This window comes from Actinomyces massiliensis 4401292, from assembly GCF_000269805.1.
Classification (GTDB): domain Bacteria; phylum Actinomycetota; class Actinomycetes; order Actinomycetales; family Actinomycetaceae; genus Actinomyces; species Actinomyces massiliensis.
The window spans coordinates 980,569-1,037,119 of record NZ_JH711481.1; the positions used below are offsets into that span (position 1 = coordinate 980,569).

Genomic DNA, 56,551 nt, shown 5'->3' on the forward strand with positions numbered 1-56,551 from the left:
AATGTGATCAATTCAATAAATGGGGTTGGCGGTTTGGTTGAAGAGTTTCAGAAGCCTCTTGGGCTCGGAATCGAAGGTGCTTCATCGAAGAATATGCCGAAGAATATGGCGCTGCGAGATGCTATTCGCGATCCTCAACAGCTCAAGTGTGCCGGTATTGACTTGGCGAAAGGTGCAGGGAAGTGTGCGATGTTTGCTGCCGAGGCTTTCGCTGTGACTGTAGTCGGGACGGCGCTATTGGCTCGCGTTGGCGCCGAGGATGATATGGATGGTGAGGATGATGGGGAGGCGTCTGTGGAAGGTGGTGATGAGGAGATGTTTGGTCGTGAAATCATCGAAGAGTAATAAGAATGTTTGCGCCGCCGCTCTTCGGTTCGTGCTCGCATATTGGTTTGGCGGTCTTTTCGCGTCCGCCGGCTGGTCTGCACCGCCCGGACTCGTCCGACCGATTTCGAGCCGGAAGCGGACCGATCTCGATGCGGTTTGCGACCGATCTCGGCGCGGAGTACGACCGATCTCGAGCCGGAAGTGGACCGATCTCGGCGGCTTTGGGGCGCGCGTCCGCTCGCATCCTGCGCGTCCGCTCGCATCCTGCGCGTCCGCTCGCCTTCTGCGCCATCTGCGCGTCCGCTCGCGTCCTGCGCCGCCCGAGTGCTGCGCATAGTTGCGCATAGTGCTGCATCTCCCAATATCCCAGCGGGACAGGTGCGACCCGCCCCGGAGCGTCTGCGCCCTTCGGCGCCCTCCTGCCGATATGTTGGGGATATGACGCCTTCACTCTTCTCATTCGGACGCAGCCGGCGTCGCGCGAGCGACCCGCCGGCTCAGCCCGAAGGCGTTGCGGCATCCACTCCGTCGCCGCCCGAACCCAGCGAGGAGCCGGAGCCGCCCGCCGAGCCCCCGGCGCCCCCGGTGTCCCCGGAGCGCCGTGCACTGGTGGAGAACGCCTTGACCGCCTGGCGCGACGAGCTCATCGACCTCGGGGGAGCCTCGAGTCTGGATGACATCTCGTTGCTCGACGCCGTTGTGGATCTCACGAACGCCCACCCCTCCGGGCTGGCGCAGCTCTACGCCGGGCGCCCCACGCACCTGGGCAATCTCGTGCGCGAGCGCGAAGCCCTGGGGCAGGCCCGTCAGAGCCTGAAGGACGTCGCGGGGCACACGGATCTGCTGGCCCGCCAGTTCGGCGTCGCCCCCGTCTATCTCGCCATCGGCGTGGCGACCTGGACCGAGACCGTTCCGGCCGATGAGCCGGAGCCGCAGCTGTCCTTCCCCTTCACGCCGCGCTCTCGAGGCGCTGATGCGGCGGGCGGCTCCGACTCCGATCCGGCCGGCCCGGTGAGCCCCGCCGCCCCGAGCCCGACGACTCCGGCCAGCCCCGCGAGCCCGGCGACTCCGACCAGCCCGGCCAGCCCATCAAGCCCCGCCGCCCCGAGCCCGGCGAGCGCGGACGCCGGCATGTCCGCCTCCCGCCGCGCCGCCAGGGCCGCGCAGTACGACAGCGCCTCCAGCAGCCGAATGATCGTGCGCAATGTCAACGCCCCCGTGCTGCTGCGCCCCGTGCGACTGTCCAGCGCCACCGCGGAGGCCTCGCTCACCCTGGACCCGTCCATCGAGGTCAACCCGGTGCTCATTCGGGCACTGCACCGCTACGGCTCGACCACCGATGTCGAGGCCATCGCGCACGCCGCCCTGTCCGCCGAGGGCTTCACCCCGCGGGCCGCGCTGGCGCGCATCGGGGGCCTGGGGCGGGAGTACCTTCCCGGCTTCGAGATGCACGAGCGCCTCGTCGTGGGCGCCTTCGTCCACCCGGGTCAGGCACTCGTGGAGGACTTCGACGCCACCATCGAGCGCGCCCGCACCTCCGCGCTCGTCGCCGCGCTCGCCGGGGACGAGATCGCCCGCGAAGCGCTCGACGTCGAGCTGCCCGCCTCCCGAGCCGAGGACCGCGCCCCCGAGGCCGAGCGCGGCGCCGGCGATCTCGATCCCGCGCAGCTCGACGCCGTCGAGGCCGTCGGCTCGGGCGCCTCGCTGCTGCTGGACGCCCCTCCCGGATCCGACGTCGCCGCGTCCCTGGCCGCCGTCGCCGCCGACGCCGCCGCCTCGGGCCGCACCGTGCTGCATGTGCCCGCCACCAGCGCCGACGGGCACGCCGTCGCGGATGCGCTGCGCGACCTGGGCCTGGGCGACATCGTGCTGGACCTGACCGAGGACGCCGCCTGGCGCCGTCACGCGGGCGAGGGCATCAAGGAGGCGCTCGGCGTCGTCCCGCCCGACCTCGACGTCGCCGCCATCGTCGATATGCGCGAGCGCCTGATGTCCGTGCGCACGCGCCTGACCCGCTACGTCGGGGCGCTCCACCAGCGCCGCGAGCCCTGGGGGGTCTCCGCCTACGACGCCCTGCAGAAGCTCGCCGACCTCACTACCGGGCGCGTGCGCGCCCGCACCAAGGAGCGGGTCGCGCCCGGGCGCCTCGAACGCCTCGACGACTCCGGGCGCGCCCGTGCCGTGGCACTCCTGACCCGCGCTCACATGCTGGGCGTCTTCTCCCCGCGGACCAGGGCGTCGGCCTGGAACGGCATCTCGATCACCGATATCGACGAGGCCACCGACGTGCTCGCGCAGCTGGCCCGGCTCGCCGATGACCTGCTGCCGACCGTTCAGCGGCACATCGAGGAGGCCGCCGAGGGGACCGGTCTGACCCCCGCCTCCACTCTCGCCGACTGGTGCGAGCAGCTCGACATGCTCGACGGCGTGCGCGACTCCCTCGACATCTTCATCCCCGAGGTCTTCGAGCGCTCCGCCGCCGACCTGGTCATCGCCACGGCCTCCAGGCGGTGGCGCGAGGAGCGCGACATCGAGATGAGCTCCTCGACCCGTCGCCGCTTCATCAGGCAGGCCAAGGACCTGGTGCGCCCCGGGCGCGATGTGAGCGACCTGCACGCGGAACTGGTCAAGGTCCAGCAGCGCCGCGAGATCTGGCGCCGCCACGATCCCGACGGCGGCTGGCCCACCCTGCCGCCCGGACTGGACGAGATGAAGGCGGTGGCCGCCCGGGCCCGGCGGGCCGTCGCCGAGGTCCAGCCCGTGCTCGGGCGTGCGCAGGACTCCCCGGAGCTGATGAGCATGCCTCTGGGTGACCTCGAGACCCGTGCGCGCGACCTGGCCGACGACGACACCACGGCCCAGATCCTTCCCGAGCTCGGCCGTCTCACGACGCAGCTCGACGAGCTGGGCCTGGTGCCGCTGGCCGAGGACCTGGCCGACCGGGCGATCGACTCGGGTCAGATCGAGGATGAGCTCACCTACTGCTGGTGGTCCTCGCTGCTGGCTCAGATCCTGCGCGACGACTCCGCCCTGGGCGGGCTCGATGTGCACGCCCTCAATGACCTGGCCGACTCGCTGCGCGAGCTGGACGCCGCCCAGGCCGACTCCCTGGCGGCGCCCGTGGCCCACGCCTGCGCCGGTCGGGTGCGGGCCGCCATTGAGGCGGACAAGGAGGATGCGCGCGAGCTGTACCGCGCCCTGTCCCGCGACGACGGCGTGCCGCTGCGCGACATCATCGCCGCTCACCGCGTCGCCATGGTGGCCAAGCCGGTGTGGATCGTTCCGCCTACGCTCGTTCCCCAGGTGCTGAGCCCGGAGGCCGTCGTCGACCTGGCGGTCCTGGATGCGAGCGCCCACATGCCGGTCGCGCAGGTGATGCCGGCCTTCGTGCGGGCCGAGCAGGTCCTGGTCGTGGGGGATCCGCGGCGGGCGACCACCGGCCTGGCCGCCGAGCTCGGGCCGCTGCTGCCCAGCGTCACTCTGCCCACCGGTCGCAACACGCTGGATTCGAGGATCGCCGCCTTCCTGGCGACCAACGGCTACGAGGGCGTCGTCGAGGCCGTGCCCGCCCCGCCGGGCACCTCCAATCTCTCCCTCGAGCTCGTCGACGGGCGCGGCATGCCGGCCCCCGGGGAGATGGCCGTGGAGTCGGTGCCGACCGAGGTCGATCGCGTCGTCGACCTGGTCATCGACCATGCGCTGAGCCACCCCGAGAGATCCCTGGCGGTCGTGGCGCTCAACTCCAGGCACGCCGAGGAGATACGCAGGGCCACGGCCAACGCCGCAGCCGGGTCCGCGGCCCTGGACGAGTTTTTCGCGGCGGGGATCGCCGAGCCCTTCGTCGTCGTGGACCTGTCCGAGGCGCGCTCGCTGCGCCGGGACCACGCCATCATCTCCGTCGGCTACGCCAAGACGCCGCACGGCCGGACCATTCACAGCTTCGGTGCCGTCTCCCAGGCCGGGGGAATGGTGGGGCTCGTGGAGGCGCTGTGCGTCTCCCGCAATCGAGCGCAGGTCGTCTCCTGCCTGGGACCCGACGACCTCGATCCCGAGCGGCTGCATGCTCCGGGGGCCAGGCTGCTGCGCGAGGTGCTGCTGCGCGCCTCGGGGTCGGACGCCGTGGAGGTCGAGGACGCCGCAACGCCCGATCGGCTCCTGGTGGACCTCGCCGAGCACCTGTGGCGCAAGGGCCTGGAGGTGGTGCCCCGCTACGGCGTGCCCGGCGGCCCTCACATCCCCCTGGCCATCGGCCACCCCGACTACCCCGGCGAGCTGTTCGTGGCGGTGCTGACCGACGACGACGCCTATGTGGCCGAGCCGAGCCTGCGGCGTCGTGACCGTCACTGGGTGGAGCGCCTCCAGCACCGAGGATGGCTGGTGCACACGGCGTTCTCGGCCGGCGTCTTCGTGGACCCCGAGGCCGAGGCACGGCGGGTCGAGGCCCTGGTGCTGTCGGTCCTCACCGAGCGCTCCGCGGCGGAGCAGGCGCCCCCCGAGCCGCAGATTCCGGCGCACCTGGAGGAGACGGCGTCACCGCCCCCGCCCAGGAGTCCGGATGATACGGAGGAGGTGGCACCGCCCCCGCCCATCACAGGCGGCGGAGATGGCAGAGCCGGCTCAGACCGTGCAGACGGTACAGAGCGCGGGGACGACCGGCTGAGGATGAACGAGACGAGTGACCGGATGGGGCCGGAGATGTCCGCCCCGACTGTCGGTCCCCGTCGGGCTCAGCGGCCTCCGATCGCCGAGGGCCTGCCGTTGCAGGCGTACTCCGACGACCAGCTCGACGACATGATGGTGTGGATACGCTCCGATGGCGTGCAGCGCGATGAGCAGACCGAGGTCGAGGAGCTGCGGGCGGCGCTCGCGCTGACGCGCAACGGCGCAGGCATCAGTGCCGTGCTGTCCAATGCGGTGCGGCGAACCCGGTGAGCGCTCGACGGCGTGCGGTGGCGCTCTCGCCGCAGGACCGGGAGCGGATCGCGCGCGGTGAACTCCCGGAGGCGGACGCCGAGGTCGAGCGCCGTCGGGGTCTCGATGCTCTGACGGATGCGCTCGCGCGAGACGGCGGGGCGCTCGGGCCGCAGGACGACGGCGGTGCGATCGCCAACGACGCCCGACTCCTGCGCGAGGTTCCCCCGCACTGGGGCTGATCGCCGGATTCTCAGTCAGCCTGCGGCGGCGCGGACGAGCGGTTCTGAAGGCGCAGAAGATGCACTGGGACCGGCCGAATCAGCCGAATCGGCATGCGCATCGTCGTCCGCATTCTGGGTGGCGTGGGTGGGCGGCACCGCCGGGACGCCGTGCTCCGGGATGTCCGCGCCCACCGCGCGCAGCACGAAGGTGTCCAGGGCCTCGAGGTAGGCGGTGCGGGCGGTCGGCTCCGTCGGCGTCGGGCGCCCGCCCATGACGCAGGCGTGCACGAGCGGGATGACCTGAGCCGGGTCCTGGGGCGGGATCGCCTCGGTGGCGACGGCGTCGGTGAGGATCTGGGCGAGCATCTGCGCCATGAGTCCGGCATGTGCGCGCAGACGACCGGCCGTTCCGCGCGAGACCGAGTTCGCCAGCGGGCCGGTGGAGGGGAAGTGGAAGTGCCGTTTGAGCAGGGCCTGCTGGCGCACGTAGACGCGCAACCTGTCGATGGGATCCTCGACGCCGGCCAGCGAGGCGGAGAGCTCTTCGGCATAGCGGGCCGTCTCATGCTCCATGAACGCCAGGAGGAGATCCTCCTTGTCCGCGAAGTGGTTGTAGACCGCGGTGCGCCCGACACCGGCGTGCGCGGCGACGTCCGACAGGGTGATCTTGTCGAAGGAGTGCTTGGCCATCAGCTCCGCGAGGGCGTCGAACAGGGCGGTCCGTGTTCGTTCGCGGTGCTCGGCGAGTGAACTTCCCATGATCTTCGGCATGAGGCCACCCTAACCTACGAGGTGACGGAATCGCGATAACCGTCATAAAGGAGGTGCTCTTCATGATGCCGCAGTGGCTGCGGCGCGGATCGCCGCCAGAATGGGCAGGTCGGCCGGCAGCCAGGGCAGCGAATCGAGCTCCTCCCATGCGACCCATCGCACCGACTCGTGCGCGGCGCCGGCTTGCGGACGACTGTCCGGGACGGTCGGCTCCGCGAGCCACACGCGCATCCGATACCCGTGCAGGACGGGCCAGGCGGGGGCGTCGTCGTCGGGGAAGTCCTGGGCGCGATGGGCGGCGCCGGGTGCTGGGGCCGCCACGGCCAGGTCGTGGGGCGGACGAACCTCGTCTCCGAGGGTGACGACCAGGTCGAGCTCTTCGGCCAGCTCGCGGATCAGGGCCCGGGTCGGCGTCTCACCCGGCTCGACCTTGCCGCCGGGCAGCTCGTACTGGCCGGCGTGCTCGGCCGGGTAGGAGCGGGCTGCGCACAGCATGGCGGTGGGGCGGACCAGGGAATCCACGACGGCGGCGGCCACGACGAGCCGCGAGGAACGGGCGGTCATGCCAGGCACTCTAGCGCCGCTGCCTCCAGTGTCATGCGTCGAGATCGGAAGCAGGAGGCGTTGGAAAACAGCTGGAGCACAGCCGCAGACAACCCGGATCTGGCACACTTCCCGCCGTGAACATCGACTGGAGCTCCTGGTGGTCCGACACCCTCACTCGCCCCCTGTCCAATGTCGCCTCGGGGCAGCGCGCCCTGTGGATCGCTCTGGCGGTTCTAGCGCTGGTGCTGGCCTTCCCGACGGCGCGGCGCTGGGGGCGCACTCTGGTCACCATCGTGCATGAGGCCGCGCATGCCGGAGCCGGCATGCTCGTGGGCCGCAAGTTCAAGGGCTTCGTCGTGGAGAAGAACCTCGCCGGTCATGCCGTGACCGCGGGCAGGGAACGCGGCCCCGGGCGCGTCTTCACGACGTGGGCGGGCTACCCGGCTCCCGCGGTGCTCGGCGCCGTCGTGACCCTGGCCGCCCTGGGAGGGTGGAGCGGCCTTGTCCTCCTCCTGGCCGCAGTGGCACTCGTCGTGCTCCTGGTCATGTCCCGCTCGGTGCGCACGGTGCTCCTGGTCGCGCTCGTCGGGGGACTCGTGTTCGCCCTGTGGTGGTGGGGGGACGCCCTGGCCGGCATCCCACTGCGCGCCGGCGTCGTCGCGGGAGTCGGACTGGCGCTGCTCGTGGGCGCTTGGGATTCTCTGCGCGATGTGGCCGCCTCGCGGGACAATGCGCAGGATCATCGTGCACTCGCGGCGCTCACCGGGGTGCCCGCCGGCCTGTGGCTGGTCACCTGGTTCCTCGTCGATGCCGCCGCGACCGGCGTGGTGGCGTGGAGCATATGGGCGGCACTGACGGCACTGACGTGAGAGCCGAATGCGCCGGTGCCGCGCTGCCCGGCGGCCTCGTCGAGGGGCGTCCCGGCCCGGGGCCGGCTGACTCGGCAACCGGCTAACTCAGCGGCTCAGCGAATCAGCGAATCAGTAACCCGCGTCGATGATCTCCTGCTCCCACGAGTGCAGGAGGGCGTCCGCCGCGTCGAGGCGACGCCGCTGCTCGGCGATCTGGTCGCCCAGTTCGGCCAGGAGTGCCCGAGCCCGCTTGATGCGCTCCTCGGCGCTGTCGGGCTCCTTGGCGGTGAGCATGCGACGGATCTGCTGAAGGGGGAAGCCGACGCCGCGCATGGTGACGACGATGTCAAGCTGGTCGAGCGTGGCCTGGTTGTAGCGGCGACGCCCGCCGGCGTCGCGCGGGATCGGGGGGGAGCAGGCCGGCGGACTCGTAGTAGCGCAGCGTCTCGATGCTCACGCCCGCCTGCGCGGCTGCCGCGCCGATGCCTACTTCCGCATCCATCCGAGGTACCACAGCGCCATGATGCCGGAGGCGAGCACTGCGCGGACTCCGTGGTGCAGCCAGACATTGCCCCCCTCGACCAGGGAGCCGTACAGGATCGGGGCGATCGAGCCCAGCACCAGCCCGATGACGACTGTGACGTGATGGCGCTTCAGAGCGCCCACCACCAGGCAGGCGGCGGCTGCCGCGAAGCAGAGGGCCGGAGCCGCCAGGGCGAGGGGCGCTACCGGATTCAGCGGAATGACGACTCCGAGAGCCGCCAGGAGCGCATTGAGCGCCGCATAGGACAGGACGAGGATGATCGAGACGACTGCGATGACTGGGTGACGAGACTGCATACGCATGCGAGTAGTCAACAACCTGAAGCGCGCACGAGGTCCAGGACACGGGCGGTCGGGCGCCACGACGGCGCGCGTGCGCCCGATACGCTGGGGCCACTCCGAATCGTCGACGCACACAGTCACACACAAGCCACTCAGTACTCGTCTCAAGTACTCATCGCCACTCACCGCCACTCGTCCGACCTCACCCAAGGAGCATCATGATCGGTCCAGCCAACGTTCTCGCCCGCGGCCTCCTGGCCGGCGTCTTCGTCGTCGGCGGCATCAACCAGATCAAGGGCGCACACCTTCTCGCCGACAAGGTCGAGGCCGCCAAGGAGGAGTACGGCGTCGTCCTCGATGTGGCGGGGGAGGACCTGGTCAGGCTCAATGGCGCGGGCATGGCGCTGGCCGGCGGGGCGCTCGCCCTGGGCATCGCCCCGCGTCTGTCGGCGGCCGCCCTCATCGGCCTGCTCGTTCCGACGACGATCGTCGGCCACCCCTTCTGGAAGATCGAGGACAAGGCCAAGCGCCGTACAGCGGTCACGGGAACTCTCAACAACGCCGCCATCATCGGGGGCCTGATGCTCGTGCGCGCCAGGCGCAAGCGCTGATGCCACTGGGCGAACTGGGGGAACCGGGGGAAAGCTAGAGAAACGGGCCCGCATTGGCCCTCGTCCGAGCGGGTGACGGGAATCGAACCCGCGCTGTCAGCTTGGGAAGCTGAAGTTCTACCATTGAACTACACCCGCGCTCACCTGCTGTGAGGTGCTGGAGCAGCATACCTCATGCGGCCCCGGACTTGAAAACGTGTCCAATCCGGCTTCCGGAATACTGGTCCCCGTCCGCTTATCATGGAAATTCGGATAACGAACCCGCTAACCTTGGACCCCGGGCCGTCTCAGTCGGACGGCTCTTCCCCGAAATCTGAGAGGCCCTAGATGAGCAACGCGTACGACCCCTCCGGATACCCGCAGGCGGCTCCCATGGGCGGTGCGCCTGGCGCCGACGGCGGCCAGGCGGTGGCTCCCTACTCGGCTCAGAGCCCCTATGCCTCTGCGGCGTCGGGCGCCCAGCCGGGCTACCAGCAGCCCGGTTATCAGCAGCCGGGCTTCGACCAGGCCGGTTATCAGCAACCCGGCTATCAGCAGCCCGGCTATCAGCAGGATCCCGGGTTCGACCCCAACCAGATGGGCTATCAGCAGCCAGTCGCCTACTACGACCAGAAGTCCAAGCTCGCCGCCGGTCTGTTCGGGATCTTCTTCGGCTCTCTCGGCGTCCACAACTTCTACCTGGGCTACACCAACAAGGCCGTTGGCCAGCTGGTGGGGACCATCGTCGGCTACATCCTGTGCATCATCTTCATCGGCTTCTTCATCGTCGTGGGCATCCAGATCTGGGCACTGGTCGAGGGCATCTTGATCCTGAGCGCGCAGCCCGGCTCGCAGCCCTGGGGCGTGGACGCGCGCGGAGTGCCCCTGTCGTCCAACTGAGCGACGCTGAGATGCGGTTCGTGCGCGTCCACGGACGCGCACGAACCCATCCGAACTGTTCTGGGCCGTCACTCACTAGGTCTCTGGTCCCTCTGGCACAATCGGCCTCGTGCTCCTCTCCGACCGCGACATCCGCGCCGAGCTCGACGCCGGCCGCGTCATACTCGACCCCTATGATCCCGACATGGTCCAACCAGCCTCGATCGATGTGCGGCTGGACCGCTGGTTCCGTCTGTTCGACAACCACCGGTACCCGGTGATCGACCCGGCGGTCGAGCAGGACGGGCTCACCCACCTCGTCGATGTCGGTCCCGACGATCCCTTCGTCCTCCACCCCGGGGAGTTCGTCCTCGGCGCCACCTATGAGAGCGTCGCCCTTCCCGACGACGTCGCCGCCCGCCTGGAGGGCAAGTCCAGCCTGGGGCGCCTGGGCCTGCTGACGCACTCCACCGCCGGATTCATCGACCCCGGCTTCACCGGGCACGTCACCCTTGAGCTGAGCAACACCGCCACCATGCCCATCAAACTGTGGCCGGGAATGAAGGTCGGCCAGCTCTGCTTCTTCCGCCTGTCCAGCCCCGCGGCGGCTCCCTACGGCTCCGGCGCGCACGGTTCGCGGTACCAGGGGCAGCGCGGTCCGACGGCATCCCGTGGCCACCTGTCATTCCACCGGATCCGCATAGAGGACCCGGGGACGTCGGCTGCTGAGGGCGCTTGCGGCTCCCATGGTACTCACGGTGCCCAGCACGATGACGCGGCCTCCACCGGAACTGAGGAGCAGGCATGACGAGTCATCGGGCCGGCGGCGCATCCCGTCGAGCCGGCGGTACGAGCCACCGGGCCGACGCCCCGTCCCCTCAGGCCGGCGCTCCGTCTCGCCGGGCTGATGCCCCGTCCCGTCGGGCTGACGCCCCGACCCGCCGCTCCATGGCGTCCCGACGGGCCGATGCCCCGGCCCGTCGAACCGATGTCCCGGCCCGCCGGTCCGGCGACGCATCTCGCCGGGCCGCCGAACCGGGCCGTCGGGCCGCCGCCCCCGCTGAGGACGTCGGGGCCGTGGGCCGTCGCAGTGCGGGCCGTGCGGACGGCGGCTCCGCCCACGAGGCGCGTGGTACGGGCCGCCGTGCGCGCAGTTCCGCCCACCAGGCCGGCGGCCAGCAGGCGACCTCCCTGGCTGTGAGCAGCGCCCAGGCGGCCGCGCCCACCCTCACCATAGGCTCAGGCGACCTCGCCCTGTCCCTGCCCTCCGAGACCGGCACCTTCTCGGCCGTCGGCGCCCTGCCCGTAGGGCGCGTCGACACCCGTCACCTGCTGGTGCTGGGTGAGGACATCACCGCCGACGAGGTCGAGGCCCTCGCCCTGTCCCAGGACTTGCACTCCGGGTGGGTGGGCGCTTCACGGCTCCAACTCCTGCCCGGCGCCGAACTCCAGGGGCCCTGGAAGCTGGATGCCGAACTGCGGAATCTGTTCGACCTTCCGCCCTGGGCGGCGCAGATCATGCTGCTGGAGTGCGAGCCGGTGCGCTCCGGACCCCTGCCCGCCGCGCTGACCGGCATCGATGCGTTATCGGACGCCTTCCCATTGGCCCAGCCCACCGGTACCGAGCTCATCGCTCTGACCCGTCTGCGGGCCATTGCGCGACGTCTGGCTGGAGCACTGCGTTTGGCGGGAGATCCCGAGGTCCGCGGGGGCAAGCCGCGTCCCGTGCTCCTGACCCCCGATCCGGAGACGTCCATATCCCTGACCGTCTACGCGCCCGTGTGGATCGCGCCGGACGCAGCCGCGACGCTCGTCGGCAGCGTCGCCCCCGGCGCCCGCCTGCGCATGGACGCCATGAGCATCTTCGGTCCCGGCGGCTTGGAGGCCGTCGGGCAGGAGGCTCTGGAACGGCTCGTGGCCACCATCGGTGAGGACGTCCTGGACGAGGCCTGGCGCCGGGCCGAGAAGCAGCGGCGCGAAGTGGGGCAGTTGGAGGATCGCGCCCTGGCCTCGGGAGAGACGATCGAGGAGATGCGCGACGGTTACGCCGTCGTCGCCGACGTCGACCCCGACAGCTCCGGCAAGGGCACGATCGAGGTGCGGGTCCTGGGTACCGACGAGATGCCCCTTGCGGTGCGCGGTGAGCCATGGGCCTCCGGGGGCGTGGTCTCCTATGGCGTGGTCTGGCTGCCACGCGATCCCGCCGATGTGCACAGCGAGTCGATCTCCCGGGTGGGGCGGCGCGCCCGTACCGCTGCCCGTGAGTGCATCGAGCGGATCGCCCAGGTGATCGCCACCGCTGCGCATGGGGCCGCGGTCGATGACGACGGGTTCCTCGTCGCCCTGAACTGAGTAGCGGCTTTTGGGGCGGGCGCCGCCATACCGGTGCTGCGCTCTTCCCGGCTCTTCCCGGGCTCCCGGGCTCGTGCCCGCGCGAGTGCCCCGGCCGGTTCGTCGGATCTAGGCGGAGGGGCGCCGGAGCTCGCGCGGCTGTCGCGGTACGCCGTCGCCGGCGCGAGGGGTCAGCCGGTCCTCCTGTGTCCGCGCGGCGGCCTCGTCCCACGTCCAGGCTGTGAAGGCGGCTGCCGACTCCAGGGAGCGCGACCAGGCGACGGGGTCGTCGCCGCGCTCGTGGCCCACGGACATGTAGTGACGCAGCAGGCCCGCGCAGGCGTGGGCATCGTCCAAGGCGCAGTGGTGGCTGCCGATCCGCACGCCCGCCGATTCGCAGCACGTCACCAGGCGCCGTGACGGGGTGGTGATATAGCTGCGGGCGAGCTCCATGGTGCACACCCGCGGGATGCGCGCTCCACGGTTCAGGCGGCCGAGCGCGCCCAGCGCTTGGGTGAGGAAACCGACGTCGAAGCGGGCGTTGTGGGCCACGACGGCGCGGCCGGCGAGATCGCGCACGAGCAGGTCGGCGATCTCCGGCAGCGCCGGGGCGCCGATGAGATCCTCGGCGACGAGCCCGTGGATGAAGGTGGGACCCACGTCCACGCTCGCACCGGGATCCACCAGCGTGCTCCAGCTGCGCTGCGTGGCGCCGTCGGGGTCCAGGAGCACGATGCCGACCTCGATGATCGAGTCCGCGGCGGGCGACAGTCCCGTGGTCTCCAGGTCGATGACCGCGTAGCCCACCTCGGCGGTGCTCATCGGCCCCGACGCGGTTGCCGGCGTCGCGGTGTCCGGCGTCATGGTGGCCGGGGCGGGCGCGAGCGGGCGCAGCGTGCGGCCGGGGCGATGGTAGAAGGGCATCGGGCGGCATCGTATCGGCCCCATCGGTCCTGCGCTGGCCCCGCCGTCGAGGTCTTCACCTGGTGAGGCGACCAGATGCGCCAACCACGCCCCGGCATCGATCATCTAGGCTCCCAGTCATGACTGACGACACGCCTGCGGCGCCCGTGCCCTCCGCCGCCCTGCGCACTCCCGCCACGACTCCTGTGACCAACTCGACAATCGCGGCCCAGCTCGCCCACCGCACCATCCGCGCCTACACCGACGAACCTGTTGGCGAGGACGCGGTCGCCACGCTCCTCGATGTCGCCCGCCACTCGGCTACCGCCTCCTTCCAGCAGCAGGTGACGGTCATCCGCGTGCTCGACCCCGCCGTGCGCGAGCAGCTGCATCTCGCCTCCGGTCAGCCCTACGTCGGCGGAGATCGCGGTGAGCTCTTCGTCTTCGTGGTGGATCTGCACCGCAACGCCGTCCTGCGCGAGCGCGCCGGCGCCCCGCTCGAGCCCCTCGAGCGCACCTCCCTGTTCCTCAGCGGTGTCGAGGATGCCGTGATTGCGGCTCAGAACGTTGTTGTGGCGGCTGAATCCCTCGGGCTCGGCACCACCTATCTCGGCTCGATCATCGGCGACGTCCGGCGTGTCATCAGGGCTCTTCGGCTGCCCACGCGCACCTACCCGATCCTTGGCCTGCTCGTCGGCCATCCTGCTCAGGACCCCCAGTACAAGCCCCGCCTGCCGCGCGAGATCGTGGTGGGGACGGACGCCTACCCGCAGTTCGAGGAGCATGCCGACGCGGTGGCGGTCTACGACGCCGAGGTCGAGCAGTACTACGACCTGCGCGACACCTCCAGGAGGGTGGACTCGTTCTCCGCCCAGATCGCCCGGACGCTGGGGCAGGGGGCGGCGTCCCAGGCACCGGTCATGGAGGTGCTTCACGAGCAGCTCCTGTGCCTGAGCTGAACCGATCATGACGCGGGTCTCCATGTTGTCCACTTCTCCGACGCCGATCACAGGCGGGGCCGCGCTCGCGGCGCTGCCCGCGCTCGCCCAGTTCGACTTCCCCGTGGCGATGATCGCCTCTGAGCTGACCGTGGATGGGCGCGTGCGCACGCTGGTCGAGGCGGGGCAGATCGATGAAGTCTTCCCGTTCGCCTCGGTGACCAAGCCGATTGTGGCCTGGAGTGCGCTGGTCGCCGTGGAACGTGGTCTGCTCGACCTGGATGCCCCGGCTGGGGCGGGCACGGCGCATAGCGCGGCTGGGGCGGGCACGGCGCATAACGCAGTTGGGGCGGGCACGGCGTCTGGCTCAACCCGGGCGATGCTGCCGGGCGCCACGGTGCGCCATCTGCTGGCGCACGCCAGCGGCATCGCCTTCGATTCCGATGCCGTCCTGGCCGCCCCCGGAACGCGGAGGATCTACTCCAACCGGGGCATCGAGATCCTTGGCGAGCGGCTCCAGGAGGCGACGGCGACGCCTCTTGAGCGGTGGGTCGAGACGACGGTGCTGGAGCCCCTGGGCATGTCCAGTGTGCTTGTACCGGGCTCGCCCGCGCACTCGGGCGAGGGCACTGCCCGCGACCTCGCCGTCTTCGCCGGTGAACTCGCAGCGCCACGGCTGATCAGCGCGAGCCTGGCGGCGGAGGCCACATCGGTCGTGTTCCCAGGTCTTGACGGCGTGCTGCCCGGCTACGGCAGGCAGGCGCCCAACGACTTCGGACTGGGCGTGGAGGTGCGCGGCCACAAGCACCCGCATTGGACGGGGAGGGCCGGCAGTCCGACTACCTTCGGGCATTTCGGCCAGTCGGGCTCTTTCATCTGGGTGGACCCGGAGGCCCGACGGCAGGCGGTCTTCCTGGGGGAACGGCGCTTCGCCGCCGTGCACAAGGATATCTGGCCCGATCTGTGTGACCAGATCCTCGCCCTTGAGGCGCCGGATTCCGCGGTTAACGGTTAACAGTCACGCCTCGGTGGTCCGCCGTGAGTCTGAGCGCTGAGGCTGCGCGAGACGTGTCGTTGTCCAGCTCCCGCCGGCGTTGGAGGTGGAGTGGAATGGTTCGAATCGTGACACCGCAGGCTCGGCCGGAGGCCGGTGACCCGCACACTCGATGACGACCTGCTGCGAGCAGAACCGCGGAATCATGCGGAAACCAATCGTCAGAGATGGTCGATGCGATGCTCCCATGTGCGCAGACCCCCTGGTATGCACACGGGAGCGCGGCGATCGATCGCAACTTCCGGTAAGGAATCCCATGATTTCAAGGGAAAGTCGTATTCCGCGTCGCGGACGAGAGCAAACGATGGCAAACGAGGGCGGTAAGGCGTCAGGCGAGATCGATGATGACGGGCACATGGTCGGAGGCGCCCTTGCCCTTGCGCTCGTCGCGGTCGATGGCCGCGCTCGATACGCGCGCGGCCAGGGCCGGTGAGGCGTAGGCGAAGTCGATGCGCATGCCCTCGTTCTTGGGGAAGCGCAGCTTCTGGTAGTCCCAGTAGGTGTAGTTGGTGACGCGCTCGCGGGTCACCTCGTGCATGCCCACCCCTTCGAAGGCCGCGAAGGCCTCCCGCTCCGGGGCCGAGACGTGGGTGGCGCCCTCGAAGGCCCCCATGTCCCACACGTCCTCGTCCCGCGGCGCCACGTTCCAGTCGCCAACCAGCGCCAGGGGCAGGGAGGGATCGGCCTCCAGCCAGGCACCGGCCGCGGCCCGCAGAGCTTCCAGCCACTCCAACTTGTAGGCGTAGTGAGGGTGGGTGAGTTCCCGGCCGTTGGGCACGTACAGGCTCCACAGTCGTACCGGGCGCGCACCCTCGGTCGAGTCCGCCCCGCCCACCGTGGCCCCCAGGGCGCGGGCCTCCACCACCGGCTCGGCATCGGGCTTGGCCGCCCAGGCGGGCTGGCCCGGGAAGGAGGTGACGACGTCGTCGATCCCCACCCGTGAGGCGATCGCCACCCCGTTCCACTGGTTCAGGCCATGAACCGCCAGCTCATAGCCCGCGGCCTCGAAGGGGGCGCGGGGGAACTGGTCGGGGCGGCACTTGATCTCCTGCATGGCCAGCGCATCAATGTTCGCGCGCTCCAGGAAAGCCAGGATGCGGTCGACGCGGGTACGGACGGAGTTCACGTTCCAGGTGGCCAGGCGCATGACTGCCAAGGGTAGTGGGGGAGGCCGGAGGGTGGGGCTGAGAGACCGATCTCGATGCGGAAGCGGACCGATCTCGACGCGGGTTGCGACCGATCTCGAGCCGGAGTACGACCGATCTCGGCGGGGCTGGCTATGAGGCTTGCGGGCATGCGGCACGCGGGGCGCGGTCGCGCGAGGCGGCCTTCGGGCTCGCTAGGCTCCTGCTATGGGAACCGCATTGATCACCGGCGCCACGTCCGGAATCGGGCTCGAGCTGGCGTGGCAGCTGGCGGAGGACCACCATGACCTGGTTCTGGTGGCGCGCAGCCGGGAGAGCCTGACCGCCGTGGCCGAGCAGCTCTGTCAGGTCGCCGGCGTCGGCGTCGAGGTGCTGCCCGCGGATCTGTCGACGTCCGAGGGTTTGAGCGCTGTCGCCGAGCGCCTGCGGCTGGAGCCCACCGTGGCGCGTGCGACGGCTTCGCCCGAGAGCCTCCGGGCGACCGAGGTCGCCGCCCGCCCCATCGACCTGCTCGTCAACAATGCGGGGTTCGCCGTCGGCCAGAGCTTCATCGGCGGCGATCTGGGTCAGGAGCGCCGCGCTCTGGCCGTCATGGTGAGTGCGGTCATGGAGCTCACGCACGCGGCATTGCCCGGCATGGTGGCGCGCGGGCACGGCGCCATCCTCAACGTCTCCAGCGTCACGGCGCTGACGGCCATGGGGACCTATGCCGCCCACAAGGCCTGGGTGCGGACGTTCACCGAGGGGCTCGTCTCGGAGCTGCGCGGCACGGGGGTGACGGCGACTGTGGTCAATCCGGGCCTGACCCGCACCGAGTTCCACGAGCGGGCCGGCATGGACGAGACGGCGTGGCCCGACCTCGCCTGGCTGCGGGCCGAGGACGTGGCGAGCGCCGCCCTGGACGCCGTACGCAGGGGGCAGGTCATCTGCACGCCGAGTGTGCGCTACCGGGCCGCCAACGCTGCGCTGCGAGCGGCCCCGCGCTGGTTCGTGCGTCGTGTGGCCGGGCACGGCAGCATGCGCGCGCGGTACTCACGAGGTGCTGAGGAGTAGTGCCGGCCCAGCCGATGCTCGCCTTCTCGCGCGGGTGCGATGGCTTGAGCTCCGGCTGGAGCACATAAAAAGGTCCTTTATCTCACTGGCGGCCGGATCCATCAAATGCCATGATAAGTCCATGGCATCCATCACCTTCCAAGGTTCTCCTGTTCATTCCATCGGCGAGCTGCCCGCTGTCGGCTCGTCCGCCCCGGCCTTCGAGCTGGTCGGCGCCGACCTCGGCCCGGTGTCCTCCGAGGCTCTGTCCGGCCGTCGCGTTGTGCTCAACATCTTCCCCTCGGTGGACACCGGCGTGTGCGCCACGAGCGTGCGCGAGTTCAACAAGCGCGCGGCCGGGCTCGAGAACACGACCGTCGTCTGCGTCTCCAAGGACCTGCCTTTCGCTCAGGCCCGCTTCTGCGGCGCCGAGGGGCTCGACGACGTCGTCACCGCATCGGCCTTCCGCTCCAGCTTCGGCGAGGACTACGGCGTCACCATGACCGATGGCCCGCTCGCCGGTCTGCTCTCGCGCGCCGTCGTCGTGCTCGATGCCGATGGCACGGTTCTCCACGTCCAGCAGGTTCCCGAGATCGCGGAGGAACCCGACTACGAGGCGGCTGTCGCCGCTCTGTCCTGACTCGTCCCGAGGACGGTCGAGGCCCGCACGGGCACGGCGGTCCGGGCTGCTGGCGCGAGTGCTCTTGCCGGCGACCCGGACCGCCTTCTGCGTCGACAGCCCCTGCTCGACGCGCAGGCGGGAGTGATGTGGGTCGCATGTTTTCTCGGTTTTAATGACGCTTTGTGTTATCCTTGGAGTGTCCGGTCTGCGTGCTCTCAATGACGATGCGCGGCACGACCGTGGCGGGAGCCGGTGCGAAGGAGGGCCGCATGAGACGTCTCATCATGTCGCTGTGGCGCGACTTCACGCATGCCTTCTCCGGATGGTCGGGGATCGTCCTGGCGGCGCTGCTGGGCGTCGTCCTGGGAGTAGGCCTGTTCACGGTGCAGTACTCGGGCGTCACCGACTACCTCGGCGACGACCCCGCCACCTGCGCGAACTGCCACGCCATGCGCGAGCAGTACGAGGGCTGGCAGAAGGGCAGCCACCATGACGTTGCCACTTGCAACTCCTGTCACGCGCCGCACGACGGCATCGTCCACAAGTACATCAACAAGGCGGACAACGGTTTCTGGCACTCGTTGAAGTTCACGTTCCAGAACTACCCGGAGAACATCCAGATCCGCGAGCACAATCGCGAGATCACCGAGGCCGCCTGTCTCTACTGCCACGCCGACTACGTGGACCAGGCCGTGAACAGCTCGACTCACAAGGGAGAGACGGTGTCGTGCATCCACTGCCACGACGGCGTCGGGCACGAGAGGTGATGTGCGATGAGTGGTAAGAACGATCAGAACGCCAAGAACGGTGCTGATCGCGAGGAACTCGCCATCGACGTGGAGGACTTGGAGGACCTCGACGACATCAAGGACCCCGACGACCCCGACGACCCCGACGACGCCGAGGAGGGCGCTCGCCGTGCCGGGAGGCGCGGGAAGCGCAGGAGTCGTACCCGGTGGGTCGGGCCGCGCAAGCGGTGGGTGCCGATCGCCGTCCTCGTCGTCGTCGCCATCGGGTCGGCGGCACTGACCTGGCTGCTGACCACGATCTTCGAGCACAAGCAGGAGGCGAAGTCCCCCTTCACCCAGGTCGTTCAGCTGACCGACACGACCTATGACCCGGCCGTGTGGGGGCAGAACTTCCCCATCCAGTACGAGCAGTACAAGAAGACCCGCGAGGACACCGACGGCGACTTCGTCGAGGTCGAGCCGACCGACGACGACCCGCGCGACTACCACACGACCTCCCGCATCGACATGGAGACCAGGGCGCAGCGGATGTGGCGCGGCTACGCCTTCGCGATCGACTACACCGAGCCCCGCGGCCACGAGTGGGCGCTCGAGGACCAGAAGAACACCAAGCGCAACAAGCCCCCCTTCAAGCAGCCCGGCACCTGCCTGAACTGCCACGCCTCGATGCCCGAGGTCTACGACGCGCTGGGCAACGGCGACCGCGAGGCCGGGTTCGATGCCATGAACGCGATGAGCTACGACGAGGCCGTCCAGCACGCCTCCTCGTCCATCGCCTGCATCGACTGCCACGACCCCCAGACCATGGAGCTGACGATCACCCGCCCGGCGTTCGTGGAGGGCATCAAGCAGGCCAAGGCCGCCGAGGGCGTCCCCGACTACGACGTCAACCGCGACGCCACCAACCAGGAGATGCGCACCTACGTGTGCGCGCAGTGCCACGTCGAGTACTACTTCGCCGGCGAGGGCAAGACCCTGACCTTCCCGTGGAAGAACGGCCTGACCGTCTACGACGCGATGAACTATTACGACGAGGTCGGCTGGACCGACTTCACCCACGAGGAGAGCGGCGCTCCGGCGCTCAAGGCGCAGCACCCCGACTTCGAGACCTGGTCGCAGGGCATCCACGCGGCCAACGGCGTCACCTGCGCCGACTGCCACATGCCGTACAACCGCGAGGGTGCGGCGAAGGTCTCGAATCACCAGATCATGAGCCCGATGGCCGACGACGACACGATCAACGCCTCCTGCCTCACCTGCCACCACTCGAGCGCCTCTGAGATGAGAGAACGTGTCGAGGGCATTCAGAGCCGTTGGCAGAGCTCGCTGGACGTGAGCTTCACGGCGCTCGATGCGCTGATCACCGACATCACCGCGGCTGCCGATAACGGCACGGCCACCGAGGAGCAGCTGACGTCGGCCCGCGACTACCAGCGCAAGGCCCAGTTCGTCGTTGACTACTCCTTCTCCGAGAACGGGCGCGGGTTCCACGCCCCGGCGTACTCGATCTCGATCCTCAACCAGGCGACCGACTGGGCGCGCTCCGGCCAGCTGGTGCTGCGCGGGGTCGAGGTCGACAACGGCGTCGCCCCCGCCGTCCAGGAACAGCACCTGCCGCGTGGTGAGAAGTGATGGGAGCGGGCGCGCAGGGGAGTGGTGCGAGGCGATGACGCCTGAGGGAAGCGGAACGGACCGCGAGGAGCTCGAGGCCTTCCTCGCCACCGCCCCGGAGCATCTCAAGGGCTGGGCCGGCGAGCAGCTGGCCCGGCTCGAGGCCCAGGGCGGCCCCGGTGAGGCTGCAGAAGCAGAAGCAGAGCTCGAGGCAGAAGCAGAGCCGAGGCGCTCCGACGGCGAGGACGGCGACGGCGGGCGGAAGGAGGCCGACGTCGAGGGGCCGTCCGACGACGAGCAGGAGGCCGACGTCGAGGACCTGCTGGACGATGATGAGGAGCGGGCCGCGCCCACGCGGGCCTCTCGGGACGCGAATAATCGCCGGCGCCCGGCGTCGAGGCTGCAGCAGAGGACCGGCGTCTCCCGGGTGAACCTGGTGCTGGTCATGCTCCTGGCCGCCGCCGCAGTCATCATCGTCAGGCAGATGGGGCTGATAGGGGCCACGGGGTCGAGCGAGGCCGGTGGCCAGATGACCGTGCCGGCCAATCACCCGATGGTGGGCGCCAGCGCCGACCCCTCCGCCATGGCGCAGATGGACCAGGCCGAGCCGGTCGACACCGACCTGGAGGCCGAGTTGAAGGCCGAGGCCGAGGCGGACTCCACCAACGTCTCGGCCCGCCAGCAGCTGGGCGTGATGTACCTCAAGGCGGACCTGTACCAGGACGCGATCACGTGGCTCCAGCAGATCCTCGACACCGACCCCGACAACCTCGACGCACTCCTGGCCATCGGCAGCGCGGAGTACCAGTCGAGCCAGTACGATGCCGCGGAGAAGCACTGGCGGCGCGTGACCGAGCTGGACTCCAGCGTCGCCGAGCCCTGGTACAACCTGGGGTTCCTCTACATGGCCAAGACCCCTCCGGAGACCGGGCGCGCGACCGAGTGCTGGAACAAGGTGCTCGAGATCGCCCCGGACTCTGACCTGGCGGCGGGCGTGCGCACTCACCTGAACCGCATCTCCTCCTCTCCCACGGCCGCACCCGCAGCCCCGACCGGAGGGTAGATGCATGGAGATCACGCTTCCGGTGGCCCTGATCGCAGGACTCGTCTCCTTCGCCTCGCCCTGCTTCCTCCCCATCGTCCCGGCCTTCGTCGGCCAGCTCGTAGGCGCTGGGCCCCAGCGGATGAGCGGACGCGCGGCCCTGGGCAACGCGCTGTGCTTCGTCGCGGGGTTCTCCGCGGTCTTCATCGCCCTGTGGGCCTCCATCGGCCTGATCGGGTGGTCGCTGGGCCCTTACTCGGTCTACGTCCGGATCGCCGGCGGAGCCGCTCTAGTCCTCATGGGCCTGCACGTGGCGGGGATCCTGAGTATCAGCCCGCTCAACGGCCTGGCCCGCGCCCCCATGCCGCAGGGAGGCGCGTCGCCCTTGCGCGCCGGGGTGATGGGCGTGGTCTTCGCAGCGGGCTGGACCCCGTGCATCGGGCCGATCCTCAGCGGCATCATCGCCCTGGCGACCATGAGCGCCACGGCCTGGTCGGGCGTCTCCCTCATGGTCGCCTACTGCCTGGGGCTGGGCCTGCCCATCGTCGCGGTCGCCCTCGGGTCCGCGCAGGTCACCAGGCGCTTCGACTGGTTCCGGCGTCATCACGTCGGGGTCTCGCTGGCGAGCGGAGGCCTGCTGGTGGTCGTCGGTTTTCTCATGATCGCCAACCTGCTCCCCAGGCTGGCCGGTATGGTCCCGGCTCTCGGGATCTGAGGAGAGGTAACGGATGAGCAACGACACCGAGCCTCGAGCTCCCCGGACGGACGGCGCCGCCCCGGTGGACGGCCTCGACGACCAGGCCGCACTCTCCCCGGGGCAGGTCCTGATGCAGGTGTACGCCTTCTTCTACAAGAAGTCCGTCGGCCTGGTCCTCCTCCTGCTGACGGGGCTGCTCTCGCTGCTGGGCGTGCTCTTCGCACAGATGCCGTCCGACCTCAAGAACGACCCGCAGGCCACCGCCCGATGGCTGGAGCAGGCGCGGCAGGTCTACGGCGGTTGGACCGACGTCCTCCACAAGGCCGGCGTCTTCCACATGTTCTCCTCGGTCCCGTTCCTGATCGTGATGGGGCTGCTCGCCGTGTCGATCATCGCGTGCACCGTGCACCGGCTTCCGATCATCTGGCGAGCCGCACGCCACCCCCGCATCAGGGTGACGACGCGGTTCTTCGACCGCGCCCGGCTCCGCTCCCGCTTCACCGCCCCGATCGGCGCCGAGAAGGCGTTCGAGATCGTATGCGCCGACGCCCGCAGGCACCGCATGCGGGTGATCACCCATGACAGGGGCCCCGGTCGCAACGCCTACATCGACCGCTTCCGCTGGGGACCATTCGGCACCGTTCTCGCTCACACCGCCTTCGTGATCATCATGGCCGGCTTCGTCGTCTCGTCCCTCACCGGCTTCCGCGACCAGCAGTTCACGCTGACCGTCGGCTATCCCAAGGAGGTCGGTCACGGCACCACCCTGACGGCCGAGGCCAAGGGCTTCCAGGACACCTACTACGACGACGGCTCCCCCAAGGACTACGTCGCCGACCTGGTGGTCTACGACGACGGCCGTCAGGTGGCCGGCCGGCAGGTGCGGGTCAACTCCCCCCTGTCCTACGACGGCGTCATGTTCCACCAGGCCTACTTCGGCGTCGCCGCCGTCCTGAGCATCACCGACTCATCCGGCACCGAGGTCTTTCACGACGGCGTCGCCCTGGAGCGGACCACCAAGGACAAGAAGCTCATCTATGGCCGTACCACTCTGCCCGACGGCAACACGCTCTTCGTCGTCGGGTCGGCCTCGGGCCAGACCGATACCGGCATCGAGCCCGGTCAGGTGGGGATCGAGATCTACGAGGGCGACGCCGGCGATCCCATCGACCGGACCACGCTCGACACGGGGGTTCCGACGTCCCTGGGGGGATACACCTTCACTTTCGAGCGGGAGCAGCAGTTCACCGGGATGACCGTCAGGAGGGACCCGGGAACCGGGATCGTGTGGCTCGGGTTCCTCCTGCTGTTCGTCGGCACCTGCATGACGATGCTCGCCAGGCACCGGCGGATGTGGGTGCGGGTGACCCGGACCGACGACGGGACCCTGGTCCAGATGGCCTCGCCGGACCGGCAGGACTCCGGGTTCACCAGGTTCTTCACGGACATGGCTGTGCGCGTCAGCAGCGACATGAGCGCTGCGGCCGGCGAGGCTCGCGGGGGCGACGACGCCGGCGAGAACGAGAGAAGCGATGAGAGAGACACGGCTCGCACCCACGAGAGGAACACCGCCGATGATTGAGTACTCCCAAGCCCTCCTGCTCATCACCACGACACTCGTCGCCGTTTCCACGATCGCCTACCTGGGCGCCTTCTTCGCGGTCCGGATGTCGGTGAGGGGAGCGGGCCCCGCCGCGGCCACCGCCGGGCAGACCGGAACGGTGATCATCAACACCGGCGACGGCGACCGGGTCGTGTCGGTGACCGGAGGCGTCCACCGCGCCCCGATCAAGCGGTTCACGGTCACCTGGTGGGCCGCCAAGTCGACGCAGATGAGCCTGGTGCTGCTGACCGGGTCGCTGGTCGCCCGCACGATCGCCACCGGCCACATGCCCTTCTCGAACCACTACGAGTTCGCCATCTCCTTCGCCTGGGGCATGATCCTCGCCCAGGTGTACTTCGAGTGGCGCTACCGGGTGCGCACCGTGTCGATCATCGTGCTGCCGGTGATCCTGGCGATGCTCATCTACGCCTCCACGCTGTCCTACCAGCCGAGCCCGCTCATGCCGGCGCTGCAGAACTCCCCGCTGCTCACTCTGCACGTGCTCACCGCCTCGATCGGCTACGGCGCGTCGGTGGTCTCCTTCGCGGCCGCGCTCATGTACCTGCTCGCGCCCCACGTGAGGTGGAAGGGCTGGCCCAGGGAGGAGGTGCTCGACGACCTCGGCTACAAGGCCACGGTGGTCACCTTCCCCATGCTGACGCTCATGCTCATTCTGGGGGCGATCTGGGGCAATGTCGCCTGGGGGCGCTACTGGGGCTGGGATCCCAAGGAGACCGCCGCCCTGGTCACCTGGCTGATCTACGGCGCCTACCTGCATGCGCGGGTGACACGCGGCTGGCGCGGGTCGAGGTCGGCGTGGCTTCTCATCCTCGGCTTCTGCGCCGTCATCTTCACCTACCTGGGCAATCTTTTCTTCGGAGGTCTGCACTCCTATGCCTGATCTGCCCGAGCCCGACGGGCCCGCTGAGCCCGATAAGGTCGACAAGGTTGGCGAGTCTGCTGAGCCCGATAAGGTCGACAAGGTTGGCGAGTCTGCTGAGCCCGACGAGGCCGGGCCTGTCGACGAGCCCGCCTGGCGGGCCCGCCTGCGCCGCTCCGGCTTCGGCCAGATCGCCGTCGTCCTGGTGACGTCCTTCGCCATCGCCATCACGGCCTGGTGGGTGGTCAGGCCGTCCGCGACCGAGGAGCCCCGCGCCGAGACGGCCGTCGTCACCCAGGTGGACATCGAGGGGGTCCAGAGTGCGCCGGTGGCGGGGGACGCGGCCCCCGCCTTCGAGGGAGCCGACATCAAGGGCGGGCCCGTATCGCTGGCCCAGATGCGGGGAAAGCCAGTGTGGCTCATGTTCGTCGCCACCTGGTGCACGGGCTGCCGCACCGAGATGCCCGACGTCAAGGACGCCGTCGCCGCCTACGGAGACGACATCCAGCTCGTCGTCGTCTACACCGGGGAGAGCGTCTCCACCGTGCGCTCCTACGCCGATCGCGTCGGCAACGACTTCACCCAGGTGGCCGATGAGAGCCAGGCGATCTCCGCCTCGTACGGAGTCATGGGCGTGCCTTCGCACGTCTTCATCGACGCCGACGGCGTCGTCCACCAGGTGCAGGTCGGCCTGCTGTCCTCCGACCAGATGGCCCGGGCGATCGAGGAGGTCAAGGCTGGCTGAGCCCCCGCATCGACATCGGTCCGGTTCGGCGCCGAGATCGATCCGAAGCGCCCGCGGAGCCTCGTAGTCCCACCCGCTCCGGGATGCAATCATCTAGCCTGGTGGCGTGACAACGAACGACTCCCCGCGCGCCCGCCTCGCCCAACTCGTCGCCGACCTCGCCGTCGTGCGCGGCAGGGTCACCCTGGCCTCCGGCGTCGAATCCGATTTCTACGTCGATATGCGCCGAGCGACCCTGCACCGCAGCGCCGCTCCTCTCATCGGCCATGTCATGCTCGACATGCTCGAGGAGGCCGGTCTGAGCACGGATGACGTCGACGCCGTCGGGGGTTTGACCATGGGGGCGGATCCGGTGGCCACCGCCATGCTCCACGCCGCCGCGTCGCGCGGCCTGGGGCTCGACGCCTTCGTCGTGCGCAAGGCCGTTAAGGATCACGGTATGAGGCGCCGCATCGAGGGGCCGGAGGTCGTCGGTCGCCGCGTGGTCGTCCTGGAGGACACCTCGACCACCGGCGGCTCTCCGCTGGAGGCGGTCGAGGCGCTGCGCGAGGCCGGCGCGAACGTGCTGGCCGTGGCCGTCGTCGTCGATCGCGATACCGGCGCGCGCGAGCGCATTGAGGCAGCGGGCCTGCCCTACCACGCCGCGCTGGGACTGGCCGACCTGGGGCTGGGTTGAGCCGCTTCGCCCGGTTCTGTCCAGTTCGGAGGCATAGCGCCATTCCCGACGACGGCGGTAGAGCAGGGATTCGCATGGTTTCAAGGACAGCGGTCATGTCTCGAGCCCACTCGCCGCTCCTAAACCGCCGTGATGGACAGGGGCGGGCAGAAGCGCAATCATGACGCACAACAGCAGCCGGTTCCGCGCGCAGCAACCGGCGAGTGCCGACGATCCGGGGGACGCCGCCGATCTTCCCGAGGGGGAGCACCGGACTGAGAGCCGAGTCCGGCTCAGCCCGCTGGATCGTGATGCCCCGGCCGACCGGCGCGAGACCGGCGTGGGTCCCTGGCCCGGCGGCCCCGAGGCGTGGCCGATCGATCCCCGTTACGCCCCCGAGCTCCTGGCGGAAGGAGACCGGCGCAATGTCGTCGATCGCTACCGCTACTGGAGCGTCGAGGCGATCCGCGCCGATCTCGCCTCCCGCGCGCACCCGCTGCACGTGGCCATCGAGAACGTCAGCCAGGACCTCAATATCGGCTCGATCGTGCGCACCGCCAACGCCTTCAACGTCGCCGGCGTCCATATCATCGGCCGACGCCGCTGGAACAAGCGCGGCGCCATGGTCACCAACCGCTACCTCGATGTGCGCCATCACCCCGAGCCCGACGAGCTGCTCGCCTGGGCCTCCGGGGCGGGCTACGAGGCCATCGCCATCGACAACGGCCCCGGTTCGCGGCCGTTGGAGGGCGAGCCCCTGCCCGAGCGCTGCCTCATGGTCTTCGGAAGCGAGGGGGAGGGGATCGGACCGGCGCTGCTCGCGGGGTGCTCCCGTCTGCTGCGCATCGGCCAGTACGGCTCCACGCGCTCCATCAATGTGGCTGCCGCCGCCGCTGTCGCCATGCACGCATGGATACTCCAGCACGGCGGCCCGGCTCCGGATTGAGGCTGAGGCTGAAGCTGAAGCGCAGAACCGGGCTGCGCGGTCCCGGTCGGCGACCGCCCACGAGACATCGAGGCGTCATCAATCGGAAGTGATGGAGTGATCAGGGCCGGTCATGCGCGCCGAGACTGTGCCGGTAGGAGCTCGGCGCGAACCCCAGCACGCGCCGGAAGTCGGCGCTCAAATGGGCGTGATCGGAGTACCCCAGGTCGGCCGCCACGTGGGCGACGGTCAGGTCGGGCTCCTCGCGCAGACGCCTGGCGGCCTCCTGCAGCCGGTACCGGCGGATGACGGCCAGCGGGGCCAGTCCGATGAAGCGCTGGGCGAGACGCTGGACGCCGCGCACCGAGATCCCCAGGCGCTCGGCCACCTGCGGGACCCTGACGATCGTGCGGTCGGAGGCGATCAGGTCCTCCATGGCATTGGCCAGGGCCCCGTCCTGACTGGGAGCCGGGAGGCGCGCGGCCGCCCACTGCCCCAACTCCCGGGCTGCGCACCGGCGGCCGGCCCTCTCCTCGGCGCGGCTCATGGCATTGGCGACGGCGAGATGCAGATCGGGCTCGTCCAGAACCAGCTGATCGTCCTGGATGAGGCGCGGATCGGAGTGCAGGTGGGCCAGCGCGGCGGGCCGCAGCAGGGCGCCGACGGCCCAGCCGGTCCCGCTCAAGTCGCGGTGAGAGACCCGGGTGGCCGGACCCGCCAGGATGACGCCGTCGGGTTCGACGACGAGGTTCGAGGCAGGGAAGGGCAGGATCTCCTGCCGGGAGACAATGCCCTCGGGCAGGCTCCAGCGCGGGATCCACAGCCAGCGGATGAGGTCCTCCAGACCCGTCGGCGCGGGTTCGCGGTGGAAGGTCGGCAGCCGGCGCGGGTAGAGGATGCCGCGCCCGTCCTCCAGCTCGACCGTGCTGCCGATCATGCGCTCCCCGGTGCTCCTGTTACTCCTGCACTGCTCACTACTGCTGTGCGATTCGGGCGCCTGAACCTGTCGCGAATCTTCAAGTCCGACGCGCCCGCCCCAGCCTACGGTCGATCCATGGATGACAACGCTTCGCAACGCGCTCAGGATGTGGATGGCTCCGCACTCGGCGTCTCCGGCCGGCACACCACTGACGGCATCCCCCACGGCTCGACGAGCCTGACCCCCTTCCTGGTCATCGAACGGGCGGGAGAGGCCATCGACTTCTACACGGAGGTCTTCGGCGCCCGCCTGGTGGACGCCACCCGCATCGACGGCGCCGTGGTGCACGCCGAACTGGACCTGGGCAACGGCAAGTTCCAACTCGGCGAGCCCAGCCCCGCCTTCGGCACGGTGCCCGCCCCCGGCGGTGAGGGCGCCTGCTACTCCCTCGGCCTGTACTGCGCCGACGTCGATGGCGTCTTCAGCCGTGCCGTCGCGGCCGGGGCGACGGTGCGCGAGGCCCCGGCCACCTTCGTCTCCGGCGACCGTTACGCCTCGGTGCGCGATCCTTTCGGGGTGCGCTGGACCATCATGTCCCGTGTGGAGGACCTGTCCGAGGCCGAGAGCGCGCGACGGGTCGAGCAGTGGGCGACTGAGCAGATGGCTGAAACTCGGGAACTCGGGAACTCAGCCGAAACGGGACCATGATCCGGTACACGGTCTCTCCGATCCGTGGAACAATCAGTCTCACACCACTGCCCATTCACTGACTATCAGGAGGCACTCAGTGGCTATTGCAACCCCGGAGTCCTACGCCGACATGCTCGATCGCGCGAAGGCCGGCAAGTACGCCATCCCCGCGATCAACGTCACCTCGTCGCAGACTCTCTCCGCCGCTCTCAAGGGCTTCGCCGATGCCGAGTCCGACGGCATCGTCCAGGTCTCCAACGGTGGTGCCGCGTACTGGTCCGGCTCGTCCCGCGCCGATCGCGTCAAGGGCTCACTCGCCCTGTCCGCCTACGCCTACTCGGTGGCCGACCTCTACCCGGGCGTCGTCGCCCTTCACACCGACCACTGCCCGCGCAAGCTTGTCGACACCTGGCTCAAGCCACTCCTTGAGATTGAGATCGAGCAGGCCAGGCGTGGCGAGCCCACCGCCTTCCAGTCCCACATGTGGGACGGTTCCGCCGAGACGCTCAAGGACAACATTGAGATCGCCGTCGAGCTGCTGGCGATGAGCAAGAAGGCCAACACCATTCTCGAGATCGAGATCGGCGCCGTCGGTGGTGAGGAGGACGGCATCAAGGGTGAGGAGAACGCCAACCTCTACACCACGGCCGACGACGCCTGGGCCGCCGTCGAGGCCCTCGGCCTGGGTGAGAACGGCCGCTACACCACGGCGCTGACCTTCGGCAACGTGCACGGCGCCTACAAGCCCGGCCACGTCAAGCTCCGCCCCGAGCTCCTCGGCGAGATCCAGGACGAGGTCGCCAAGCGCCTCGGCGACCGCCTGGCCACCAAGGTGGGGGACAAGTCCTCCCCGTTCGACCTGGTCATGCACGGCGGATCCGGCTCCACCGCCGAGGAGATCGCCACGGCCGTGCGCAACGGCGTCATCAAGATGAACGTGGACACCGACACCCAGTACGCCTTCACGCGTCCGGTCGCCGACCACATGCTCAAGCAGTACGACGGCGTCCTCAAGATCGACGGCGAGGTCGGCAACAAGAAGGCCTACGACCCGCGCGCCTGGGGCAAGGCTGCCGAGAACGGCATGGCCGCCCGCGTCGTCGAGGCTTGCGAGCGTCTCGGCTCCGTCGGCTCCGCCAAGCGCTGAGGCCGGCCGCATCGAGATAGACATTTTCGGACGAGGTAGACGGTGATACCGTCGATCTCGTCCGAAAATGTCTATCTCGACACTTGTCACATGGGGGTGGGGTGTGAGAACGACTCTGAGGACGGGCGGGGCCGACGGGCCCCGGCTGGAGCTGCATCGTTCGACCGGCTCCAGGATCGCGGCCCTGGTGCTCCTCGTCCTTGCCCTGCTCCTCCTGGGTGTTATGGGCCTGCGCGCCTTCTCCGGTCCCTTCAACCAGGACAGCCGGGACTCGTTCTGGATGGTCGCCATCTACCTCGCGGCTCCCATGGCGCTGCTGGCGATCAATATGCTCCGACGCCGGACGGTGCTCAGCGCGCGCGGCATTGAGATGCGCCGCCTGCTGTGGACCGAGCGCCGGCCGTGGCCGGCGACGCCGTCGGGCTTGACGCTCTCCGCGCACATGCTCAACGGCCGGGTCGGTGGGAACCGGATTGAGTGGTACCGGCTGGCGCTGGTTGACGGCATGCCGGGTGAGCTCGTCAGGCTGCCGGGATGCGTCTTCACCGGGATAGGGCGGTTCAACCGCGACGTCTCGGACCAGGCGCGCATGGCCCTGAAGGACATATGGGAGTGTGCACAGCGGCAGGGATGGATCGTCTCGGACCCGCGAACCGTCGCAGTGGACCCGAGACTGGTGGAGGCGCGGGCGGCTGCGTCTGCGGCACGGGTGGCGAGTCGTCCACTGGCCTACCGTGCGCCCGCCTGGCGCCGGAGCTGGGAGTACCTGTGCGACAGGGGGCTGTTCCTCGTCTGCCTGGGCGTGTTCCTCATCATGCTCGGGGTCACGTTCCTGGTCGCCCCCGGCCCTGAGACCCCGAGTGCATTCCACGCGGTGCTCCTCCTACTGGGGGCGCTGGTGACTCTGGGCTGGGCCGCGAGAAGGCTGAGCCCGTACCTGCGCGCAACGGTCGTCGACCGCGAGGGGATCCGCGCCGGCGGGAAGCGTCTCGAATGGCCGCAGTCCCGCTCCGACCTGTATGTGGCCGGCGGCCAGGTGGTCCTGGTCTCCTATGACGGATATGCGTGCCCGCTGCCGGGCACCGGTGGCCTGCACCCGGACCTCGAGCGGCGCGAGGCGGTGGCCGCGGCGCAGTGCGAGGAGATCTGGTGCTGGGGCTTGGCCCACGGGGTCGTCGGCGGCGGGCACTACGTTCGCCTGAGGCAGGCCGACGCTCAGCGCGAGCGCGAGATCTTCGAGGCGCGCGCCGGCATGGCCCGGCGGCGCTGAGGCCCGAGAACCTCGTATGTGCGACGGGGTCCAAGCGGCGGCTCCGGCGTGTCCATACACGAGTCCGGTGACAAGCCCGCCTTGCTGTCGGAGTGATTGCAGGTCGCACCGGTCGTCACGTCGGGAGTCGAGGGCTTGCGGCTCGGGCCCGCTCGCAACCCGCCCACGAGCCTCCTGCTCTTCGGTAGACTGATATGCGGCGCGGATGCCTCCCGCGTCGTCATCACAACAGGGGAGAAGCCCATGCCAGCCGTCGTCGTTGTCGGGACCCAGTGGGGGGACGAGGGGAAGGGCAAGGCGACCGACCAGCTCGGCCAGGACGTCGACTACGTCGTCAAGTTCAATGGCGGCAACAATGCCGGACATACCGTCGTCATCGATGGCGAGGCGTTCGCCTTCCACCTCCTGCCCGCGGGCGTGCTCACCCCCGGCGTCACGCCCATGATCGGCAACGGCGTGGTCGTGGACCTGGAGGTGCTCTTCAGCGAGATCGCCGAGATCGAGGCGCGCGGCCGGGACGCCTCATCCTTGCGCATCTCCGCCGGCGCGCACCTCATCCCCTCCTACAACCGGGTGCTGGACCGCACCATCGAGCGCTTCCTCGGCTCCCGTCAGCTCGGCACCACCGGTCGCGGTATCGGACCCACCTATGCGGACAAGATGAACCGCGTGGGTCTGCGCATCCAGGACCTCTTCGACGAGTCGATCCTGCGTCAGAAGGTCCATTCCGCGCTCGACCAGAAGAACGGTCTCTTCCTCAAGGTCTTCAATCGGCCGGCCATCGACCCCGATGAGGTCGCCGACGAGCTGCTCTCCTACGCCGATCGCGTGCGCCCCATGGTCGTCGACTGCTCCCTGGTCCTCAACGACGCGCTGGACGCCGGCAGGACCGTCCTGTTCGAGGCCGGTCAGGCGACGATGCTGGACATCGACCACGGCACCTACCCCTTCGTCACCTCCTCCAACCCCACCGCCGGCGGCGCCTGCACCGGCACCGGCGTGGGCCCGACCCGCATCGACTCCGTCATCGGCGTCGTCAAGGCGTACACGACTCGCGTGGGGGAGGGACCCTTCCCCACTGAGCTGGACGGCGCCATGGGTGAGCGCCTGCGTTCCGAGGGCGGCGAGTACGGCGTCACCACCGGGCGGCCGCGCCGTTGCGGCTGGCACGACGCCGTCGTCACCCGCTACGCCGCCCGCGTCAACGGGCTCACCGACCTGGTGATGACCAAGCTCGACGTCCTGACCGGCCACGAGACCATCCCGGTGTGCGTGGCCTACGACGTCGATGGCGTGCGCACCGACGAGATGCCGCTGACCCAGACCGACTTCCACCATGCCGAGCCGATCTACGAGGAACTGCCCGGCTGGGCCGAGGACATCACCGGCGTGCGCGCCTTCTCCGATCTCCCGCAGGCCGCCCAGGACTATGTGACGCGCATCGAGGAGCTCGCCCGCACGCGGGTTTCCGCCATCGGCGTGGGGCCGGGGCGCGAGGCCACCATCGTGCGCCACCCGCTGCTGGGTTGACCGGACCGGCTGAGCTGGCTCTGCCGGTTGGGCTGACCGGGCTGGCTGGGCCGACTCTGCTGATCTCGCAGGGTTCGGCTGGCGCGCTGCTGGGCTTTCGGCGTCATGATCCATGTCGTGGCGCATATCATGTGCGTTGGCCTGCCAGGGGTCACGGAGCGCGCTTTCGCAGCGGCCGTCATGCGGCGGATTTTCAACGTTTCCGGGCGTTCTTAAGTGCTTCGTATGGATTATGACGGGTTCGTGTGCGTCGATTTATATGCAGGTTAGACTCGCCTAGCCCGCGATTTGCTGGCTCTTCATCACTGGTGGAAGCGAGTCCATGTTCCTGGCCAATCTCCTCATCGCACTGCGAGAGAGTCTCGAGGCCGCGCTCGTCGTCGGCATCATCGCCGCCTACCTCGTCAAGGCCGAGCGCCGCGATGTCTTCCCCAAGCTGTGGCTCGGTGTGGGGCTCGCCGCCCTTCTGCCCCTGGCTCTGGGCGCCGTCCTGACCTGGGGCCCCCAGACCCTGACATTCCAGGCCCAGGAGATCATCGGCGGCGTCCTGTCCCTGGTGGCCGTCGGCCTCGTCACCTGGATGATCCTGTGGATGGGGCGCAACTCTCGTGAGCTCAAGGGCGAGATCGGTGACGCCCTGAGCAACGCCCTCGGTGTCGGCTACTCCGGCTGGGGCGTGGTGTGGATCGCGATCGTCGCCGTCGGCCGCGAGGGCATGGAGACCGCCCTGTTCATCTGGGCCACCGTGAAATCCTCCATCGAGAAGAACACGGCCGCCACCACGGCGGGCGTCGTCGTCGGACTCATCCTCGGGGCGGCCCTGGGCTGGGCGATCTACGCCGGAGCGGTGCGCTTCAACCTGTCCCGCTTCTTCACGATCTCGGGATACTTCCTCGTCGTCGTGGCGGCCGGCATCGTCTCCTACGGCGTCGGCGATCTTCAGGAGGCCGGCGTCATCCCCGGCGTCACCAATCACGCCTACAACTTCTCGTCCTTGGTGACCGCCCCCGCCGTCAATTGGCTCTACGCGCTGCTCTCCGCCATGTTCCAGCTCAATGCCAACCCCACGGTCCTCCAGGTCATCGCCTGGTGGGCCTACCTGATCCCCGTGCTCTTCATCTTCTACCGAATCTCCTCTTTCCGTCCGGTCACCTCCTCCTCTACTCGAAAGGCTCAGGCATGACCCGCTCCACTCGACTCCTCGTCGGCGCAACCGTGTTGCCGCTCGCGGGCGCTCTCGCGCTGGCCGGCTGCACGCCCAACACGTCCTCCGGGGGCTCAGGGACCGCCGCTGCGGGCGCCCCCATCGCCGTGACCATCACCGACGACGGCTGCCAGGTGTCCAGCAATTCCTTCCCCTCCGGTGTGGTCACCTTCAACATCACCAACGAGGGCACTGTCCCCAACGAGTTCGAGGTCCTTACCGAGGACCAGCTGCAGATCGTCTCCGAGCGGGAGAACATCGGTCCCGGCTCCAGCGCCGACCTTCAGGTCGCCATGGCCGAGGGCACCTACTACTCCGCCTGCAAGCCCAACATGGTGGGCGACCTCGTCGGCTCGACCCAGCTGACCGTCACCCCGGGCGAGTCCGTCGAGCTGTCCGCCGATGACAAGGAGGCCGAGGACCAGGCCGTCACGAACTACACGTCCTACGTCAAGGATCAGGCCGGTCAGCTCAAGACCGCCACCGAGGAGTTCACCCAGGCCTACGTGTCCGGGGACACCGAGAAGGCCAAGCAGCTCTACCCCCTGGCCCGTCAGCACTACGAGCGCATCGAGCCCAGTGCCGGTGAGAAGTTCGGCATTCAGGAGGCCGGCGACATCGACGCCGCCATCGACGTGCGCATCCAGGACCTGGCCGCTGACGCCGGCAAGGAGGTCACCGATCCCGAGGTGCTGGCCTCGTGGACCGGCTGGCACCGCATTGAGGCCGACCTCTTCTCCGAGGAGGGGTCCCCCTTCAAGTTCTCCTCCGATGAGGACCGCAAGGCATCCGCGGACCAGCTCAACAGCGATACCGACAACCTCTACAAGCTCGTCTACGGCGAGATCGACGCCGCCGGCGGGGGCAAGTTCGAGCTCAGCATCGAGGATGTCGTCACCGGCGCCTCCGACCTGATCAACGAGGTCGCCAGTACGAAGATCGTCGGTGAGGAGGAGACCTTCTCCCACACCGACCTGTACGACTTCCAGGCCAATGTCGAGGGCGCCCGGGTGGCCTACGGCAACGTCAAGGACCTCGTATCCAAGAAGGACCAGGCCCTGGCGGACAAGATCGAGCGCCAGTTCTCCGATGTGGAGAAGCAGATCTCCGACCAGTCCACCGGCGAGACCGACGACGGTGTGACCACCTACAAGTCCTACGAGACCATCGCCACGGTTCAGAAGGACGCCGGCGAGGCGCCCGCCGACAGCGATTACACCGAGGTCCAGAAGAACTTCTCCACGAGCGTCAATGCTCTGGGTAAGTCTCTGGGCGACATCCTCGGCACGGTTCTATCCTCCTCCTGAGGCAGGGCTGGTGGGGCGGGCGGCGCAGGACGTCGCCCGCCCCACTGCGCCTTAGCATGTCTTAAGGTGCCTTCACGTCCCGCCAGTGCAGCAGCTATCAGCAGCTATCAGTAGATATTTCAGTAGATAACAGCAGCCATCACTAGCCATCACTTCAGTGTCAGGAGCTCAGCGTGACCAGCAAGCCGACCTCGCCCGACGACGGCACCACCGACCGCGACCCCGCGGAGCGGGAGACGCCGTCGGAGGAGCCTGCGGAGCAGGCGTCGTCGTCGGGTTCCGCCGCTCCGGAGGCCGGGAAAGGGGGCGGGGCCGTTTCGCGCCGGCGCGTCTTCGGGACTGCGGGCATATCCGCCGCCGTGGCGGGGCTGGCCGGTCTTGCGGGTGGTTATGCGCTGGGTCGTGAGGGTGCCGAGGAGCCCGAGACCGACTCCATCGCCCTGACCTACCCTTTCCGTGGGGATCATCAGGCCGGCATCCTGACACCCGCCCAGGACAACCTCTTCCTCGCGGCCTTCGATGTGGCCCAGGGCGCCTCGGCCGCCGAGCTCAAGGCCCTGCTGACGGACTGGACGACGGCCTCGGAGCAGATGTGCGCGGGGGAGCTGGTGGGGGGCGAGCCCAACGCCAACGAGCAGGCGGCCCCGCGCGACACCGGGGAGACCTGGGGCTACAAGCCCAACGGCCTGACCATCACCTTCGGTTTCGGCGCGAGCCTCTTCGCCGGCCCCGATGGCGAGGATCGCTTCGGGATCAAGGACAAGATGCCGGCCCTCCTGGCCACCGGCATGCCCCGCTACCGGGGCGACCAGCTGCGCGACGAGTGGACCGACGGCGACATCATCGTGCAGGCCTGCTCCAACGACCCCCAGGTCTGCGCGCATGCCGTGCGCAACCTTGCCCGGATCGGCCTGGGCACCACGACCGTGCGCTGGAGCCAGGCGGGCTACGGGCGCACCTCATCGACGTCGATCAAGCAGGAGACTCCCCGCAATCTCTTCGGCTTCAAGGACGGGACCAACAACATCAAGGAGGAGGACCCCGCCAGCGAGCTCAACGAGCACCTGTGGGTCCAGGATGGCGATGACGGCGGCGACTGGCTCTCCGGCGGCTCCTACCTCATGGCTCGGCGCATTCACATGACCGCGGAGATATGGGACAACCTGCGTCTTCGCGAGCAGCAGGAGACCTTCGGGCGCGACAAGCGCTACGGCGCCCCTCTGAGCCATCCGAACCCCACGAGTCCCAAGGACGAGTTCATCCCCGCGGATTATGAGGCGACCGGCGATAACGGCAAGCCGCTCATCCCCACCGACGCCCATATCGCCGTCGTCGCTCCGGAGCAGAACTCCGGGAGGAGAATGCTGCGGCGCTCCTACAACTTCACCGATGGCTACAACACGCTGGGCCTTTTCCAGACCGGGCTCATGTTCATCGCCTTCGTGCGGGACCCGGCCGCCAACTTCTTCCCGATCCTGTCGCGCATGACCCAGAACGACGCCCTGATGGAGTACCTCCAGACCCAGGGGTCGGGCATGTATGTGGTTCCTGCGGGAGTGGGCAAGGCCGACAGCATGATCGGCCAGCGGCTCTTCGAGTGAGGCCTGAACGATCGCTGCTTCTTCGCCCGTAGACGACGGTGAGGCGATGGCGGCCCGGAGCCCCTAAGTCGGGGCTCCGGGCCGCCATCGTGAGTGGAGCGGTGCTGCTGAATGCGTGATCAGTTCTGATTGTGGGAGGAGTGCGGCTGCTGCTCCGGCTCGGCCGATTTCGGCGTGAGGCCGGAGCGCTTCTTCTTGCGCGCTCTCAGTACGACGGCGAGCACGATGCCGATCCCGATCACGGCGGCGACGCCGGCGCCGATGAACCACGCCAGGGGCTGGCTCGGGGAGTCATCGCCCGTGGCCGTGACCGTCGCGTCGCTACCGAGTGCGGTCCAGATAGCACTGTTCCCGTCGGTCTTGCCGCCCGAGTCCGCCTGTGTGGCTTTGCCCGGGAAGTTCACCGTCAGGGTGGCGTCCTTGAAGTCCCCATTCGGCGACGCCGAGAAGGTGAAGCTGCCGTCCTCGTCGTCGTGGCTCAGCGACCAGACGACCATCGAGGTGTCGTCGGGTGAGAGATCTGTCGCTGATATCTTGCATGCCGGCTCCCCATCCTGATCGATCTGCTCGACGGCGGTCGGGACCGCGCTCTCGATGGTGGGGAAGTTCTCCTTCTTGCAGAACTGAGCGAAGTCCTCACCTGACAGGCCGGCGGCCGTGATGGTCTCGACGACGTCGACCGTGTCCTTCTCATGGATCGTGAACTCGTAGTTCACTTTCAGCTGCGGATCCAGCATGTCGGCCGTGGAGGTCGGTGCATTGCAGGTCAGGGTGAGCGCGCATAGGGCGATCGCTGCGGGAGCGGTGCGGAGCGTGCGTGCAAGGGATCTCATGCCCGCAGTTTATGACGCTCTCTGAGTGGGGCAATCCGCCGACTCACCCACGGTTCAGGACGAGCCCAGTACTGGCGGCGTACCCGGCTCAAGTTGGCTTAGTACTGGCCGTTGGGGTTGTAGGGCGGCTGCCCCGGCTGGGTGTAGTCGGGCGCGGGGGCGGGGGCCGCCTGTCCGGGCTGGACGTAGTTGGGCGCCGCCTGACCCGGCTGGGTGTAGACGGGCTGGGTGTAGACGGGCTGCTGCGCCCCGGGCTGTCCAGGCTGGGCGTAACCGGGGGCCATGCCCGGGGCCATCATGGGGGCGCCCGCGTAGACCGGCTGCTGCTTCTTGCGCACAACGAGGAGGTAGTAGGACAGCCCGCCCGCGATTGCCAGGACCACCAGGACGGCGAGGCCGATGATGAGATAGGGCGTGCTGTGGTCGGCCCCCACGGCCTCAATGGTCTTGGTCTCGTCCTCTGCGTGCTTCCATGTGGCGGTATTCCCCGAACGAGTGCCATCGCCGGAGACCCGCGACACCTTGCCCGGGAAGGTTATCGAGACCTCCGCCTTGTCGTAGTACTCGAAGGATGAGTCCCCCGTGTACGTGAATTCGCCGTCATCGTGCTCGATCGTTCCGCCGTTGAAATCATTCTTGAACTGCTTGAGGGTCATCCCCTTTAGTTTCACCGTGCAGGTGTCGTTGCTCGAGTCCATGTCCGCCTGGACTTTAACGTTGGAATCGAAATTCTTCTGGATTTTATCGGCGTCGCAGTCTGACGAGCTGATGGATGAGCTTGTGAGCGAGGCCGTCGCGTCGACGGTGCTCTTCTTGGAGATCTCGGCCTCGAGGCTGAAGGAGGAGCTGAGCGAGGAGTCGGACGTGCTGGTGCCGATCGAGAAGGGCGCGACTGCGGTGGGCGAGGCGGCGGCACGTGGGGTGGCGCCGGAGAAGGCGAAGACGAGAGAGGCCGTGACTGCAGCTGCTGCTGCAGCGAACTGGCGGGGAGAGCGGGGGGCATGCATGGTTCCGCAGTCTACGGGATGGAGGCAGGAGGTTTGTAGCATGGCCGGATTGCTTGCCGTCTCCGTGTGGCCGTATCTGCGGGCGATCTGCGAGGGGTTGAGGGGGTGGTGGAGCATGCGCGGGAGCGCCCGCGTTCAGTCGCGAGTGGTCCGCTCCGAGGGGCCATCGGGCTGAGCGTCGTCTGTCGGCTGCGCTTCTGACTGGTGGGGCTGGATGCGTTCCGGCGGCTCGTACATGGTCGCCGGTGCGGTGTCGGTGGACGGCGCATCCTTCTTCCTGCGCATGACGAGCATGTAGGAGAATGTCGCGCCTGCGACTGCGAGCACTGCCAGTGCGCCGAGCGTGATGGTCTGGAGGGATGAAGGGGCGCCGATGCCTGTGGGAGCCGCAGCACTCTCGGCGCCCCTGGCCTTGAGCGCGACATTCTCCGTTTCGACGTGCTCCCATGTGGCGGTACGTGCGGAAAGCGTTCCATTCCCGGACGCTTGCGTGGCCTTTCCGGGGAAAGTTACCGAGATGTCCAGGTTGTGAATATATTTAGGGATGGGGTAGTTGTACGTGATAGTGCCGTCATTGTGCTCCACCCTTCCGCCATGGAACTCGTTCTCGAATTGCTCCGGCGTCATTCCTTCGATGGTGGCCGTACAGGTTTGAGTATCTGTGCGATGTGTCTTTTTTCCGCTCGTATGAGTCGTGTTTTTATCGCCCGTACTGATATTGACATCCGAGGTGAAGTTCTTCTTGAATGTGTCGGCATCGCAGTGCACTGTGGTCGAGAGGTGGTACGTGGCTTCAACTGAGGCGTCGATAGTACCGTCCTCGGCGATCTCGATGGAGATGAACGTGGAGATCTCTCCCTGGTTGAAAGAACCGATAATAGAGGGTGCCTGAGATGGAGATGGCGATGGATTGAATGTGGGCCTCGTGGGAGTGGGCGAGGGTCCGTTGGGTCTGGGGGATGGGGCGGCGGTGCCGAGAAGAGCGACGGCGATGAGGGCTGCGGCCACGGTCGTCGTGAGCCTGCGGAGGCGATGAGAGACCTTCATGCCTTCGTACATTATGGCCGGTCGCGATTTTTAGGGATGGGCTGAAGTGCCCCATCTATCCTCCGCCTGCGCGACCGTCGTATAGCGAGCTCTCCGCTTCAATTCAGCCTCAGCGTTCAGTAGGGGGCGCCAGGGGAGGACTGCTGTCCCGGCCAAGGCTGGTTCGGCGGGCCGGGCTGTTGTGGTGCGCCCGGCTGGGTGTAGCCGGGTTGCTGTGGGCCTGGCTGTGGCGGGCCCTGCACACCCGGCTGTGGGAAACCGGGGTGAGCCGGTTGGGCGTATCCGGGCTGGGGCATCTGGGGGTGCATCTGAGGGTGGCTGTAAGGGCCGACCGTGCCGGTGCCGAATGGTTCGAGTGATCGCTTCTTCTGCCGGGTCGTCAGTGCAATGGCGAGTATGACGCCGCCTCCGATGAGGATGACAGCGATGACGCCGATGGTGATCCATAGCCAGGGCAGTCCCGGAGAGTCCTTGCCCGTGGCCTCGAGGCTCCCGGTCTCTCTCTCGACGTGCTTCCATGTGGCGGTATTCCCCGAACGAGTGCCATCGCCGGAGACCCGTGAGACCTTGCCCGGGAAGGTTACCGAGACTTCGACGCTGTCGTATGCGAAAGGATCTGATGTATAAGTGAAGGAGCCGTTATCGTGCTCGATATTGCCATTGAAATAGTCGTTGAACTGAGTGATGCTCATATTGGTGATGCTAAACGTGCATACCTTGTTCGCGGAGTCCAGGTCGGCCTGCACGTCGACACTGGAGTCGAAATTAGTGGCGATAAGATCGGCGTCGCAATATGACGAATCCATATAGTCGGCCTCGGCTGTTCCATGCGCATTGACGATGCTGCTCTTGGTGACCTCGATGGAGACGGTGTAAGAGGTTTGCGAAGGAGTCTTCGCGCGGGCCGCGGGTGAGAATCCGACTGCCCCGATGGCGACCATGGCGAGGGTCGTGACGGCTGCGAGGCGGTGCAGACTGGTGAGGAGGGGAGGACGCATGTCGGTGAGCCTATGAACAAGAGGGCGGAATCGCTGTAGATGAGTAGATGATAGGCGATTCGGTGATTCAGTGGCTCGCCGCCTCGGAGGCCCCCTGTCAGGCGCCGCTGATCCTGGGTGGTCGCCGCAGCGCTGCGGGTGGGCGTGGGTGGGCGCCGGCAGTGCTTCAGCGCCGGCTGTGCCGCTGTCGATGCTGCCCGACTGCTGACCGGCTTCTGCCCGGATTAACTACTGATCAGGGTGAACGGTATTCGGCGCCGATTGGCCCGCCGAAGCGCCTGATCCGGATTCCTTCTTGCGGGATCTCGATATGAAGGCAAACGCGATGCCGCCTCCGATGGCGATCACGCAGAGGACGACCATGAGGACGATGATATGCAGCAACATCATGGCGCAAACGATACGGATCGGCGGGCTCGCAAGGAGCCCGGTGAGCCGGGGAAGTTTATGGGCAGTTCATGGACGAGCCACCCGAAACCGTTCGCGCGGGCTTCGGAATGCCTGCGCCAGGACCGATCTCGGTGCGGAAGTGGACCGATCTCGACGCGGAGTGCGACCGATCTCGGTGCGGATTACGACCGATCTCGGCGTCGGCGTCGGCGCAGGATGATCGCCGCGCCCACCGCGAGTCCGGCGAGCACCGCAACCGCCACGAGCCCGGCGATCCACAGCCCGAAGCGGTCGATGAAGCTCAATCCCTCGTTCGGCGTCGCGTAGCCCGACGCGGTGACACCGTTGACGAGACTGTCGGCGCCGTCCCAGGTGGCGGTGCGCCCCGAGATGCTCCCGCCGCCGGCGTCGATGACCGCGCCCGGGAAGGTGACCGACAGGTGGGCGTCGGTGCCGATCGGCTCGGATGTGGAGGCGGCGCCATCGGGGTCCCCGGCGCCGGTATCGATGGGGGCGAGAGTGACGATGTAGCGGTCGCCGTCGCGCGAGACGAGCGGGACGGTGCCGGCGGCCTCGGCCTCATCGGCGTCGGGGATCTTGACGGCCGTAACCTTGACCTCGCAGCCGACCCCCTCCTCGTCGTCGGCCGAGCCGATGCGGGTGGATGTGACGTCGGCGCCCTCCGAGGCGCCCACGAGAGACGGATCCGCGTAGTCTTGGCAATCGGTGTCCTCGGTCAGCAGCGAACCGGTCGTGTCGCGCATGACGAGAGTGGCGTCGTAGGTGTCGGAGGCGTCGATGGTCATGTCCATGTTGGCGGTGCAGGCGGACAGGCCGAGCGACGCGGTCGCGACCAGGGCGGCGATCTGGGCGGTGCGGCGTCGGATCTTCACACCAGCGACGCTACACGTGACGCCATATGACGCCACACCGAACCATGAGGAGCCAGATGTGTCCGGAAACACGGGGCGGATGTGGCGGATGTGGTGAATGTGACATCGGTGGGACCTAAGGGGCGTGACCGGGGATGGGCCGTTGGGAGAGGATTGGAGGCGACAGCATGAGTCACAAGCCAAGGAGAGGGACTTACATGACTGTGTCTGAGAAGGATGTGCGCGCGGCCGCACCGGCCAACGCCCCCGAGGACGTCATCGAGTTCGCCGTCCGCCTCGCCGAGCTCGGTAAGCCCGAGAACGTCTACTTCTGCGATGGCTCCGAGGAGGAGTGGGACCGCCTGACCTCCGAGATGGTCGAGTCGGGCATGTTCACCCGCCTCAACCCGGACAAGCGGCCCAACTCCTTCCTCGCCCGTTCGCTGCCCAGCGACGTCGCCCGTGTCGAGTCCCGCACCTTCATCTGCTCCGAGAAGGAGGAGGACGCCGGCCCGACCAACAACTGGTACGACCCGGCGGAGATGAAGAAGATCCTCCACGAGAAGTTCGACGGCACCTACAAGGGCCGCACGATGTACGTCATCCCCTTCTCCATGGGCCCGCTGGGCGGTCCGATCTCCCAGTTGGGCATTGAGATCACGGACTCGCCCTACGTCGTGGTCAACATGCGCATCATGACCCGCATGGGCGCCGCCGCCATGGACCTGATCAACGAGGGCCGCCCGTGGGTACCGGCCGTCCACTCCGTGGGCGCGCCGCTGGCCGAGGGCGAGAAGGACACCGCCTGGCCCTGCAACGACGAGAAGTACATCACCCACTTCCCCGAGACCAACGAGATCTGGTCCTACGGCTCGGGTTACGGCGGCAACGCGCTGCTGGGCAAGAAGTGTTACGCGCTGCGCATCGCCTCCACGATGGCCCGCCGCGACGGCTGGATGGCCGAGCACATGCTCATCCTGCGCCTGACCGATGAGAAGACCGGCAAGCAGTACCACGTCACCGCCGCCTTCCCGTCCGCCTGCGGCAAGACCAACCTCGCCATGCTCCAGCCCACCATCCCGGGCTACAAGGTCGAGACCATCGGTGACGACATCGCCTGGATGCGCCCCGGCCCCGACGGCCGCCTGCGCGCCATCAACCCCGAGGCCGGCTTCTTCGGCGTCGCCCCCGGCACCTCCTACGACACCAACCCGATGGCCATGGACACCATGAAGTCCAACACCATCTTCACCAACGTCGCCCTGACCGACGACGGCGACGTGTGGTGGGAGGGCATCGACGCCCCGCTGCCCGAGCACCTCATCGACTGGCAGGGCAACGACTACACCCCGGCCGACGCTGCCGAGGGCAAGAAGGCCGCCCACCCCAACAGCCGCTTCACCACCCCGGCGTCGCAGTGCCCGATCATCTGCCCCGACTGGGAGGCGCCCGAGGGCGTGGCCGTCGATGCGATCCTCTTCGGCGGCCGCCGCGCCACCAACGTGCCGCTCGTGGCCGAGCAGTACGAGAACGCCCACGGCGTGTTCATCGGCGCCTCCGTGGCCTCCGAGGTCACCGCCGCCGCCCTGGATGCCAAGGTCGGTTCGCTGCGCCACGACCCCATGGCCATGCTGCCCTTCTGCGGCTACCACATGGCCGACTACTGGGCCCACTGGCTGGAGATGCAGGACGAGCTGGGCGACAAGTTCCCCAAGGTCTACCAGGTCAACTGGTTCCGCAAGGACGAGGATGGCAAGTTCATCTGGCCCGGCTACGGCGAGAACTCCCGCGTGCTTGACTGGATCGTGCGCCGTGCCGCCGGTGAGGCCGACGCCGTGGACGGCGTGACCGGCCGCTACCCCAAGTTCGAGGAATTCAACCTCGAGGGCCTCGACCTGGGCGAGGACGAGTGGGCCAAGATGTACGACATCGATCCCGAGGCCTGGGCTGCCGAGATGGACGGGACCGAGGAGTACTTCGCCCAGTTCGGCGACAAGCTCCCCCAGGCCATCAAGGACCAGCTTGCCACGTTCCGCGAGCGGATCGCCGAGGCCAAGAAGGCCTGATAGGCCTGAGCCCATGAGGGCTGGCTCTCCGATCCGGCTGACCGCCTGATCGGGCCGGCCCGAGCCTCGGGCCGCGAGCCGATAACGGCGCCCGGTTGCCCCTGCGGCGACTGGGCGCCGTCGTCTATCTCGAGTCGACTTTCCGGCCCTCATCGGTCCCCGTCCGGGCCGTTGTGTCACAGATCGGGACAAACAACGATGCGCCGCCGAATACTGCGAGGTAAAACGTTGGAATGAAGCGGTTTCTAATCGCGGTTCAGCGTACGAAAGCGCTATTTGTCCCGGTTTTGGACATGTTGAGCCCTGCGAGGCGGCTCCGGGCGTGCAGAAGCTCTGGCACCTCCAGGGCGATTCGCCTCGCCTTGACATCCTGACGGGTGAATCGGGCTACGCGGTAGCCCTGACGGATCAGCTCGCGATCGCGGCGACGATCAAGCCCGAATTGGAATTCGTCCTCGTGGTAGGTGTAGCCGTCGAGCTCCAGAACCAGCCATCCGTTCGCGACGATATCGACCTCCCCCACATGCGGGATCATCACGCCGTCTTCGAAGGGAACTCCTGCTTCGTGCAGCTGAAGACGCGCGAGCGTCTCCAACGGGGAGCGGGCTCGAGGGCTGGCGAGCGCAAGACGCTCGAGGGCGAGTTTCGAATCAGGACCGCGCAGCAGCGCGTTGACGTCGGCTGCCAAGATGTGCTCCTGGCGAAGCGCGGCGTCGCAAGCCATGAGCGGCGCGGCCGTGCTCCGGCTGCAGCGCAGGTAGCGTGCAAGCGCGAGTGCGATAGGTGCGACAGGATATTCGGTCGGTGTCGGCAGCTCCAGCGATCGCTCGACGTGCAGTGTCTCCCGGCTGATGGGCGCGAAGCCCTCGCGGTGCGGAACGGCGAGGTGGACGTGCTGACCGCGCTCGGGATGCGGGTAACCGTAGTATTCGGCTGCCTGTTGACAGGTGATGACGCCGCCGTGGATGCGGGCCAGGACCACGGGAGGGTCTGTCCGCGGCAGACTCACCACGCCGTGCGGGTGGGCCGCCAGCTCGCCGGCTTCCACGAGGCGCTTGAGATGTCGCCTTTCGGTGCGGGTGAGGTTGAGGTCTCGCACTCGGACTGCTCCATAGCAGCCGCGCACGCAGGCAAGAATTTCATCGTCTATGACGCTCATGCATGTCATGATGCGTGTCGCTCTTTTTCATGGTCGGCCACCTCGAAGGGCCTGTGGAAAACACTACTGATTCCTGATGCAGAGCGGTCTTGTGGAGCCTGGTAAGCGTACATAGGTTCGAGTGAGTGGTCTGTTGAGCATTTTTTGGACAGTGGGTCGCTTGATGCTATGTGGATAGGGGTGAAAGCTTGGTTCCAGGCTGCTTGTTCTGCGAGGCGGTGTTCCTGTTCAATCTTGATGGGGCTGCGGTACCTCAGGGCTGAGCAGAGACGTATGCGACCGTATTCCAGTTCGATCCAGGAGGTAATATCCCGGATCTCCTTACCCCGAGTTGGGGTACCACTATCCGATTGGCTCTCGTATTTTATTCTTCAGGGTAAGGGTGGACGACTCTGTCCAGGTTTTATCCGAGCATGCCCCGTCTTGTCAGTGGAAGCGGATGCTGTATTCAATTGTGGGGCCATTCGGAATTTTACTGGCGGACCCTGGTCCGAATGAAAGATGGTCTCCTCTCTTCTGCGGGGCATTAGCGCGCGGCCATTCTTTTCTTTGCTGTACGGATTTCAATGATTCCGGTCCTATCCGGACATCATATCTTGAACTGGCTATTTTCAGGTAGTAGCACGTCAGGGGCAAGGCGTAGGACTTCGCGAGTGCCGCGGTGGGCTAGTCCTTCCAGATCGCCTTGAAGACCACTCGTTCCTTGAACTCGCTACTGAAACTCCGCGCCACCATGAGTCAATCTCAACTCGCTTTTGAACGCATTTTCTCTGACGCCGCCCGAGAAGCATCAAGCACTCTAGACTTTCTCAGGACGTGCGGTATAGTGTTCATATGTCACATGATTCCCTGGAGATGACACATTCCGATCGTTGTTCGTGCCCCTATTGCCAGACTGCGTCTATGCATTCATGTGGCGAGAGGCAATCATGTGAGCCTGTAGTTAGAAGAGGCGATTCTCAAGAAGATCATCTGAAGATAGATGACATGCGGCAGAATGAGAATCACAGTGAATATAGAACATATTCAGAGACGAAGCCCGTAGTCGCATCGCCGGCGAAAATGTTTCGTATAGCCTTACTTTCCTCTTTATCTGTGTTTATAAGCTTCGTTATGATCGGCACCCTAGTTGCCTACGGTAAAGATGGCTTAAACTCGGGAGGAGTAGCAGCTTTCATTAAACAAATAGCCGATCATAATTTCAGGAACTCTGTACTTAGCGTGCAAGCAATCGTAGCGAGTGTGGATGTGGCGCTCGTGGTGATATCTTGGAAAAAGTTCGGACGTCCAGAGGACGGAGAGCCAATCCAGCTTCGTATCTGGTTGAGCAGGGTTCTTGAAGACGCTCGACGAGAGACGGCTACCGCGTTCATCATGATTATTCTGGCGATGGTTACTGGAGGCCTTTTTTCTCGTATTAGGCTAGCATTCTCGGTCAGATGAGCGCCGGTGGGCTAGTCGGTGGCGATTCCATCATTGGAGCTGCTCTGGTTGCTGTCTTTATTGCGATCGCGGTACTTCCTTCGATTGTGCGAGTAAGTGGTAACGAGACTTTGAGTGGATATGCGAGCCTCGTGAAATCTGTCACCTGCTTGCCTCGGAGGAGAATTGAAGTGTTTCAATATGCGCGAGACAAGGTTGCCATGTCAAAGTGGAAAAAGTTTGGGTGGCTGGTATATCTTTGGGTGGCGTGTACGTTGCCTACGGTGCTCTCCTGGGGAATCCTGATGTGGGAGAAGTGGGGTTCATTGACATTGCTGCTTCTGATCACCTTATTGCTAGTAATGGGGGCCCTTGCGGGTGCGGTCATATACTGGACCTTTGCGTTTGTGAGTAGCGCCGTCCGTGAAGATTATCTTCGCACTTTTTGCTTAGGCTTAATTTTGGTCTTTGACGCTATTGTGCTCATTTCTTTTGGGTGTCTTTCTTGGGCTTTCTGGCGAGACGAATATATTACTATCGGAGAGGCGTTTGGAGTCTTCTTCGGGAGTGTTTATTGGGTTCTTCTGTTCTTGTTGTTTACGATATTCTGGTGGCGCGTACCGATACTTCATAGACTTGGTAGAATGTACTACACAAAAGCAATCGATGACCTTATTGAGGAGTATAAGGAAAGTTCTGAACTGGCGGGATCGGCGTACGTTCAGTCTAAATACTCTGGCTATCTTGAGGATATGGAGGCGATAGCTAGTGTCCTTGCTCCTGAATCTGCGATCATCCATAGAGTTGGCGGGAGAGGGGGTCGTTTAAGGTCTAGGAGATGGTGGCGGCGATGCTTTACGAAGTGGTGGGATCTTTGTGCAGAAATAAAAGTTCCCGCAGAGTGGGGTTCTCCTGCATTGACGCAGGATGCTCTGGATAAGAATCTGCGAAGGCGGCTTGAACAAGATTTCGGAGTCACCTTTTGCGGAAGTGGAGGAGCGGTTTCGGAACCGGGGAAGATAATCCGACTGCTCAATCCTGCAGATGCGTGGCATATGCGCAGTGCGCTGGAGTGAGTGATAGACGTTTAGTGTGCTTTCCAGCATGGGTGGCAGTGAGCGTATGTCGTCGAGAATCATGTTCGCCAGCCGAATCCGGCCCGCCACTGAACCGATTTCGGTGCGAAGTACGACCGATCTCGAGCCGGAGATTGACCGATCTCAGCGCGGAACTCGACCGATCTCGGTGAGGTCGCTGCATGAAACGTGCAAAACTGCTGAGAGCGCACGTAGAGGGACATCCCGGTAGGGTTGAGACGTGAAGATCTTGCTTCTCGGTGCAGGCGCGCGAGAGCACGCCTTGGCTCGTTGCCTCGCCTCCGCCCCAGCCACCAGTGAACTCGTCGTCGCTCCCGGTAACCCGGGGACCGCTGCGATCGCCACCAATCTCGCCATCGACCCGGCCAGTCCCGTGGAGGTCGTCGAGCTCGCCACACAGATGGATGCCGACCTCGTCGTCGTCGGCCCGGAGGCCCCGCTCGTGGCGGGCGTGGCCGACGCTGTGCGCGAGGCCGGCATCCCCGTCTTCGGCCCCGGAGCCGAGGCCGCCCGCCTCGAGGGCTCCAAGGCCTTCGCCAAGGACGTCATGGCGGCCGCGGGCGTGCCCACCGCCGAGGCGGTCGCGTGCACCACGGAGGAGGAGCTGTCGGCGGCCCTTGATCGCTTCGGAGCGCCATACGTGGTCAAGGACGACGGCTTGGCCGCCGGCAAGGGCGTGGTCGTCACCTCCGACCGTGCCGCCGCCATGGACCACGGCATGGCCTGCCTGGCCAAGGAGCGGGAGCAGCTGCAGCCCGATGCGCCCGAGAGCGCCGTCCTCGTCGAGGAATACCTCGACGGCCCGGAGGCCTCCATGTTCTGCGTGTGCGACGGCGCCACCGCCCGCCCGCTGGCCCCCGCCCAGGACTTCAAGCGCCTGGCCGACGGCGACGCCGGCCCCAACACCGGCGGCATGGGCGCATACTCGCCGCTGACCTGGGCTCCCGAGGATCTGGCCGAGCAGGTCGTGCGCGACATCGCCCAGCCCGTCGTCGATGAGATGGCCCGGCGCGGCACCGCCTTTATCGGCCTGCTCTACTGCGGGCTGGCACTGACCGGCAACGGCCTGCGCGTGGTCGAGTTCAATGTGCGCTTCGGCGACCCTGAGACCCAGGCCGTCCTGGCGCGCCTGACCTCCTCCCTGCCCGACCTGCTCCACAGCGCCGCCACCGGGCGTCTCACCGAGGCGCCCGAACCGACATGGTCCGAGCAGGCCGCCGTCGACGTCGTCCTGGCCGCCCCCGGCTACCCCGGCACCGTGACCACCGGCGGGAGCATTACCGGCATTGAGGAGGCCGAGGCCCTGCCCGACGTTCACGTCCTGCATGCCGGCACCGGCCTCGACGACGACGGCCACCTGATCGCCTCCGGCGGGCGCGTGCTGTCCGTGGTGGCGCTCGCGCCGAGCGTGGCGGAGGCCCGCGCTCGCGCCTATGAGGCGATCGAGCGGATCAACCTCGACGGCGCCCAGTACCGCACCGACATCGCCGCCGAGCACTGAGCCGGGAGGTGGTCGCGCCGGAACAGCGCCGACGGTAAGCCGCGAAGATCTCTCCGCCCAACTCGCTCGGCGCTCCGGATCTGGTGCGGTGAGGCTGCTCGGGCTAGCCGCGTCTCAGTGTCTCCTTGGGGATCGTCAAGGTATTTCTCGAGCGATTCTGACCGTCACGCATGCGCTGGCCGTGAGAAGAATTTCGGTGCCGGCGTTATGGTGGATGCATGTGCGACACGGAAGTGGGCAATAACGAGGGCGAGCCCCATGGTGGGGCGAAGAGCGAGATGCGTCCGTTCATGGGGCGAGAAGTGGCGCCGAGAAAAGAGGCTCGCGTCTCCTTTAATATCGGCTGGATCTCGGTCATGGTGCTGCTGTGCGCTTTCCTCTACGTATGGATCCGCTTCGGTTTTGGGGATTCCCTGAAAACGCCGGACGAGTTCTCGATGGAAAAGTTTTTGAAGGTAGCCAAGGGTGGCAATTTCCCTGTGAATAATTATACTGCCTCGCTGGTGGCATTCGTCTCGGGATTCGCCGCCCTGGCTCTGACCCTGGCGATGCGGGCGTGGGTCCATCGTGAGATCCCAGAGCAGGACCGGCATTGGGGGCCGTGGTTGAGGAGAGTCATTGACGAGGCTCATCGCGAAAAGGTCACACGTGTCCTTCTGGTCATCTTGGCTGTCGCCTGCGGAGAGGCCGTCATTGCGAACGGCTACTACCTGTGGAAGAAGGGGGTTCGCGACGACAGCGCGATTCTAATGATCTTCCTCGTAATCTTCTATATCGTCGTAGCGTCCCTGCCGGCGGTCGTCAGTGGCAGTGAAAATGTGGGAATTAGTGGCTACGCCTATGCTTTACAGCGTGTCGCCAGGATCGAAAGCTATGCGTACTCGCTTCCTGTCGAGTTCGGAATTTCGCAGCGGGAAGGCGTGTATGAGCGCAAGCGGGTTCGTGGCGACCCTCATTCGGATCGAGGAAAACTATGCGGCGCTACTGACGCATTTAAAAGAATTCTCGGCCTGGAGTCGTGGTTCTCGTGGAGATCGTTGGCTCAGTTTGCTCTTGTGGCTCTCCCTGGGTTTGGCTTTATTGTGGTTGGTCTGCTTGCCGGTGCGATATGGGGGCGCGGGGGGATCGTATTACTTTTCGTTCTCGCGGGAATTTTGACCCTCGCTAATTCTCTATTTTCTGAATGCCTTCGTGGTCAGATTTTCTCAGCTGCTGTTGATGGATATCGCGGAGGCGGGTCGGTTCCCAGTTTGCGGATGTCGGGTTTCTTGGTAGTGCTGTGGATTCTTGTGTGGGAGCTTACTGAAGGCTCTCTGGTGATGACTTTCTATGCAGCTGGTGTGAATCTTCTATCAGCGTCAGGATGGTGGCCTTGGATCTTGGCGATACAATTCATCCTGACTGTGGTCGTGCCGTTGGTCTGGGGCGTCCTGGTGTGGAATACTGTAAGGGCTCGGAGGCCAGCCTTCCATCTTTCTCATTTTCGTCGGGTCGTCTTGGAGAAGTGCGATCGCAATGTTGAGTTGTTCGAGGAGTTCGATCCCATCGAAAGTGAAGTAGATTGGAGAGACCTGGCTGTGGTCGCGAACTTGGTTGCCGCCAACGAGCTATATGTCGAGCGACGTGTTTCTTCGCCGCCGTGGTATCGCTGCCTGTTCGGCAAGAGGTGCAGGCGGGCAGAAAATCATAAGACTGATCTACGTATCGGGCTGAGAGATCTCGTGGAAGGCGCGTTGAAGCATCCGCTTCCGAAGGTTCAGGTTGATCGCTCCTCCGGAGGTAGCTGATTCTTCAGAAAACGCTGTTCAGCTTCTTTGTATATGTCTGGAAGAAGGGTATTCGAATTGATGGTGTCTCTGCGGCAGTACTGAGGACGGGTCATATTGCGGACTGGCGTGATCATGCGATGGGAGCATGACGCGCGTGATATGCGTCGTCCCATTATTGGCGCCGGTCTAATCCTGCTCGCAGTGGGGCGAGCTCCCGCGCCCGGTGGCAAGATGGATGCATGACCGCTTCCGCCCTGCCCCCGGCCCCCGAGATCCCCGGCTGGATGCACCACTCCAGCGGCAAGGTCCGCGATGCCTACATTCCCGCTCCCGATGGTCCCTGGGCCGGGCAGAACGTTCTCCTCGTCGTCGCCTCGGACCGCATCAGCGCCTACGACCACATCCTGGCCACTCCTATCCCGGACAAGGGCAAGGTGCTCACGGCCCTGAGCGCCTGGTGGTTCGAGCAGCTCGCCGACATCATCCCCAACCACCTCGTCAGTCTCGACGTCCCCGCAGCTGTTGCCGGCCGCGCGATGGTGTGCCGTCGCCTGACCATGTACCCCGTCGAGTGCGTGGCCCGCGGCTACCTCACCGGTTCGGGCCTGGTCGAATACCGCGAGAACCAGTCCGTGTGCGGCATCCCCCTGCTGGGAGGACTCAGGGAGGCGTCAAGGCTCGCGGATCCGATCTTCACCCCCGCCGCGAAGGCCGCACTCGGCGACCATGACGAGAACGTCTCCTTCGAACGGGTCGCCGACATGGTCGGCCCTCAGGCAGCGGCCTCGCTGCGGGACGCCACCCTTGACCTGTACTCGCGGGCCGCCGACATCGCGCGCGAGCGCGGCATCATCCTGGCCGACACCAAGTTCGAGTTCGGCGCCGGCCCGGACGGCGAACTCGTTCTGGGCGATGAGGTCCTGACCCCGGATTCCTCTCGCTTCTGGCCCGCCGACCAGTGGACACCCGGGCGAGTCACCCCCTCCTTCGATAAGCAGTACGTGCGCGACTGGCTCACCTCGCCCGCCTCCGGCTGGGACCGCTCCTCGGGACAGGAGCCGCCCGCCCTGCCCGCAGACGTCGTCGAGCGCACCCGGGCCCGCTATCTGGAGGCGTACGAGCACTTGACCGGTACACCGCTGGCGGTGTGAGGCTCCGATGGTCTCTCCCGGCTCCGCGGATCAGATGGGCCAGACCGCCTCGCAACCGAAGATTGCGCGGGCTTTCCGCCCCGGTCCGGGGTTCGTCGTCCTCCTCGTCGTCGCTGCTCTGGTCATCGTGTTGGCGCTTGCGGCGGCCATCGCAGCAGCGCTCGGCGCCCATGGAGTCTCCGGCATCCTGGGAGGCCTCGCGCTGGTGCTGGTCGGCGGGGGCCTGCTCGCCACGCTGCGCGTGCCGGCTCGCTCCCTCGTCGTCAATGCGCCCCGCCTGCGGCTGGAGCGCAATCGTGCGCGCGTGGCCCGGCGCCGCGCCCGCGGCAGCGCTGAGGACGGGCGGGCCGCCTCCGTCGAGCAACAGGGGGCGGCGCCTCCCGGGCGCGACCTCGCCGTCCCTTTGACAGTCCCCGGCACCGACATCGCCATCCCGGAATCCACCGGCCGACGAGAGCTGACCGCTCTCGATACCGCCTCCGGCCCGTTCTCGGCCGCGTTAGCGGCCACCGCGATCGGACGGGCGGCGGACGAGCGCCTGGCCGGGACGACGACGGGGGAGGCCCTCGCCCGCGTGGCGCAGCTGTTGGCCGGATCTTTCGGATTCCTCCTGGTGGCGCTGGGGATGGCCTCCATTCTGCGGCAGGTGCTCTCATGACGCCGCCACTGGGCCGGGACCGGCGCCCGCCGTCCGAGCGCGGCCCCGTCGACTGGGGAGTGGGGCGCGGTGCCGCGGCAGGCGGGCCGACGCCGGGGCAGCGGGCGAGAACCCCCTGGCCGGTGGCCGTGCGGCGACAGCGCCTGGCGGGGATCGCCTTCGCCCTGATCGGGCTGGCCCTGGCGACCTGGTCGGCGATGAATCTGGCGACCAACGCCGAGGCCGGACGCCTGTGGATCCCGCCATGGCTCGTCGTGGTCCTGATGGGGGCGGGACTCGTCTCCGCCGCCGGGTACCTGGCATGGGCCGGCGGCACCGCGGTGCGCGGAGAGGCCGAACGCTGGACGCCGACCGTCCTGGACGCGGCCGCCGGCCTGACCGTGGGGACGGTCGACGTCACCGATACCCGACGCCTTCTGGCCGCTTCCGATGACGCCGCAGCACGCCAGTCACTGCCCGCCGCTGAACACGTCGAGCACGCCGAGCGCGAGGGCCGGGGGCGGGGCCGCCAGGACGGCCGGGGAGGGCCGGGCAGCCTGAGCGGGTCGGGCGGTTCGAGCGGCCCGGATTCGCCGCGGGTGGCGCTGGACTCCGGGCCGAAGCCGATCATGGGCAGCTCGACCCTCGACCAGTCCGTGCACGCTCCCGCGGGCGTGGCCGGCGCCGTCGGCGGATTCATGCTTGCGGCGGCAGTCGTGTGCGCGATTCTCGCCCTAGCGCTCGGCCCGGTGTGGCTGCTGGGCACGGTGTCTCTGGCGATCGGGGGTGTCCTGGCCATGCGCCTGGCCGGCGACTGGCTCGGGTACGCCTGACGGACGGGGAGCGCCCCTGGCGGAGCGCGGGCGCGCTGTCCCGGATACCGGAGTGCGGCCGGCCATCCCGGCGGACGGGGCTGCTCGGACGCAGCGCCGGCCTACCGGGTATTCTGCGTTCCGGACGCTCTCCACCCCGCACTCTCCACCCCGTATCCAGGAGGACCGATGGGACGCATCGTCGTCGAGGTCATGCCCAAGCCGGAGATCCTTGACCCCCAGGGCAAGGCAGTCGTGGGGAGTCTCCCGCGCCTCGGATTCGATCAGTTCACCGGCGTGCGCCAGGGCCGTCGTTTCGAGCTGACCGTCGACGGCCCGGTCACCGATGCCCACCTCGCCGCTGCCGCCGAGGCCGCCTCGACGCTCCTGTCCAACCCGATCATCGAGGACGTCGTCTCCGTGCGCGCCGATGAGGAGACCCGATGACTCGCATCGGCGTCATCACCTTCCCCGGCACTCTCGACGACGTCGACGCCGCTCGCGCCGTGCATCTGGCCGGCGCCGAGCCCGTGGCCCTGTGGCACAAGGACGCCGACCTCAAGGGCGTCGATGCCGTGGTCGTCCCCGGGGGCTTCTCCTACGGCGACTATCTGCGCTGCGGCGCCATCGCCCGATTCGCCCCCGTCATGAACGAGGTGGTGGAGGCGGCGGGCAAGGGCATGCCCGTACTCGGCATCTGCAACGGCTTCCAGATTCTGGCCGAGGCGCACCTGCTGCCCGGAGCGCTCCTGCGCAACGACCACCAGAAGTTCGTCTGCCGCGAGCAGCGCCTGCGCGTCGAATCGACGACGACGGCCTGGACCGGCCTGTTCGAGGAGGGCGAGGCGATCACCGTTCCGCTCAAGAACATGGAGGGCAACTTCATCGCCGCCCCCCAGGAGCTCGACCGCCTCGAGGGCGAGGGCCTTGTCGTCTTCCGGTACGTCGGCTGGAACCCCAACGGATCCGCCCGCGACATAGCCGGTGTGCGCAATGAGCGCGGAAACGTCGTCGGGCTCATGCCGCACCCCGAGCACGCCGTCGAGCCCGGTTTCGGGCCCGACTCCGCCGCGGGTCCGCGCACCGGCGTGGACGGCCTACGGCTCTTCCAGTCCGCCATCAGCTCGCTGGTGGGCGCCTGACGCCCGAGGTCTGCTGAGGCCGACGCCTCCTGACGTCTGCGGGGCCTGTGCGCCCCCGTGCGTTGGGGTGTGCTGTCCGTGGGCGGCATCAGTCCGCGTGGGGCGGGCGTTCCCCTCGTGCGTCAGGGTGTGTTGCCGCCAGGTGCGCCTATGACTGTGAATGGCGCCCCCTACCTTGTGGAGAACCTTCCGGGGCTGTGGGTAACTGTGGACAACGGGGGAGAGACGCCTTTGCCGTCGGCGAACGACGGAGGTGCCGGTGTGCTGACGCAGAGTCGCCGAAGATCACGATTGGATAACAGCAAAAGCGCGCTGTGGAGCGGATTTTCTCTCGCCTCGTTACGTCCGACAAGCGGATCGGCGCATACTACCAACGATTTGACGGCGGTGGCATTGCGAGTTAGAGGGATGCGGAGTGGCGCGCTGGTCGATTGGAAAGTCACCCACTGTGGTTTATGTGTCTGTCCATCGAGTGTCAGTGGCGACAGCTGCGTGGCGATGCCGCTCGGCGTTCAATGTGCACAAGCCTGTGGATACAACGTGTGGATAACGGTCTCGTCGTCGAGGCGGCAGTATCGACGGAGGTTTCTCTTCATGCGTCGAGATGGACATTTTGGGATGAGACCGACGGTGCCACCGTCGGTCTCATCCCAAAATGTCCATCTCGTCAGGGTGTCGGGCGGGCTCGAGTGGGCTGTGAGGGGAGCCTCTCCCGTCCGCCGCGATCGTCAGACTCCGCAGCGCAGCCCCGCACATTCAGCCGCCCCGTGGCGCGGCATCAACCAATCGGCGAGGACCGTCTAGTCCTTGCGGAGCTCCAGGGCTCGATCGATGGCGCCGACGACTTCGCACAGGTGGCGGTCGGGCAGGAATTCGCGTCGCACGGACTCGTGCGCGGCCGTTCCCATCTCGCGCGCCCTCTGTGGGAAGCGCAGCAGGTCGGCGGCGGACTCGGCCCATGCGCGCGCATCGGTCGGATCGACCAGGGCGCCGTCGACGCCGTCTGCGATCTGGTCCTGGATGCCTCCGACCGCGGAGGCCACCACGGCCGCCTTCTTCCACATCGCCTCCGCCACGGGCAGGCCGAAGGCCTCCACGAGCGAGCGCTGGGTGACGACGTCGGCGACGCGCTGGACGGCGTTGACCACCGTCGCATTGATCTCCCGGTCGTGCGTGGGCACCGCCGCTATGTGGACCCGGCCCGCCACCGAGTCCGGCAGGAGGTCCCAGCGGTCGAGCACCTCGCCGAGGACCTCTGCCGAGTCGTCGTCGCGGCCCGGGTCGGGGTCCGGGCCGACGATCAGCAGATGCGCATCGTCGGGCAGGGCGTCGAGATTCGAGACGAAGGCGTCGATGAGCTCCTTGGCTCCCTTGAGCCGATCCCAGCGCCCCACCTGCACGATCGTGCGCACCCCCGTCGGGACCGGCAGTCCCGCGCCGGCCAGGGAGGGCATCTGCCGGATCGCGTCGGGGCGGCCGTCCTCGTGCACGAAGGGGATCGCATCGAAGGGCGGCTCGCCGGCGAAGATCCCCGCCAGGCGCGCCACGGACCAGGCCTCGTCCAGGTCCAGGACCCGGTTCTTGGGGGAGTCGGGGTTGATCGAGGGCTTGACGACGGTGCAGCGCTCCGGCTCGATGAAGGGCGGGCGGTACTCCTCGCGGGAGACGACCACCAGGTCGACGTCCTCCAGGTACCGATCGAGGAAGGCCCAGGCGCGCTCGGCCTCCTCGCCTCCCTGGCCTCCCCCCAGGTGGCAGCGCCAGATGACGGTGGCGCCGGCGCGTCGGAAGGCTTTCGCCAGGCCGGCGGTGGGCGGGTCGTGGAGGATGACGACATCGCCCTCGCGGACCTCATCGACGACGTTGTCGGCATTCGACGACAGCACGTGCTCGTAGAGGTCCCGCTGCTTGTCGCCGAGTTTGCCGCCGTCGCCTCGGTCGCCGTGGATGCCCGCGTGCAGGCGCGCCGCCACGCGCTCGAAGTCCGCGGGTGCGTCCAGGGTGAGCCAGCGCGCGTCCACGCCCAGGCCGAGTGCGTAGCCCACCAGGGGGCCGATCGTCTCCGCGGGCCCGGCGCCCGCCGTGGTCGACGGCGTCACCGTCCACACGGTGCGCCCTTCGAGC

The 56,551-nt window shown here is 67.4% G+C and carries 53 protein-coding genes and 1 tRNA gene (1 of these 54 cut by a window edge); 38 read left to right on the top strand and 16 right to left on the bottom strand.

The genetic code is table 11. The features are described 5' to 3' along the window. From W5W_RS16025 to W5W_RS0104180, 3 genes are all read left to right on the top strand, one after another. Positions 1–345 (top strand): hypothetical protein (locus W5W_RS16025; protein WP_161603435.1); only part of this gene is annotated, 345 nt, incomplete at its 5' end. 420 nt (positions 346–765) lie between these two features. Then, complete coding sequence (locus W5W_RS0104175) at positions 766–5,259, top strand: hypothetical protein (protein WP_029574067.1); 4,494 nt, start codon at positions 766–768, stop codon at positions 5,257–5,259. After that, positions 5,256–5,480 carry a transcriptional regulator gene (locus W5W_RS0104180; RefSeq protein ID WP_238533244.1) on the top strand — a complete coding sequence of 75 codons (225 nt, stop codon included), beginning with the start codon at positions 5,256–5,258 and terminating at the stop codon, positions 5,478–5,480. Before W5W_RS0104175 ends, W5W_RS0104180 begins: the two co-directional genes overlap by 4 nt. A 15-nt stretch (positions 5,481–5,495) precedes the next feature. On the opposite strand, the gene W5W_RS0104185 is transcribed toward W5W_RS0104180, so the two are convergent. Next, entirely contained in the window at positions 5,496–6,233 is a 738-nt protein-coding gene (locus W5W_RS0104185) for a TetR/AcrR family transcriptional regulator (protein WP_017194465.1), read from the bottom strand. Positions 6,234–6,293: 60 nt separating this feature from the next. After that, positions 6,294–6,797, bottom strand: a complete 504-nt coding sequence (locus tag W5W_RS0104190) for a (deoxy)nucleoside triphosphate pyrophosphohydrolase (protein ID WP_017194466.1) — start codon at positions 6,795–6,797, stop codon at positions 6,294–6,296. A 116-nt stretch (positions 6,798–6,913) separates the two neighbouring features. On the opposite strand from W5W_RS0104190, the gene W5W_RS0104195 reads away from it, so the two are divergent. Then, positions 6,914–7,648: a M50 family metallopeptidase gene (locus tag W5W_RS0104195; RefSeq protein WP_017194467.1), complete on the top strand. Its 735-nt coding sequence runs from the start codon at positions 6,914–6,916 to the stop codon at positions 7,646–7,648. Positions 7,649–7,759: 111 nt separating this feature from the next. On the opposite strand, the gene W5W_RS16420 is transcribed toward W5W_RS0104195, so the two are convergent. Genes W5W_RS16420 through W5W_RS0104205 form a run of 3 tightly spaced genes read right to left on the bottom strand, consistent with a single transcriptional unit; the run spans position 7,760 to position 8,476 of the window. Continuing rightward, the gene (locus tag W5W_RS16420; RefSeq protein ID WP_081486197.1) at positions 7,760–8,035 is read right to left on the bottom strand and encodes a MerR family transcriptional regulator; all 276 of its coding nucleotides are present in this window, start codon (positions 8,033–8,035) and stop codon (positions 7,760–7,762) included. Next, a complete protein-coding gene (locus tag W5W_RS16915) occupies positions 7,977–8,132 on the bottom strand; it encodes a MerR family DNA-binding transcriptional regulator (RefSeq protein ID WP_081486198.1) in 156 nt (51 codons plus the stop codon). Before W5W_RS16915 ends, W5W_RS16420 begins: the two co-directional genes overlap by 59 nt. Then, complete coding sequence (locus W5W_RS0104205) at positions 8,117–8,476, bottom strand: hypothetical protein (protein ID WP_017194469.1); 360 nt, start codon at positions 8,474–8,476, stop codon at positions 8,117–8,119. The genes W5W_RS16915 and W5W_RS0104205 overlap by 16 nt, the downstream gene beginning before the upstream one ends. Before the next feature lie 197 nt (positions 8,477–8,673). Between W5W_RS0104205 and W5W_RS0104210 the strand changes: the two genes are divergently transcribed. Beyond that, positions 8,674–9,066 (top strand): DoxX family membrane protein, encoded by a 393-nt coding sequence (locus W5W_RS0104210; protein WP_017194470.1) that lies wholly within the window; start codon positions 8,674–8,676, stop codon positions 9,064–9,066. Between the two features lie 67 nt (positions 9,067–9,133). Here W5W_RS0104210 and W5W_RS0104215 read toward each other — a convergent pair. Next, positions 9,134–9,204 (bottom strand) — tRNA-Gly (locus W5W_RS0104215). Positions 9,205–9,393: 189 nt separating this feature from the next. Between W5W_RS0104215 and W5W_RS0104220 the strand changes: the two genes are divergently transcribed. The 3 genes from W5W_RS0104220 (at position 9,394) to W5W_RS0104230 (ending at position 12,276) form a co-directional block, all read left to right on the top strand. Next, positions 9,394–9,945, top strand: coding sequence for a TM2 domain-containing protein (locus W5W_RS0104220; RefSeq protein ID WP_017194471.1), 552 nt, complete (start codon positions 9,394–9,396; stop codon positions 9,943–9,945). Positions 9,946–10,054: 109 nt separating this feature from the next. Next, positions 10,055–10,732: a dCTP deaminase gene (dcd, locus tag W5W_RS0104225; RefSeq protein ID WP_008731316.1), complete on the top strand. Its 678-nt coding sequence runs from the start codon at positions 10,055–10,057 to the stop codon at positions 10,730–10,732. Positions 10,733–11,121: 389 nt separating this feature from the next. Then, the gene (locus W5W_RS0104230) at positions 11,122–12,276 is read left to right on the top strand and encodes a hypothetical protein (RefSeq protein ID WP_008729686.1); all 1,155 of its coding nucleotides are present in this window, start codon (positions 11,122–11,124) and stop codon (positions 12,274–12,276) included. A gap of 108 nt (positions 12,277–12,384) precedes the next feature. Here the strand turns inward: W5W_RS0104230 and W5W_RS0104235 are convergent, their stop codons facing one another. Then, positions 12,385–13,179, bottom strand: coding sequence for a 3'-5' exonuclease (locus W5W_RS0104235; RefSeq protein WP_017194473.1), 795 nt, complete (start codon positions 13,177–13,179; stop codon positions 12,385–12,387). A gap of 119 nt (positions 13,180–13,298) precedes the next feature. Here W5W_RS0104235 and W5W_RS0104240 point away from each other — a divergent pair, with 119 nt between their 5' ends. Continuing rightward, on the top strand, positions 13,299–14,117 hold the full coding sequence (locus W5W_RS0104240; RefSeq protein ID WP_008729691.1) for a nitroreductase family protein: 819 nt from the start codon (positions 13,299–13,301) through the stop codon (positions 14,115–14,117). 22 nt (positions 14,118–14,139) lie between these two features. Next, positions 14,140–15,111, top strand: a complete 972-nt coding sequence (locus tag W5W_RS0104245) for a serine hydrolase domain-containing protein (protein ID WP_034498643.1) — start codon at positions 14,140–14,142, stop codon at positions 15,109–15,111. 367 nt (positions 15,112–15,478) lie between these two features. Here W5W_RS0104245 and W5W_RS0104250 read toward each other — a convergent pair whose 3' ends face one another. Next, positions 15,479–16,297, bottom strand: coding sequence for an exodeoxyribonuclease III (locus tag W5W_RS0104250; RefSeq protein ID WP_017194475.1), 819 nt, complete (start codon positions 16,295–16,297; stop codon positions 15,479–15,481). Between the two features lie 205 nt (positions 16,298–16,502). On the opposite strand from W5W_RS0104250, the gene W5W_RS0104255 reads away from it, so the two are divergent. From W5W_RS0104255 to W5W_RS0104310, 11 genes are all read left to right on the top strand, one after another. After that, the gene (locus W5W_RS0104255; protein ID WP_008729692.1) at positions 16,503–17,348 is read left to right on the top strand and encodes an SDR family NAD(P)-dependent oxidoreductase; all 846 of its coding nucleotides are present in this window, start codon (positions 16,503–16,505) and stop codon (positions 17,346–17,348) included. Positions 17,349–17,469: 121 nt separating this feature from the next. Next, positions 17,470–17,967 (top strand): thiol peroxidase, encoded by a 498-nt coding sequence (tpx, locus tag W5W_RS0104260; protein ID WP_017194476.1) that lies wholly within the window; start codon positions 17,470–17,472, stop codon positions 17,965–17,967. A gap of 251 nt (positions 17,968–18,218) precedes the next feature. Continuing rightward, a complete protein-coding gene (gene nrfH / locus W5W_RS0104270) occupies positions 18,219–18,716 on the top strand; it encodes a cytochrome c nitrite reductase small subunit (RefSeq protein WP_017194478.1) in 498 nt (165 codons plus the stop codon). A gap of 6 nt (positions 18,717–18,722) precedes the next feature. Further along, entirely contained in the window at positions 18,723–20,330 is a 1,608-nt protein-coding gene (locus tag W5W_RS0104275; RefSeq protein ID WP_017194479.1) for an ammonia-forming cytochrome c nitrite reductase subunit c552, read from the top strand. Positions 20,331–20,364: 34 nt separating this feature from the next. After that, the gene (locus W5W_RS0104280; protein ID WP_017194480.1) at positions 20,365–21,372 is read left to right on the top strand and encodes a tetratricopeptide repeat protein; all 1,008 of its coding nucleotides are present in this window, start codon (positions 20,365–20,367) and stop codon (positions 21,370–21,372) included. 4 nt (positions 21,373–21,376) lie between these two features. Then, positions 21,377–22,066: a cytochrome c biogenesis CcdA family protein gene (locus tag W5W_RS0104285; protein ID WP_008729694.1), complete on the top strand. Its 690-nt coding sequence runs from the start codon at positions 21,377–21,379 to the stop codon at positions 22,064–22,066. Positions 22,067–22,079: 13 nt separating this feature from the next. Next, on the top strand, positions 22,080–23,630 hold the full coding sequence (locus W5W_RS0104290; RefSeq protein WP_008729697.1) for a cytochrome c biogenesis ResB family protein: 1,551 nt from the start codon (positions 22,080–22,082) through the stop codon (positions 23,628–23,630). Then, positions 23,623–24,552 (top strand): c-type cytochrome biogenesis protein CcsB, encoded by a 930-nt coding sequence (gene ccsB, locus W5W_RS0104295; RefSeq protein ID WP_008729698.1) that lies wholly within the window; start codon positions 23,623–23,625, stop codon positions 24,550–24,552. Before W5W_RS0104290 ends, ccsB begins: the two co-directional genes overlap by 8 nt. Then, on the top strand, positions 24,545–25,276 hold the full coding sequence (locus tag W5W_RS0104300; protein WP_017194481.1) for a TlpA family protein disulfide reductase: 732 nt from the start codon (positions 24,545–24,547) through the stop codon (positions 25,274–25,276). Before ccsB ends, W5W_RS0104300 begins: the two co-directional genes overlap by 8 nt. Positions 25,277–25,382: 106 nt before the next feature. Continuing rightward, a complete protein-coding gene (pyrE, locus tag W5W_RS0104305; protein ID WP_017194482.1) occupies positions 25,383–25,952 on the top strand; it encodes an orotate phosphoribosyltransferase in 570 nt (189 codons plus the stop codon). A gap of 160 nt (positions 25,953–26,112) precedes the next feature. Then, positions 26,113–26,877 (top strand): TrmH family RNA methyltransferase, encoded by a 765-nt coding sequence (locus W5W_RS0104310; protein WP_017194483.1) that lies wholly within the window; start codon positions 26,113–26,115, stop codon positions 26,875–26,877. Positions 26,878–26,977: 100 nt separating this feature from the next. On the opposite strand, the gene W5W_RS0104315 is transcribed toward W5W_RS0104310, so the two are convergent. Next, the gene (locus tag W5W_RS0104315; RefSeq protein ID WP_017194484.1) at positions 26,978–27,793 is read right to left on the bottom strand and encodes an AraC family transcriptional regulator; all 816 of its coding nucleotides are present in this window, start codon (positions 27,791–27,793) and stop codon (positions 26,978–26,980) included. A gap of 117 nt (positions 27,794–27,910) precedes the next feature. On the opposite strand from W5W_RS0104315, the gene W5W_RS0104320 reads away from it, so the two are divergent. The 7 genes from W5W_RS0104320 (at position 27,911) to efeB (ending at position 36,524) form a co-directional block, all read left to right on the top strand. Further along, positions 27,911–28,483 (top strand): VOC family protein, encoded by a 573-nt coding sequence (locus tag W5W_RS0104320; RefSeq protein ID WP_008729688.1) that lies wholly within the window; start codon positions 27,911–27,913, stop codon positions 28,481–28,483. A gap of 79 nt (positions 28,484–28,562) precedes the next feature. After that, positions 28,563–29,612 (top strand): class II fructose-bisphosphate aldolase, encoded by a 1,050-nt coding sequence (gene fbaA / locus W5W_RS0104325; RefSeq protein WP_008729680.1) that lies wholly within the window; start codon positions 28,563–28,565, stop codon positions 29,610–29,612. Positions 29,613–29,715: 103 nt separating this feature from the next. Then, on the top strand, positions 29,716–30,882 hold the full coding sequence (locus W5W_RS0104330; RefSeq protein ID WP_238533246.1) for a hypothetical protein: 1,167 nt from the start codon (positions 29,716–29,718) through the stop codon (positions 30,880–30,882). A gap of 243 nt (positions 30,883–31,125) precedes the next feature. Then, on the top strand, positions 31,126–32,412 hold the full coding sequence (locus W5W_RS0104335; RefSeq protein ID WP_029574071.1) for an adenylosuccinate synthase: 1,287 nt from the start codon (positions 31,126–31,128) through the stop codon (positions 32,410–32,412). A 322-nt stretch (positions 32,413–32,734) separates the two neighbouring features. Next, positions 32,735–33,595 (top strand): iron uptake transporter permease EfeU, encoded by an 861-nt coding sequence (efeU, locus tag W5W_RS0104340; RefSeq protein ID WP_017194488.1) that lies wholly within the window; start codon positions 32,735–32,737, stop codon positions 33,593–33,595. Further along, positions 33,592–34,923 carry an iron uptake system protein EfeO gene (efeO, locus tag W5W_RS0104345; protein ID WP_017194489.1) on the top strand — a complete coding sequence of 444 codons (1,332 nt, stop codon included), beginning with the start codon at positions 33,592–33,594 and terminating at the stop codon, positions 34,921–34,923. Before efeU ends, efeO begins: the two co-directional genes overlap by 4 nt. A 173-nt stretch (positions 34,924–35,096) precedes the next feature. After that, on the top strand, positions 35,097–36,524 hold the full coding sequence (gene efeB, locus W5W_RS0104350) for an iron uptake transporter deferrochelatase/peroxidase subunit (protein ID WP_017194490.1): 1,428 nt from the start codon (positions 35,097–35,099) through the stop codon (positions 36,522–36,524). 119 nt (positions 36,525–36,643) lie between these two features. Here efeB and W5W_RS0104355 read toward each other — a convergent pair whose 3' ends face one another. The 5 genes from W5W_RS0104355 to W5W_RS0104380 form a co-directional block, all read right to left on the bottom strand. After that, positions 36,644–37,357, bottom strand: a complete 714-nt coding sequence (locus tag W5W_RS0104355; protein ID WP_017194491.1) for an LppM family (lipo)protein — start codon at positions 37,355–37,357, stop codon at positions 36,644–36,646. Between the two features lie 98 nt (positions 37,358–37,455). After that, positions 37,456–38,364 (bottom strand): LppM family (lipo)protein, encoded by a 909-nt coding sequence (locus W5W_RS0104360; protein WP_008729766.1) that lies wholly within the window; start codon positions 38,362–38,364, stop codon positions 37,456–37,458. A 135-nt stretch (positions 38,365–38,499) separates the two neighbouring features. Then, on the bottom strand, positions 38,500–39,372 hold the full coding sequence (locus W5W_RS0104365) for a hypothetical protein (protein ID WP_238533247.1): 873 nt from the start codon (positions 39,370–39,372) through the stop codon (positions 38,500–38,502). Positions 39,373–39,527: 155 nt separating this feature from the next. Next, positions 39,528–40,409, bottom strand: a complete 882-nt coding sequence (locus W5W_RS0104370) for an LppM family (lipo)protein (protein WP_017194493.1) — start codon at positions 40,407–40,409, stop codon at positions 39,528–39,530. 572 nt (positions 40,410–40,981) lie between these two features. Continuing rightward, a complete protein-coding gene (locus W5W_RS0104380) occupies positions 40,982–41,692 on the bottom strand; it encodes an LppM family (lipo)protein (RefSeq protein WP_008729768.1) in 711 nt (236 codons plus the stop codon). 197 nt (positions 41,693–41,889) lie between these two features. On the opposite strand from W5W_RS0104380, the gene W5W_RS0104385 reads away from it, so the two are divergent. Then, positions 41,890–43,737: a phosphoenolpyruvate carboxykinase (GTP) gene (locus tag W5W_RS0104385; protein WP_017194494.1), complete on the top strand. Its 1,848-nt coding sequence runs from the start codon at positions 41,890–41,892 to the stop codon at positions 43,735–43,737. A 256-nt stretch (positions 43,738–43,993) separates the two neighbouring features. Here the strand turns inward: W5W_RS0104385 and W5W_RS0104390 are convergent, their stop codons facing one another. Further along, positions 43,994–44,896 (bottom strand): DUF559 domain-containing protein, encoded by a 903-nt coding sequence (locus W5W_RS0104390; protein WP_238533248.1) that lies wholly within the window; start codon positions 44,894–44,896, stop codon positions 43,994–43,996. Positions 44,897–46,009: 1,113 nt separating this feature from the next. Here W5W_RS0104390 and W5W_RS16030 point away from each other — a divergent pair. The 9 genes from W5W_RS16030 (at position 46,010) to purQ (ending at position 54,427) form a co-directional block, all read left to right on the top strand. Continuing rightward, complete coding sequence (locus W5W_RS16030; RefSeq protein WP_154650243.1) at positions 46,010–46,339, top strand: hypothetical protein; 330 nt, start codon at positions 46,010–46,012, stop codon at positions 46,337–46,339. Continuing rightward, entirely contained in the window at positions 46,336–47,394 is a 1,059-nt protein-coding gene (locus tag W5W_RS16035; protein WP_154650244.1) for a hypothetical protein, read from the top strand. The genes W5W_RS16030 and W5W_RS16035 overlap by 4 nt, the downstream gene beginning before the upstream one ends. A 241-nt stretch (positions 47,395–47,635) precedes the next feature. Next, complete coding sequence (gene purD, locus W5W_RS0104395) at positions 47,636–48,916, top strand: phosphoribosylamine--glycine ligase (RefSeq protein ID WP_017194496.1); 1,281 nt, start codon at positions 47,636–47,638, stop codon at positions 48,914–48,916. Between the two features lie 218 nt (positions 48,917–49,134). Then, positions 49,135–50,703, top strand: coding sequence for a hypothetical protein (locus tag W5W_RS0104400; protein ID WP_017194497.1), 1,569 nt, complete (start codon positions 49,135–49,137; stop codon positions 50,701–50,703). Positions 50,704–50,924: 221 nt separating this feature from the next. After that, a complete protein-coding gene (locus tag W5W_RS0104405) occupies positions 50,925–51,836 on the top strand; it encodes a phosphoribosylaminoimidazolesuccinocarboxamide synthase (RefSeq protein ID WP_017194498.1) in 912 nt (303 codons plus the stop codon). Between the two features lie 7 nt (positions 51,837–51,843). Then, a complete protein-coding gene (locus W5W_RS0104410; protein WP_017194499.1) occupies positions 51,844–52,494 on the top strand; it encodes a hypothetical protein in 651 nt (216 codons plus the stop codon). Further along, complete coding sequence (locus tag W5W_RS0104415) at positions 52,491–53,306, top strand: hypothetical protein (protein ID WP_029574072.1); 816 nt, start codon at positions 52,491–52,493, stop codon at positions 53,304–53,306. The genes W5W_RS0104410 and W5W_RS0104415 overlap by 4 nt, the downstream gene beginning before the upstream one ends. Positions 53,307–53,474: 168 nt before the next feature. Beyond that, positions 53,475–53,732, top strand: a complete 258-nt coding sequence (locus W5W_RS0104420; protein WP_008730563.1) for a phosphoribosylformylglycinamidine synthase subunit PurS — start codon at positions 53,475–53,477, stop codon at positions 53,730–53,732. Continuing rightward, positions 53,729–54,427: a phosphoribosylformylglycinamidine synthase subunit PurQ gene (gene purQ / locus W5W_RS0104425; RefSeq protein ID WP_017194501.1), complete on the top strand. Its 699-nt coding sequence runs from the start codon at positions 53,729–53,731 to the stop codon at positions 54,425–54,427. The genes W5W_RS0104420 and purQ overlap by 4 nt, the downstream gene beginning before the upstream one ends. 800 nt (positions 54,428–55,227) lie before the next feature. On the opposite strand, the gene W5W_RS0104430 is transcribed toward purQ, so the two are convergent. Then, positions 55,228–56,551, bottom strand: the 3' portion of a protein-coding gene (locus tag W5W_RS0104430; protein WP_017194502.1) for a glycosyltransferase. 107 nt of this gene lie beyond the right edge of the window; the window shows 1,324 of its 1,431 coding nt (coding positions 108–1,431); its start codon lies off the right edge, out of view — the gene reads right to left on this strand; its stop codon occupies positions 55,228–55,230.

Bases quoted from the DNA above. Each gene is read 5' to 3' on its own strand.
- W5W_RS0104310 (WP_017194483.1), top strand. From the start codon at position 26,113: ATGACGCACAACAGCAGCCGGTTCCGCGCGCAGCAACCGGCGAGTGCC.
- W5W_RS0104415 (WP_029574072.1), top strand. From the start codon at position 52,491: ATGACGCCGCCACTGGGCCGGGACCGGCGCCCGCCGTCCGAGCGCGGC.
- W5W_RS16035 (WP_154650244.1), top strand. From the start codon at position 46,336: ATGAGCGCCGGTGGGCTAGTCGGTGGCGATTCCATCATTGGAGCTGCT.
- W5W_RS0104410 (WP_017194499.1), top strand. From the start codon at position 51,844: ATGGTCTCTCCCGGCTCCGCGGATCAGATGGGCCAGACCGCCTCGCAA.
- nrfH (WP_017194478.1), top strand. From the start codon at position 18,219: ATGAGACGTCTCATCATGTCGCTGTGGCGCGACTTCACGCATGCCTTC.
- W5W_RS0104255 (WP_008729692.1), top strand. From the start codon at position 16,503: ATGGGAACCGCATTGATCACCGGCGCCACGTCCGGAATCGGGCTCGAG.
- W5W_RS16030 (WP_154650243.1), top strand. From the start codon at position 46,010: ATGATCGGCACCCTAGTTGCCTACGGTAAAGATGGCTTAAACTCGGGA.
- W5W_RS0104210 (WP_017194470.1), top strand. From the start codon at position 8,674: ATGATCGGTCCAGCCAACGTTCTCGCCCGCGGCCTCCTGGCCGGCGTC.
- W5W_RS0104390 (WP_238533248.1), bottom strand. From the start codon at position 44,896: ATGAGCGTCATAGACGATGAAATTCTTGCCTGCGTGCGCGGCTGCTAT.
- efeO (WP_017194489.1), top strand. From the start codon at position 33,592: ATGACCCGCTCCACTCGACTCCTCGTCGGCGCAACCGTGTTGCCGCTC.
- W5W_RS0104185 (WP_017194465.1), bottom strand. From the start codon at position 6,233: ATGCCGAAGATCATGGGAAGTTCACTCGCCGAGCACCGCGAACGAACA.
- W5W_RS0104420 (WP_008730563.1), top strand. From the start codon at position 53,475: ATGGGACGCATCGTCGTCGAGGTCATGCCCAAGCCGGAGATCCTTGAC.
- tpx (WP_017194476.1), top strand. From the start codon at position 17,470: ATGGCATCCATCACCTTCCAAGGTTCTCCTGTTCATTCCATCGGCGAG.
- W5W_RS0104355 (WP_017194491.1), bottom strand. From the start codon at position 37,357: ATGAGATCCCTTGCACGCACGCTCCGCACCGCTCCCGCAGCGATCGCC.
- W5W_RS0104190 (WP_017194466.1), bottom strand. From the start codon at position 6,797: ATGACCGCCCGTTCCTCGCGGCTCGTCGTGGCCGCCGCCGTCGTGGAT.
- W5W_RS0104320 (WP_008729688.1), top strand. From the start codon at position 27,911: ATGGATGACAACGCTTCGCAACGCGCTCAGGATGTGGATGGCTCCGCA.
- W5W_RS0104400 (WP_017194497.1), top strand. From the start codon at position 49,135: ATGTGCGACACGGAAGTGGGCAATAACGAGGGCGAGCCCCATGGTGGG.
- W5W_RS0104315 (WP_017194484.1), bottom strand. From the start codon at position 27,793: ATGATCGGCAGCACGGTCGAGCTGGAGGACGGGCGCGGCATCCTCTAC.
- W5W_RS16915 (WP_081486198.1), bottom strand. From the start codon at position 8,132: ATGGATGCGGAAGTAGGCATCGGCGCGGCAGCCGCGCAGGCGGGCGTG.
- W5W_RS0104205 (WP_017194469.1), bottom strand. From the start codon at position 8,476: ATGCGTATGCAGTCTCGTCACCCAGTCATCGCAGTCGTCTCGATCATC.
- W5W_RS0104405 (WP_017194498.1), top strand. From the start codon at position 50,925: ATGACCGCTTCCGCCCTGCCCCCGGCCCCCGAGATCCCCGGCTGGATG.
- W5W_RS0104175 (WP_029574067.1), top strand. From the start codon at position 766: ATGACGCCTTCACTCTTCTCATTCGGACGCAGCCGGCGTCGCGCGAGC.
- W5W_RS0104275 (WP_017194479.1), top strand. From the start codon at position 18,723: ATGAGTGGTAAGAACGATCAGAACGCCAAGAACGGTGCTGATCGCGAG.
- W5W_RS0104290 (WP_008729697.1), top strand. From the start codon at position 22,080: ATGAGCAACGACACCGAGCCTCGAGCTCCCCGGACGGACGGCGCCGCC.
- W5W_RS0104300 (WP_017194481.1), top strand. From the start codon at position 24,545: ATGCCTGATCTGCCCGAGCCCGACGGGCCCGCTGAGCCCGATAAGGTC.
- efeU (WP_017194488.1), top strand. From the start codon at position 32,735: ATGTTCCTGGCCAATCTCCTCATCGCACTGCGAGAGAGTCTCGAGGCC.
- purQ (WP_017194501.1), top strand. From the start codon at position 53,729: ATGACTCGCATCGGCGTCATCACCTTCCCCGGCACTCTCGACGACGTC.
- ccsB (WP_008729698.1), top strand. From the start codon at position 23,623: ATGATTGAGTACTCCCAAGCCCTCCTGCTCATCACCACGACACTCGTC.
- W5W_RS0104385 (WP_017194494.1), top strand. From the start codon at position 41,890: ATGACTGTGTCTGAGAAGGATGTGCGCGCGGCCGCACCGGCCAACGCC.
- W5W_RS0104250 (WP_017194475.1), bottom strand. From the start codon at position 16,297: ATGCGCCTGGCCACCTGGAACGTGAACTCCGTCCGTACCCGCGTCGAC.
- W5W_RS0104240 (WP_008729691.1), top strand. From the start codon at position 13,299: ATGACTGACGACACGCCTGCGGCGCCCGTGCCCTCCGCCGCCCTGCGC.
- W5W_RS0104360 (WP_008729766.1), bottom strand. From the start codon at position 38,364: ATGCATGCCCCCCGCTCTCCCCGCCAGTTCGCTGCAGCAGCAGCTGCA.
- W5W_RS0104220 (WP_017194471.1), top strand. From the start codon at position 9,394: ATGAGCAACGCGTACGACCCCTCCGGATACCCGCAGGCGGCTCCCATG.
- W5W_RS0104335 (WP_029574071.1), top strand. From the start codon at position 31,126: ATGCCAGCCGTCGTCGTTGTCGGGACCCAGTGGGGGGACGAGGGGAAG.
- W5W_RS0104370 (WP_017194493.1), bottom strand. From the start codon at position 40,409: ATGCGTCCTCCCCTCCTCACCAGTCTGCACCGCCTCGCAGCCGTCACG.
- W5W_RS0104280 (WP_017194480.1), top strand. From the start codon at position 20,365: ATGACGCCTGAGGGAAGCGGAACGGACCGCGAGGAGCTCGAGGCCTTC.
- W5W_RS0104235 (WP_017194473.1), bottom strand. From the start codon at position 13,179: ATGCCCTTCTACCATCGCCCCGGCCGCACGCTGCGCCCGCTCGCGCCC.
- W5W_RS0104285 (WP_008729694.1), top strand. From the start codon at position 21,377: ATGGAGATCACGCTTCCGGTGGCCCTGATCGCAGGACTCGTCTCCTTC.
- W5W_RS0104245 (WP_034498643.1), top strand. From the start codon at position 14,140: ATGTTGTCCACTTCTCCGACGCCGATCACAGGCGGGGCCGCGCTCGCG.